Origin of the sequence: Aestuariibacter sp. A3R04 (assembly GCF_018860805.1) — a bacterium.
Taxonomy (GTDB): Bacteria; Pseudomonadota; Gammaproteobacteria; order Enterobacterales; family Alteromonadaceae; genus Alteromonas.
In genome coordinates this window covers 115,344-173,014 of the sequence record NZ_JAHKQR010000001.1, presented here as the reverse complement: position 1 = coordinate 173,014, position 57,671 = coordinate 115,344, and the positions used below count along the sequence as shown (strand labels likewise).

Sequence of the window (57,671 nt, the reverse complement as noted above, 5' to 3'; positions counted from 1 at the left end):
AGGTACCCGCATAGCGCTGCAGCCACTTTTCGAGCCAGATAACAGCGTCTAAATCGAGGTGATTAGTGGGTTCGTCAAGCAGTAGCAAATCCGACGGGCACAACAGAGCCTGCGCCAGATTCAAACGCATCCGCCAGCCACCGGAAAAATCGGTTACCGGCGACGATAACTGTGCCGTCGTAAAGCCCAAACCGGCCAAAATAGTCGCCGCCCTTGCTTCCACATCATATGCACCGGCCTGTTCGAGCTGGCCGTGAATTTGACCTATGGCTTCACCGTCCTGACGTCTTTCTGCGTCTGCCAGGTTTGCCTGTAGCTCTCTTAAGTGTTTGTCGCCGTCGATAACATACGCCAAGGCCGACCGTTCTACCGCCGGCGTTTCCTGAGCCACACTTACAATACGCCAGTGTTCTGGCACCTTGCAATCGCCAGCGTCTACCGTCAACTCGTTGCGCAATAACGCAAATAAACTGGATTTACCACAGCCATTACTGCCAATAAGGGCTGTTTTATGACCAGGAAAAAGTTGTGCCGACGCATGCTCTAAAAGCACTTTGCTGCCGCGCATCAGGGAAACGTCAGATAAGGTAATCATGCCCGGGAAGTTGTCCTCCAAATTCAGCCGCGTATGATAACAAACTCCATCGGCGATGGCTTGTTTTTCACAGCCATGGCACCATGTTCTGCGTTGTACAACGCACCATTGAGGTCAGGGGTTCAGAATGACTGAAAGAAAGAAAAAACGATTTATTGCCGGAGCGACGTGTCCGAAGTGCCAGGCAATGGATTCCATCATGCTGTTTTTCGAAAACAATGTAGAAAAACTGGAGTGCGTAAAATGTGGGTATTCACAATCGCAAACCGACGAAAATGTGGGAGCAAAAGTTCGCGCTGACGAAAACGTTATCGGCGTATTTAAACCTCACTAAATTGTTACCTCTGCATCGTCTTTCCCTTTTGTTACTTTTACTGGCAAGCGGGTAAGACGTGCACGGGCTGAATTCAAGTCAGCCTCATTCTGGCAGTCTCACGTTCAAAACAAAAATCACTCCCAATAAAATCAAACCCTTACCCACTAAAAGATGTGCTTTTTTAGATCCCTTTACTGGCACGGGAATTGATGTGTTTATCTATAAATTTACCACATAGCACGCGGGCGGATCTTCGATGAACGGAAAAACATTAACTGTCTATAAATTAGCATTGTTTACCCTCGCATTTATTTTTTTACTGCGCCTCATACTTCCTTTTGCCGTGCAGTGGTACATCAACGACACACTGGATAATGGCAGGACATATACCGGTAGCGTGGGTGATGTGGACATCATGCTTTGGAGGGGGGCATATCGAGTTGAAGATATCTTCATATTCAAACGCTCAGGTGAAATAGAACAGCCATTTTTTAGTGCCAAAAAGGTGGATATCAGTGTGTTGTGGTCAGCAATTATGGACCGCACCGTGGTTGCTACTGTATTAGTAACAGCGCCTTCAATAAATGTTGTCGATGGCACTTCCACCTCGCGCAGCCAGTCAGGAGAGAATGAAAACTGGTTATATCTGGCTGATCAACTGATGCCTTTAAAAGTGGACCAATTGACTGTTCAGCGCGGTGCGGTGCGATTTCTTAATCCCAGTGCCGGTGTAGATGTGTCGTTACACCACCTTGACGCTACCGCTATCAACTTAGTTAACAGCCGGGATTTATCAAAAAACCTGGTTGCAACTCTCAACGCGACGGGAAAAACCACCCAACAGGGAACACTCATACTCACCGCATCGCTTAATCCGGCCACCCCATTGCCAACGTTCGACATCAACTTGCAAGTCAGTGATGTTGCACTGGTGAACTTTAAAAGCCTGTTGGACACCTATGCTCCTTTTGATTTAGAAGCAGGACACCTTGAGATGGCTATGGAACTTGCCTGCGACAATGGCACCATTGAAGGCTATGCAAAACCTATCCTTCACAATGTAGACGTATTCTCGTGGAAAGGCGATATAGAGCGAGATGACGATGGCATTGTTCGCGGAATGACTGAAGCCCTATCAGGGTTTGTCGCAGAACTTTTTGAGAACCAGGAAAAAGACCAAATTGCTACACGTATTCCTATTTCTGGCTCGTTGGACGATGTAAACACGCCCGTTCTCTCTGCCTTAGGCGGCATTCTTCGCAATGCGTTTATCAAAGCCATAAACAGCGACCTTGAAGACAGCGTAGAATGGGAAGACATCAATAAGACAGAACCATCAACACAAGCTAAAAAGGACGACCTCGCGACAAAGCACTAGATTTGCACAGCGGGAGGGTATTTTCGCGGCCTGCCCCGCTTTCCTTCGGTTAATCGCCTGCCGGTTACCTGTTCTATGCGTCGTATAAAACCTTCATCACCCATGGCTAACCCCATGCGCAATGCCTTTTCGATGGCGCGGTCGGCTTCTGGGTTGTCGTCGTGTAACCTCTGCAGATGCAAACGCTGCCGAACCACAGGCTCCGCCGCTGTTCGAAGAAACGCATTGTGGGGTTGAACAGTGGGATGCGCGGCATTCAAAGCATTAACGCCAGCACTTGACCAGGCATAATACTCAGGTGCTTCACAAAGCCCTTCAGTCACAGGTTTCTGTTCTACATAGCGGTAAACCTCCAACAGAAGGTGATCATCCAGAACCAGCGCAGACTTGTATCTGTCGCGCCAGATACTACCCTGGGTGCCGTGTCGCTGATGGTAGAACTGGGCATACAAACGACCGGTAGCCTGAAGCGTTAACGAAATACTGTCGCTTTCAGACGGGGTACACAATAACAGAATGCTGTTTTTAGCTGCACACCAGCTATGCATCGCTACCCCGTAGCGGGATGCATAGCGTGAGAGATAATCCAGATAGGTGAGTTTGTCTGTATCGTCAATGAAGGGCGATACGTCGTCGCGCCCCAAACGCTGGATGAGTTGAGGTACGCCTGCCACAGAGGTTCTGAGTTTTCTGGCCATAAGGATGCCGTCCGGTTCGCGGTTCCAGTGAGGCAAACACCAAAGCGATTGCCCGAAACTATTCATAGTTACAGCGTAGTCAAAGAACGTGTTTTTTTCTAAATTAATGCTGCCGAAGCCCCATTTAGTAGCGCCATCGTCCAGGCTCTAATAATGAGGTGGAGGCATTTCCTCTGAGAGTTTCGCTATGTTTGAAGGTTCAAAGCCTTTCACTTTCTCCATAACGTGACGAAGTTGCACCTGGAGCTTTTCAATTTGATATTGTTGCTCAGTCAGTGCTTCGTTAAGGGAGTCGATAGTGTGCTCCTGAAACGCAACTTTTGTTTGTAATTCTTCGATGGCCATTACGGCTTCATCAATTGTCATATTGTCCTGCATTAATCCACTGCCCATAATTCTGCTAAGCCGCTGCTGCTCTCGGATAAAATTTTTCCGTCAGACGTGAAACTCACCCCATACACCACCGCAGTCGCAGGGCGGGATCCAACTTTGGCAGCCACTTTCCATTCACCTTGCAGTTCACCGGTTCTAACGTCCCACAGATATATTCTTCTAGACGGAGCCCCGGTAAGCAAGTACTTACCATCATCGGAGAAAACAGCATCGGTAAATATTTTCTGCCGTGCAATATACTTGAGGTTGCTAACCGGTGCACCCGTTTGTGCATTCCATATTTTAGAATCGTGTTTGCTATCTGCGGTAAACACGTATCTACCGGCATCGTCCAGTGCAACTTTTGTCACTCTACTGGAATGGGTAAACGTATGAATAATTTGGCCCGTTTTCGTGTTCCAAAGATAAGCCACATAGTCGTTACTGCCCGTTAAGGCGTACTGACCATTGGGCGAAATATCCACACTATTGATGCGCTCCTGATGGCCTAAAAACTCCAAACGACGCCCGGTTTCCGGTTCAAAATACATAACCTTACCGTTGCTTCTGCCCACTAAAATACCCTTGCCATTATTGCTAACAGCAACGTCGCGAATGGTAGATTCGTCAATACGCCAAAATCCTTCTGGTTCGCCACTGTCGATACTCCACAGTGCAAAGGCATCTTTGTCTGTTGTCACCACGTAGCGACTGTCTGCAGAAATATGAATGGCAAGTACAAGGTTGTTGCCTTCGCTTTGGTGTTGCCAGTGATAGAGGATTTTTTCGTCGTTGTTATGCCAGACACTAATGCCATTATCTACGCCGGACACCACGCTCAGCTTTCCGTCTACAGAAATATCTGCAGCAAAGGTGCCATCTTTTCCATGTTGCCACTTTTCCACTGGATGGGAATCGGGTACCGTACACCCTTGTGAAAAAAGCAAGACAGTGGTCAGTGATAGTATTCTTTGGAACAATCGTCGATGAATCATGTCTACAGGTTTCGCTTTATCTACGGCTGTGTTTACCATAGCATGGATAGTTGATGAACAATTTAGCAAAATGATTTTACCATTGATCCTTTTTCTAAGTTTATTAGTTAACGTTAAAACACCCGTGCCAGCGCACGGTTTTTATTTTTTAAATGGAGAAGTTTATGCGTAAGTCGCTCGTCGCCTTATCAACCGTAGCCGCCTTGGGTTTGTTTGCGTGTCAGCCAAATACCGACCAGGTCAGCGAAACAAAAGAAGCAAAAGACACTGCCACACAAAGTGCTGCGGCAGCAGATATGACTGATGCACAAAAACAAGCCTATGCCATGGGAGCGAGCATGGGTCTATTTGTTGCCAACCGCGCCAAGCAACAGGAACAGTTGGGAATGCCTCTTGATCAGGATGCGCTTCAACAAGGCTTCGAAGACGCATTGAATAATGATACAAAATTATCACAAGGTGATATTCAGAAGTTTGCTCAAGCTGGCGAACAACAAATGCGTGAGAAGCAACAGGAAATGGCGGCGAAAGCCGCAGAAGAAAATGTCAAAATTGGCGCTGACTACCTTGCTCAAAATGCAGAAAAAGAAGGCGTAACAGTTACCGATTCAGGCTTGCAGTATGAAGTTATTGAGGAAGGCGAGGGCGCCAGCCCGGACGCGTCTGATACCGTTAAAGTACATTATCACGGCACTTTGATCGATGGCACTGTTTTCGACTCGTCCTATGAAAGAAAAGAGCCGGTTATTTTCCCACTCAACCGCGTTATTCCAGGATGGACAGAAGGCGTTCAACTGATGAAGGAAGGCGCTAAATACCGCTTCGTTATTCCTGCAGAACTGGCCTATGGAGAGCGCTCCACGGGATTAATTACACCAAACTCCACACTGATTTTCGACGTTGAGTTACTAGAAGTCATTAAAGACGATGAAGAGGCAGCAGAATAATTCAGCGCCTGTGCAACAAAAAGCCGACGAAAACGTCGGCTTTTCTTTTGGGTATCTCCGTACCTGCAAAATGTCCCTACGTGCATATCGCCTGTTTAGGTTCAAGCGCGTGCCCGGATAAGAATTCGGGCTTAACTGTTTATGCAGCAATCGTTTGCTTCATCTATAATTTAGAGGGAATACCATGAACCTGCCAGTATTTTTATGGAACAATTGGCGATAAAAAAAGACTGTTTATGCGGTAGCGTTTTAACTGTTGTCTGACAGCAAAAGTCTCCTGCGCTCAGGACGCACTTTCAGTGTCGCGCAGTGGCGAATCATAATATGACCAACTTTATAAGATAACAGGCCTCCGACAATGAGTGCAGCCGTTTTAACACTGTCGATTTGAACCAGCACATCTATAATGCCTATGGCAAACAAAGTGACACCTGAAAGGAACAGTAAAAAGCCCACTATCGTGATGCTATTAGTTACACCACTGGCGGTGGCTGACACCCCCTCTTTTTTCTGCTTACAATGCTGTTGACTGTCCATTGGTTTACTCACAGTTTGTCTCCACATTAAGTATGGATTGTTATATGACATTTGTGCCAGGTTTTTGTTCAAATATTATGCGTCAAAAATGCAATAATGTTAAAATTCATATTCAAAATCATCACGATATCCTTTGCTTATCGGCACAATTTCATTTTTTATTATCAGATAAATCGTACAAATAGTGAATTTTTAGTATGCGAACGCCGTTGATCACGCGAAATGGATATAAGAAGTTACAAGATGAACTCGACCATTTGTGGCGGGTAGAGCGCCCTGAGACCACAAAAAAAGTAGCTTGGGCCGCCAGTCTGGGTGACAGAAGTGAAAACGCCGATTACCAGTACAACAAAAAAAGGCTCCGGGAAATAGACAGACGAGTGCGCTACATACGCAAGTGCCTCGAACGACTCAAAGTTGTAGACTACTCCCCGGAACAAGAAGGCAAAGTATTTTTTGGCGCCTGGGTTGAGATTGAAAACGACGAGGGTAAAGTCATGACCCTTCGCATTGTCGGATATGACGAAATTTTTGGGCAAAAGGACTTCATCTCTGTGGATGCGCCCATGGCCCGCGCTTTAATTGGAAAAACTGTAGAGGACGATGTGGAAGTTAAAACAGAAGCCGGCCACTTTACCTGGTGGATAAATAAAATATGGTACGACACAAACGACCGCATTAAATAATTGACTGACGACCAAAATCAAAAGTTGCAAGAGCGTGTATCCACCTCTGAAATCCGAGTAAAGTGAGACGAACGCCATTCTACTGCTTTTCATCAGTGCTATACTTGCGCCACTTTTTATGACACGAACCATGCCCGACCCATGAGCGCGGGCCAGACCTATCAGGAACGCAACAGAGTTCATTATGATCATCAACAAAATTGCCGAAGAACTAGCCGTCAACGCCAATCAGGTGCAGGCCGCAGTTACATTGCTTGACGAAGGGGCAACAGTGCCGTTTATCGCGAGATACCGAAAAGAAGTTACCCAGGGTCTGGATGATACTCAGCTTCGCACACTGGAACAGCGCCTTACGTACCTTCGGGACCTAGAAGATCGCCGGGCAGTGATACTGAAGTCCATTGACGAGCAGGGCAAACTCACTGATTCCCTGCGCAGAGATATTCAATCGGCAGACAGCAAAACCACGCTCGAAGATCTGTATTTACCTTACAAGCCACGACGGCGAACCAAGGGCCAGATTGCCATTGAAGCCGGCTTAGAACCGCTGGCGGACGCTCTGTTTAAAGACCCAACACTAACTCCTGAAAATGAAGCAAAGGCCTTTATATCTGCGGACAAAGGGGTAGCCGATGAGAAGTCGGCGTTAGAAGGCGCGCGCTATATTCTGATGGAGCGTTTCGCAGAAGATGCAGCCCTGCTGGCAAAAATCAGACGCTACCTCAACGACAATGCCTTTGTAAGCAGCACTGTTGCGCCTGGAAAAGAGCAGGAAGCAATAAAGTATAAAGATTACTTTGACCACCACGAAAAGCTCAAAACAGTTCCCTCACATCGCGCTCTGGCCATGTTCCGCGGGCGCAATGAAGGCATGTTGCACATTCAGTTAAATGCCGACCCGCAAAACGAAGATCCACTTGCCCCTTCACACTGTGAGCACATTATTGCCGACCATTTCATGATTGCCGATAAAGGTCGCCCCGGCGATGTATTCTTAAAACAGGTGGTGCAATGGACGTGGAAAATTAAAATTGGCCTGCACATGGAAACCGAGTTGTTTGCCGGCCTGCGTGAGCGAGCAGAAGAAGAAGCTATTAGCGTTTTTGCCAAAAACCTCAACGATTTGCTCATGGCTGCACCTGCCGGTGCCAAAACCACTATGGGCCTCGATCCCGGCTTGCGTACAGGGGTGAAAGTTGCCGTGGTGGATAAAACCGGCAAAGTTGTCGCGACTAACACAATTTTCCCTCATGCACCGCAAAACGCATGGGACAAGTCCCTGCGCACTTTGATCAATGTGTGTAAACAACACAAGGTTGAACTCATCAGTATTGGCAACGGTACTGGGTCGAGAGAAACCGACAAGCTTGTATCTGAAATGCTTAAAGTTGCACCAGAGCTTGGGGCGCAGAAAATTATGGTAAGTGAGGCCGGGGCATCAGTTTATTCAGCTTCAGAACTGGCTTCGAAAGAGCTGCCCGACTTGGATGTGTCACTGCGAGGCGCGGTGTCCATAGCACGCCGGCTACAAGACCCGCTGGCAGAACTGGTAAAAATTGAACCGAAAGCCATTGGCGTGGGACAGTATCAGCACGACGTAAGTCAGAGCCAATTGGGCAAATCCCTTGATCGCGTCATCGAAGACTGTGTAAACGCCGTGGGGGTTGATTTAAATACCGCATCGCCAGCCTTGTTGTCTTATGTATCGGGATTAAATAAAACCCTGGCCCAAAACATCGTTGCCTTCCGCGACAATAACGGCGCATTTGCCGATCGCAAATCCCTGTTAAAAGTGGAACGGCTAGGGCCTAAGGCATTTGAACAGGCCGCAGGTTTCCTGCGAATTACAGCCGGCACAAACCCGTTGGACGGCTCCGCCGTTCACCCTGAGGCATACCCGGTGGTAGATAGTATTGTTGACCGCACACAGGTAGCCGTGAATGATTTAATAGGCAACACCGAACTACTGCGCAAGTTATCACCAGATGACTTCACCAGCGATGCTTTTGGTTTGCCCACTGTGAAAGACATACTGAAGGAATTAGATAAACCAGGCCGCGACCCCCGCCCGGAATTTAAAACCGCCACCTTTAAAGAAGGTGTGGAAACTATCAAGGATCTCAAACCCGGCATGGTCCTGGAGGGAGTGGTGAGCAACGTAGCTAACTTTGGTGCCTTCGTGGATGTTGGCGTACACCAAGACGGGCTGGTACACATCTCCGCCCTGACCAACAAATTTATCAGCGATCCGCGGGAAGTTGTTAAAGCCGGCGACATTGTGAAGGTGAAAGTGCTGGAAGTAGATGTTCAGCGCAAACGCATATCTTTTACCATGCGACTGGACGACACACCAGCGCCGGCTTCAGATAAACGTTCCCAGGGCGGCAAAGCGAAAAGCAATAAACCCCGGCAAGGCAACCGCAATAGCGGCAGCAGGCAGTCGTCTTCGCCATCAAATGCGGCGATGGGAAATGCTTTTGCCGATGCTTTCGCTAAGGCCAAGCAAAAATAAGGCGCTTTCAAAATATCTTATTATTGACATTCAAAGCGGCCCAAACGGGTCGCTTTTTTAATTTAAAGACATTTATACACGACTCTGGTAGCTTTAAATAAATCGAACTTCCTGCTTGTAATTTGTGCTTTCCATTACCCAGGAACATAATGTTTTAATAATAAAAAGTATCGAGCAACATTGTGTGTTATTCCTATTTAGCTAGTTTCCGCCTTATTTTCTGCTTTGTAGCTATCGTGTTTCCCGCTTTTAGCTATGCAACTCTCACTGGCGAACTAAAAGAGTTAGCGCAAAGAATGCAAACGGAAATACCGGCACCTGTGGGTGAAATCATTCGGGATCTTGAACATCGGTTGCAGTCTGATGCCTATACGGCCCCGGAAAAAGCCCAGATAGCAGCAGAATACGTGTTGTATTTGGTAAGAATGCATCAAACCAGTGCAACTCCGATAACCGGCATTCTTGAATCGTTAAAGCACGACAGCGAAAATGGAGCAGCCATTAAAATAGGTTTAGCGAGAATGTACGGCATTGATGCGCGGTATGATCTCGCCCACCCCTTGTTTGACGAGCTATTGGCCTCACCCTCGCTCTCCCCCAGGTTACAGGTACTTACTTATATCTATTTAATGATAACGAATAGCGAGAATCAGGTATTTGTGCAAAATGCCAGCCTGCTCGAGTCGTTAAATACACTGATGCGAGAGCACGACCTTCCCAATCTTGACCCATTATACCACTATGCCGTGGCGGACTATTACCACGCTATACGCTCGCTGGACATCGCTCTAGAGCACTATTTACTATCACTACCTCAAGCACAGGCTCGTAACGACTGGATACTCGCCAGTGACAATCTCTACTCTATCGGCATTCTGTACCGAAACAAGCAAGACTATGCCAAGGCCATTGATTATTTCGAAAGAACGGCGAACACAGACAGTAAGCTAGATTCTCATTATGGCGAATACATTGCCATGTATGGAAAGGCCACAGTATTTTTTCGCTGGAAGAAATTCGACGAAGCACTGGCAATATCAGAAGATGTGCTGAAACATCCTTATGCAGCCTCTTACTTTGAAAGCGAGTTATACAAATACCGGGCAAAAGCCTTCCTCTCGCTACAGCAATTCAAAAATGCACGGATAGCTCTGGAAAATGCCCGCAGGGTTTTTGATGAAAATCGAACCGACGAAGTAACAACATGGCGTGCAGAATTGCAGCAAATCGCTTCTGAAATTACCGCTGCACAGGGAGATTTCAAAACCGCCTTTGAGCAATATGTACAATTTCATCAAGACTATATAGAAGCTAAAAAATACGAAGACTTAGAACTTCTTGAAAGCTCAAAGCTGGTTAATGAGATTGCATTGGAGAAGCAACGGGCAGCGGAATTGGAAGCAAAAAATGAAGCCGTATCCAACCTTCTTTACGCGACAGAAGCGGCGGAGGAGAGTCACCGAAAGTATAACCAATGGTTAGTAATTTTTATCATCATGGCTTTTATCACGGTTGTGATTATGCTCACTCAGCTGCGAAAGATCCGTGCAACTAACCGTTTGTATGCAGAAGCCAAAGAAAAAGCAGAGTTACACAATCAGCTTAAATCCGCGTTCATTTCCAACATTAGCCACGAAATACGTACCCCTCTCAACGCTATCATTGGTTTTGGGCAGGTACTCACAGAAAAACTCGAGAACACTCCCCACCAACGCCTGACGTCTCAAATTGTAAACTCCTCTGATATGCTACTTCAGCTTATAAACGACTTGCTCGATTTTTCAAAAATTGAAGCCGGCAAACTGGAGCTTGATGAAAATCCCTGCAAGATTCGACATAGCTTGAGAAAACTCGGCGATATTTTCCACGCCCAGGCGACAGCGAAAAAGCTAAAGTTTACCTTTACCATCGATAGTGACATTCCCCCCATAATGATCTTCGATGAATTGCGCGTTAAACAGGTGCTCGCCAACCTTATCGCCAATGCAATAAAATTTTCCAACGAAGGCGACATTCACATAACACTGACGACACTGGCACTCACAGACAATTATTGCCGGTTGAGGGTGAGTGTAGCTGATACGGGTATTGGCATTACAACAGAGCAACAACGACGTCTGTTTGAACCCTTTATGCAGGCTGAATCCTCCACAGCCCGTAAGTTTGGAGGCTCTGGCCTGGGGCTTCACATTTGTCAGCAGTTACTTGCTCTAATGGGGTCAAAGCTCAGAGTAAACAGTGAGCCAGGGAAAGGAGCTACATTCTATTTCGAACTGAATTTACCCGTTGCCAACACCCTCATAGTTACACCGTCCGCGCCAGCACAGATATCCTCATTTGAGAAAACAAATGTGTTGCTGGTGGAAGACAACGACATCAATGTTGAAGTGATTCAGGCGATGCTGAGTACGACAAATTTAACCATAACCCGAGTAGAAAACGGTCGAAAAGCACTGCAAAGGTTGTCCCGGCAAACCTTTGATCTAGTCATGATGGATATTCAGATGCCGGAAATGGACGGCTATGAAGCCACGCAAATTATCAGAGAGAGTTTACAGTTAAACGTACCTATTGTTGCGCTTACGGCTAACGCAATGCAACAGGATATCGATGCATGTGAAAAGGCAGGGATGAATGCTCATGTGGGTAAACCTATTGAGAAACAACAATTGATAAAAGTACTGAGTGAGTACCTCGGTGTTGCGCCACAGGAAACGCCCATTTAAGTCTCTAAGCCAACAAAGACTGCTAATCAGCTTTTCCCTGACACAGGCAAAATGAAAGACGAGCACAAACTAAACAGCCAAATTCAAAAATGTATTGCATTACGCCGAGACGGAAAAACCACCGACTTTAGGTGAAACCTGATCCTGATAGAACTGTTGAATAACGCCAATACGATTTTGGTAAACCTCATCCTGGATCTCTAACTGCCGAGCCCCAGTTCCTTCAACGGAAAAAGCATCATCGACAGTGGCTTGGGAGGCTTCGCCGATACCGCCTTCATTTGAAGATAATTCAGCCCGAGCTTCCGCAGCCTTACGACTCGCCTCGCCAGCAACTTTCAAATCCTGGGCCGATGGTTCCGCTGGCGCTAGTGCAGCGGCGCGAACCTGCTCCATTTTTCGAACAGTTTGCTCAGGAGAGTCGGCTTCAGAAACATCGATGCTCACTTCACCGTCAGTGACATAGCGTTTTCCGTCGGGGCCGGTGTCATACTCATACTGAGGAGAACCTGCGTATTGTCCGCCGGCTGCAGCGTGAGCCTGTTCGTGCTGACGTACTTCCTGATCGCGGGCTTCGAGGGATTCTATTTCTTTCTGCTGCGCTTGCTGTTGCTGCTTTTCTTCTGCTGAACCTTTGCCAGCACTTTCTTTATCTCCGTTGTCTGTATCACTACTTTGGGCTTCGTTGCTCTCGTTTTGCAAAACGTCAGGACGGCTATCAACCTGTACCTGGGGACGCTCATAGGTTACAGGAGCAGGTTTTTGCCCCGGTGATTTTGCGCGATCAGACTCTGACCCAAGGCCTTGTTCCGACGTGCCTTGTTCAGCCTCTTTAGAAGGAGGAATAGTATCTTTCAGCAAGTTTTCCCGACGGGCAGCCTCAGTGCTCACATTCGCCGTAGTGAACACTAATGAAGTGGGGACTGGCGTAACGATATTCATGTTGTCAGGTGAGCGTATCTATGATGGTACCGACTGTATCGAAAGCAGTATCTACTACTTTCGCTGACGCTAACGCATTGTTGCTGTTTAACTGCAACGAGACTAAATCTGACGTAAGGCTATCTCCACCAGAAGGCAAAGTGTTTCTCACATTGGTGAGGTTTTGTAGCGATGCATTAACCAATACATCACCGGTGCCATTATTTTCTACGCTGTTTTGTGCAGCCCGCTGTGCAATATTAACCGACGCCAAGGTCATACCTTGGTAGGCGTTTTGCAGACCGCTCATACCCGACACGATGGCCGAATTAATACTATTGCCAACAATACTCGACATAAAATAGACCTCTACTCTCTCATGGTTAATTATTAACCAAAAAGAAAAAAAGGAGAAGCCTTTAACCCATTTTTTTTACGCGCCTTGCTTCAAAGGCAGACTCCCTCGACAATGTGTACAAAAAAACATTCATAACATCAGCAACCTACGCGGAATAAGCAAATTGCCGAATAATGTCCGCCGACTGCTGAGGGTGAGAAATAAACGGCGCGTGTGAGGCGTGAGGCAATACGACTGTATCACTCTGAGGATGTAATTCGCAGATCCTGTCGATACCGCTGGTGGGGACTAAACTGTCTAATCGCCCATAAATGCGAAGCGTGGGCTGCTTAATTTTTCCGACTTGATGCCTGAGATCTTCTGTCGATAACAAATTCAAGGCCGATTTTAACGCTGCTTCTGATGGTGATGGGAAAGCGCTGATACTTTGTTTTATTGCTTTCATGTCTTGTTTGGCGGTAGCGCTACCCATTGCCTGGATAGCGAGAAAGCGCTCCAGAGTTTTATGATAATTACGGGCAAGTTCTGCCTCAAATTGTGCCAACAGTTCAGCTTGAATACCTGGCCAACAAGGACCGTTCACAAAGCGCGGCGTCGATGCAATAGTAACCAGCGCCGCCACCCGTTCGGGATAGTCCATAGCAAGTTGTTGCGCAACCATACCACCCAGAGACCAGCCAGCCACAATACTCTGATGTGGCAGTATGTCATGAATGGCATGGGCCAAGGCGCCTACAGAATAGGTATCGGGCAAATAGCTGTTGTTTTCGCCGAACCCGGGCAGGTCGATAGTGGTAATGCGAAAATCTTGCTCCAACAACGGAATAAAGTGTTCAAAGACCCCACTGTTCATTCCCCAGCCGTGCAGTAAAACCAGATCCTTTCCTGTACCCGTGGTACGGCTGACGAGTTGCTCTGACACATTTACATTTAACACTAACGTGACTCCTCATTCTCTTGCTGTAAGAAGCGCAAACACAAAGTGGAAAGTATGGTCCAAATTATGCGAGTTCCCAATCTAGCCTGTTTACTTTGTCACCAGTACAGCCCGGCGACCGTGTGTGACTTTTGCAAATTTGATACCCGCTTTATATTACAGCTTAATTATTACGGTAATCTACTTCGCTATCCAGTCATCAGCAAACAGTTTCGTCACACTGCCTACGATGGCTTGCTGGCTTTAGGAGAATACGCATGGCCTTTCGACGAACTTATTCACAGAATGAAGTTTCACCGCTGCTTGGCAAGCATAGATCTTCTCGCCAACTGGTTTGTCGAACAGTGTATGGACGAAGAGACACTTTTGCCCGACTGCCTGCTACCCGTTCCTGTTCATTTTCAACGCTTCCTACACAGGCGATTTAACCAGTCAGCTCAACTCGCCAAACGCATCGGCGCGAAAATTCAGCGGCCGGTCTTTTACGACTGGGCAAGCCGAAAATACGGCAAAGCACAACACACCTTGTCAAAAGCAGATCGCTTGCTCAATTTGCGCAGTGCATTTTCAGTTGCTCTACCAGCGTCATTTCATCACGTTGCCATTGTCGACGACGTAATGACAACAGGCGTCACCGCAGATGTACTGGCTAAACAGTTACGCGCTCAACACCCCGATCTCATCGTTGATATTTGGGTTATGGCGCTTACCTGTAAAACGCCTTTGCGCTACCGCACCAGGTGCGTCGACTGATAAATAACATTCCCCATCAACTTACCCGTGCCATACCAATACCCCCTAAAAAGGGGGTTATCAACAAACCCTATTACTACACCTTTCCCTTTTTGCTGCACCAACACTGCGGCAGAATCGGCAATCATATTTTGCAATTGACTCGCGCTGAATCCAGCCATTAGAGGTTTGTCGGTATAATATGCCGGCTGAGTGAAAGGGCTTTTTTCGGCCCTGACAATCATGTTACTCGTTTTAAATAGCGGCAGAGTATCACCGGAATAACCAAAAAACAGAGGATGGGTGGGGTCGATGTGCGCATTATACACGGCACCAGCGATGATCTTACTTGCCGCCAAAGCGGCTTTATCTTCGTACCCCATCGAATCGGTAGGAAACGCGCGATCAATGGTTTCTCTGGCAACCACTTCCGCATCTAACAAGTTTCTGCCCACGAAGAATCGCAACGCCGTTTTCTGTCCGATGAGCACCCCGCCTTTTCGCACCCATTCACTCAAATGACTTACCACGTCATCTGCTATATCGCTGTAGCTACCGCTGACGAAAATAATATGGCTGTAATCGGCGAAGTCCACATCTGCTAAGCGGGCTTTTTCAACAATTGATGGAGAAAAACCTACCCGTGTATCTAAGTAGTGCCACACTTCACCGGCTTCCGATGACGAGGTTCCTTCCCCTCCCACAAGTAAAACACTGGGCTGCGAAATCGCCGACATTGTGCGACTCCCTAAATCCGCTCCCTTCGGAGTGAAGCCGCTGCCAATGCTGTAAACCTTAACACCAGTTAAGAGAGAAGCTTCCTGGATGTGCGAAACGAGACTATGAGGCTGCGACAGGGGCGTGGGCACAACTATAGTGCCAGCGGCGAACTCCACAACGCTGCCATTAGTTAATGTTGCACTAAACGGCGCCTCAGCACTGCGCACAGCTACGCCGGCCTTAAGCAACTGCTGAAGCATGGCTGGTGCAAAGTAATTATTCCACTCAAAGGCATAAGCATAGGCATCTTCGGAGACAACTGGTTTTGTTGTCTTTTGAACAGGTGAGCCATACTTTAACGCGCGGCCATCGCGCTTGCTCAGCACGGCATAATCAAGATTAAAAGCCAGTGCAATATTCCAGTTGGAAACATCGTAAAAAGTGTTTTCTGCGAACGATTGGCGGATTGAAAACAAGCTTTTCACCAAACGATATTTGGGTTGATCAAACGGCACCACGAGACTTCCTGCGGGGAACGTCTGCTCATCTCCCTTAAAAGCTTTACTGATGTAGCGATAGTCAATGTCGTGCTGTTCAAAAATGTCTGTTAGTGCCTGCAAACGACCGTTGTCCCGGGGTAAAGCAATAATGCCACCAAAATCAGTGTCGTTTTTAATCGCGTTCTTTGTGTCATCGTAAAACGTGTTTTGGTACGTCAATATAGCGGGCTTGTTCGCAAGAGCCCCTTTGATAGTACTTAGTGTAGTAGTGACCTGGTTTTGAATCGTTTGCGCAAACGCCAGTTCTCCGTTCATGGTGTTTTGCAGGTGCCCGCGACTGCTGGCCTGCTCAAACAGAATACCGATACTTCCCAGCGCGTCTGGGTAAGACGAACCTTTGCCGTAGTAAAAATCGTCGAACGCCTCTTCGGAAAAATACAATTGGCCCGCCTCATCAAATGCTCTGGCGTGATAGGCGGCCAGTGCCTCGGTCAGACGGACGTTGCCATCAGGCGTATTCGGGTTTTTCCTGGACGGCACCCCAGGCTGGAAGAAGTACGTACTATTTGAGCCCATCTCATGGTGATCAGTGAGAATATGAGGCCGCCATTTTTGGAAGCTTTTAATTCTGGCTCGCGACTCCGGATGAGTGAGCAGTAGCCAGTCACGATTCAAATCGAACCAATAGTGATTGGTCCTGCCTTTTGGCCACACTTCCACGTGTTCGCGGGTCAGCGGGTCTGCAACCAGATTCTTGCCTTTATGCATGTTGGCCCAGTGAGCAAATCGCGACATCCCGTCGGGGTTTAGGGCAGGATCGAGCAACACCACGTTTTCATTGAGTAATTCGGCTACAGTATCATCGTCACCCGCTGCCAAATAATAGGCCATAATCAGGGCGGCATTGCTGCCAGAAGGCTCATTACCGTGGATACTGTACCCGAGATAAAAAAACAAGGGCGCATCTCTTTCGGTCTTTGCTCCCTGGTTTACAGTGTCGAGATGAGCTTTCCGCCAGTCGGCAAGCTTGGGGCGATTTTTCGGGTCGGTAATGGTTAATAGTAACAGCGGTCGATTTTCGTGCGTATACCCAGTTACTTCAAGCGTCACGCGGTCAGATGCGTCAGCCAGGGCGTACATGTAAGCTACCAGTTGATCATGACGAACATGCCAAGTCCCCACTTCGGCCCCCAAGAAGGATGCCGGTGTAGGAATAGCCGGGTTGTAGTTAACCCCCTCAGGAAGGTAAGCGCTTGCTGGTTTTCCTCCCGAGTCTTTAAATACCGGGGCCGCAGTAGCTGACATACTGAACAGCAACATGGAAGCAACGATTCTGATCGTGGAAATTATTTGTAAAGCCATTTTCCTTTCCTGTTGTTTTTTGTACTTTCGACCATACTTCTAACCGTGTTAAACAAATACCCGACTGTTTTGCTCAGGTAAATTTGTTATTATAGGCGCAATAAAGATGCAACGTAGGATTTGTTAATGATTACTATATCAGAAGAAGCACAGGCTCACTTTGCAAAACTGTTGGAAAAACAAGATGCTGGGACGAACATCCGTGTGTTCGTCGTAAACCCCGGTACATCCACAGCGGAGTGTGGTGTTTCTTATTGTCCTCCGACAGCGGTTGAACCTGAAGATATTCGCATACCGTTCAATGGTTTTGATGCGGTAGTCGATGCTGAAAGCGCCCCTTTTCTGGAAGACGCAGAAATTGATTACGTCACGGATCAAATGGGGTCACAGTTAACGCTGAAAGCACCGAATGCAAAAGCGCGAAAAGTAGCTGATGATGCGCCCTTGGTCGAACGTGTGAGCTATGTGATTGAAGCCGAAGTAAACCCTCAATTGGCCAGTCACGGCGGCAAGGTGGTACTGCTGGAAATAACCGAAGACGGCTACGCTATTCTGCAGTTTGGCGGTGGATGTAACGGTTGTTCAATGGTAGATGTCACCCTGCAGGACGGTATTGAAAAGCAATTACTGGAACAATTTCCCGGGGAGCTTGTGGGTGTGCGAGACGCGACCAAACACGAATCTGGCGAACATTCATATTACTAGCTGCGATGAAGAAACGCGCTGTCACGTCTTCAGGTCTGTTAAACAGTTGGCGTCGATTCAAACTCGGCCTAGGACTCTTCGTTGCAGGCGCGTTTTCGTTGCTGTTGTTAAGCCATATTCACCGGTTTTTGTATTATTTTTCACTCGGCGTCCTACTGATTGGGTTTGTTATAGCAATATCCGGTTATCTGATGTTGCTGTGGCACAGGCTTAAGGTAATTAACCCGCGTGCCCGGCCGCCCTCTGCCGACGAATAATAGCAATGAACACTGCACCTAGAGTTGCGCCTCTGGCGAACAAAAACGCCAATAATGCATACCACAGCGCTTTATTCCCCGCAGATTGAGTAAGCCACCATACCGGGAAATACACGCAAAATGCACTGATCACCATAGTGTTGCGCATGGCTGAAGAGCGGGTGAGCCCCACGAAGACCCCGTCAAATAGAAAGCACCAGTGACCGAGAAGCGGCAACAATACCATCAGTGGCAAATAGGCTTGCGCAGCTTTAGCTAAGGTTGGAAGATCAGTAAGTAAAGCAATTATGTGGCCGCCAAAAAAACCGAATACCACAGCATAGACAACGGCAAAAGCCGATGACCACATGAGCCCCCGTCGGGTATGTGCAAGAATATGTGAGGCTTTTTTACCACCAGCAGCCTCTCCAACCAGGGCTTCTACAGCATAAGCTATGCCGTCCAGGCCAAGGGCAATCAGTACAAAAAACTGCATCAGTATGGCATTTACAGCCGCAGAGGTTTCACCTAAGCGAGCCCCTTGAAGTGTCAAAAATGCCAGGCATAGCTGCAGCGCCAAGTTGCGAATCAACATATCACTATTTAGCTTGAGCAGGACTTTCCTCGCCGCACTGTTAAACCACATCAACGATGGGCGAATTAACCTCGTTAGTCTTAGTGCAATGAATAGGCTCATGACTGTCATACTGTATTCAGCTATGACACTGGCCAGCGCTACGCCTTTCACCGACATGTCCAAGCCGTAGACAAAAGCAAAATCCAGCCCGCCGTTAAGTAGATTCCCCACAACCTGAATCCACAGGACCCAGCGTGTTTGCTGCTGTCCCACCAGCCAACCTATGAGGGCAAGGTTTAGCATAGCGGCAGGGGCTCCCCACACTCGCACATGAAAATACGCCTCGGTATACATTGCTACGTTAGTCGAGGAATTCGCCAAAAACTGACCGGCCGACAAGACAGGAGCTTGCAGTGCAAAAATAATCAGGCCAAGCAACAGCGCCGTCATGGCCGTTTGCCAAAGCACTTTGGCTGACAGGAGCACACTATCACTGACGTCGCCTTTAGCCTGCGCACTCAACCCAGTAGAGGACATTCTTAAAAACCCGCACACCCAGTAGATTTGGGTAAGGATCAATGTTCCAATAGATGCGCCGGCCAACATAGCAGATGAATCCATGTGCCCCATGACCGCCGTATCAACCAAGCCGAGTAAAGGCGTGGTAACATTGGCCAGAATCATGGGTATGGCCAGTACTAATAACTGTTTATGGGCGGACCAATTGATTGCTTCAGTTTTGCTCAATGACGTATTTTAATGAAGAGGATGGTGAATGAAGTTTACCAGAAGGCACATAGCTGCGCTGAACTACGCAACGCTTATTTCTAGTTTCATATTGATTTCACTGTTTCAGGCTGCGCCTGCTAATGCCCAGACAAAAAACCAAAGTAATGCAGTAATTTTGCTATACCACCATGTGTCTGCAAGCACGCCAGCGAGCACCAGTGTGCCGCCTGAAATATTTAAAGAGCACATGACATACTTGGCCGAGCACTACTCGGTATTGCCTTTACCAGTTATTGTAAACGCCATTAAAAATAGCAAGCCGTTACCAGACAAGGCCATTGCAGTTACCTTCGACGATGGCTTTGAAAACATTCTGACCAATGGCCATAGCGTAATGAACGCATTGTCGCTGCCGTACACAATTTTCATCAACCCTGCGGAAATTGGCCGACAAAAAAGCCAGTTAAACTGGGAGCAAGTGAAAAAGCTGCATGAGGAGGGCGTGGATTTTGCCAATCATACCCTTGACCATTTGCACATGCTCGATCGCCTGAACGGAGAGAGCGAAGCAGCATGGTTAGACAGGGTGTGGAAAAATGTAGAGGAAGCCGAAGCACAAATACGCGAGCACACTGGTGAATCGCTTAAATACCTGGCCTACCCCTTTGGGGAATTCAATCAACAGTTAGCCAATCGGGTAAAGCAGGCGGGATACATCGGATTTGGTCAACATTCAGGTGGCGTCGGTCCCCACAGTGATTTTGCCGCGTTACCTCGCTTCCCCGCCGCCGGTCCCTACGCCAGAATGTCATCGTTAAAAGTAAAAATGGCGAGTCTGGCCATGCCAGTGCTATCGCAAACTCTCCAGAACCCCGAGTTTGCGGCCAATACACTTGTGGGGAAGCAAAGCATCACAGTCAGGCAAGAAGATGTGCGATTAAAACAGGCCGCATGTTACTTTCAGGGCGAAACCCTTCCGGTTGATTTTAGCGATAATACTCTCAGCTATACATTGGACAAGGCATTGCCTATTGGGCGTTCAAGAGTAAATTGCACTGCGCCCTCTGCCTCCAAGCCGGGTCGATATTACTGGTACTCTCAACCGTTTTTTGTTGCCAGAGAAAATGGCACGTATCCGGACTAGTACAGCAAACTCCGAGAAACAGGACTAAAATAAGTAGACGGTTGATGCCACGAATTAAAGTGGTGCCACCCCCTTTTTCATCGTGATAAACGGTGCAAAACTCTGTTGTCCAACAAAACCCAAAGCCTCGTAAAAGCGCAGCGCGCCCAGGTTTTGCGCTTCTACATCTAAAACCAGTGACAATTTGCCCAGCTTTCTCGCTTTGCATTCCATATAGCGAACTAAGGCCGTGCCAACACCGCTTCGTCTGGCTCCAGCGGCAACAGCGAGATGACCTATTCCCATCTCGAGTACAAGTGGAGAGTGAAGCGCAATCGCGTGTTCCTGACTCCGTATTACCACTTCCAAGGCTTCATCGATACCGAAGTAGTCGGTGATAGCATTCAGGGTGTCTCTATCAAAATGCTCTGGTAACGCATCATGCCAACAGGATGCGATACCAACAATATTGTCGTCTACACACGCCAGCCAGTGGTTTTCAAAGCCATACTGTCCCGTCCCCCTGAGCCAAGCGGCAAAGAGAAAGGCAAACGCTTCATCGCGATTTCCATTTCCAAAAATACTGGTTAATAAACGTTCCGCTGCATCCAGTAATAACGGCACCGCTACTTCCACATCCCTCGCGGTTGCCTGTCTTACAACAACTGTCATTACAACTATTGAAGTTTCACAATTTCCGGCATATCGACAAGGATTTGCTCGACATCACTGATTGCTAACTTTCCTGGCTCCATTATTGGCTTGAATCGTCCAATGACTTCGGCATTGGGGTTAATAAGAACAACAGACGCACTATGATCGACCAAATAGTCAGGATTTTCTGTATCTCCTGCTATTGCATACATCAAACCTAAATTTCTTACAAGCGGAAACAGATCTTTGTGTGGGCCCGTGGCCGCGATAAACTCTTCGTTGAAATACCCGATATAGCTTTCAAGCCGTTGAATGGTATCTCTTTTAGGGTCAACGGACAAAAATAATACCTGAGTAGGATACTCGGACTTTATAGACGAAAGTTCAGGCCATATTTTATTCAGTGATGCCATCGTTGTTGGACAAATATCCGGGCAATAGGTATATCCTACGAAAACCAGTGTCCAGGCGTTTTGAAGGTTTTTCTTGGTAAACGGATGGCCATTGGCTTGAGTTAGGTCGAAAGGCTTAATCGGTCTTGAAGCCGGATAAAAAGTAAAATACTTTACCTCGACACTTTCTGAGGCAGAGGGTGGCGCAAGGTTAACGGCCCCCCAAATACCGGCGATCAACGCCACAACAGCGACAATGCCGGTTACTATTCTTTGATTCATAAGCTAACAGGTACGTAGTGGTCAACAAGCAGTACTACGAACAATACCATGAGATGCAATATTGAATAGCGAAATGTTTTAATGGCCGTATCTTCTTTGCAGGCAAATTTCAGTTTGTAAGCCCATACCACAAATCCGGCGTTGAGTATCAGAGAACCGGCTAAATAGATCACGCCGGACATCCCAACTAAATAAGGCAGTAAACACACCAGTACGAGTAAAATGGTATAAGCTAAAACCGAGGTTTTTGTAAACCCTTCGCCATGGGTGACGGGTAACATGGGCACATTAGCTCGGGCATAATCTTTTCGGCGGTGGATGGCCAGTGCCCAGAAATGCGGTGGTGTCCAGGTAAAAATAATTAACACCAGTAACAGGGCATGAGCGTGAACGCTACCAGTCACGGCTGTCCATCCGAGCAGGGGTGGCGCGGCTCCGGCTAAACCACCTATGACAATATTTTGCGGCGTAGCTCGCTTTAGAAACATCGTGTAAACAACGGCGTACCCCACTAAGCTTGCTAACGTTAGCAACGCAGTAAGGGCATTTACCCAAAACCACAGCAAGGCGTACCCTGCAACACCGAGGAAGGCAGCAAAACACAGAGCTTGCGTCGCAGATACCTTACCCCTGACCACGGGCCTGTTAATAGTGCGAGCCATCATGCCATCAATTCGGTGATCAACCACATGGTTAATCACCGCCGCTGACGATGCCAACATACCTATCCCTAACATACCTGCCGATAATACCTGCCATTTTACCCAACCATCTGTGGCAAGACACATCCCCACCAATGCTGTTAGCAATAAGAGCAGGACGACTTTGGGTTTAGTAAGCTCATAATAATCACGCCAGGTTGTGCGCTGCCTTGCCCGTGAAGGACTTGTAGAAAGAGCGACAGATTTATCCATGAATTTCTCCCTGCACGCGGGACACCTGATAGGTAATCCACACCATGACCAACAACAAACAGGCCGCAACCAGGTTGTGTGCCACTGCAACAAACACCGGCAAGCTCAACACGATATTACTTACCCCAAGGGTTACTTGAAGCATCAGAATAGCAATTAACATTGTACCCGCCGTTTTCATTGACGACGATACGTCCTGACGCCATAACCTGAACCCCAGCCACAGTAAATACAGGAACGTTACAACTGCGCCAGCCCGATGAACAATGTGCATTGTCATGCGTTCGCCATACCCATGGGCTCCAAATTCGTAAGTTTCTGCATAGGGAACACTAAAAGCACCAGAGAAATCCAAGCGTTCCGCCCAGCCATCTTCACAAACCGGAAAATCGGTACACGCCAGTGCCGCGTAATTGGCAGAAGTCCATCCCCCCAAGCCAATTTGCATTAGTAAAATCGCCATTCCCACCAATGCGCATTTGGTCAGCATATTTATACGCCTTGGTCGACGTACTGGCTCTCTCAGCTTTAAATGATAGAGGAACAAGCAGGCGAGAATACTGAAGCCCCCTAATAAGTGGGCCATTACAACCACGGGCAATAAATTAAGGGTAACTGTCCACATGCCCAATGCAGCTTGAAACAATACCAGCCCCACCAGAAACAACGGCAATCGCACAGACTGACCGGCACGGCGATTTTTAACAGCTAAGATGGCTATGGTAAAAATGCATACACCCAACGCACCGGCAAAATAACGATGAATCATTTCATTCCATGCTTTAGCCGCCTCAACCGGTCTTTCAGGGAATGCCAAGTTTGCCGTATCCACGTGTTCTGCTTTGGTAGGCACAGTAAGCAAGCCGTAACAACCTGGCCAATCAGGGCAGCCGAGACCAGCGTCCGTTAAACGGGTATACGCCCCCAGCACAATAACAACCACCGCAAGGATCAAACTAAACAGTACAAGTTTTCTCATCACTTGCTCCTTAACCAATACGGGACAATTTTAAGAGTTTCTTCACATCGGCGAGAATGTCGCGACTACTTTGCACAGCTGCGTTTTTATCCTCAAATGTGGGATAGCGAAGCATGGCGTTATTCAGTGTATCCACTAACATAATTGAGCCGCTATCCTGCGGTAGCATGGCGTTTGATGCCGTATCATCAGACACCCTGAGTACGTGCAAGTTATGCTCATTTTCCAGACTTTTCAGCACAGTTTGATCACTGGTATCTGTGAGTATAACGGTCGCCTCAGCGCGGTCAGTTTCCCGTCCAAGGGCTATCCATACCTGATGTATGCTGTAAATGGCATTTTTGCACGCAGCATCACATGTTTCTGGCACAGAATAAACAATACGCCACTTGGGCTCTTGTTTGGCGAGTACTGTTGAAAAATCTCTCACCGGCTGCAGTAACTCGCCTTTATTTGTGGCGCCACTGTTAAACCACCTGTTGTCCAGCGCCAGCTTGGCAGCCATAACCGGAAGAACAAAAACAAGAAGTAAGCCTATTAAGGTAAATTTATTGCTTTTCTCAGACATCATTTATCCTTTGTTGTTGGCCCTGAACGAAAAATAACTCACCACCGCCGCTGCCACTGCCAACCCAAACCACTGGATGGCATAACCGAGATGTTTTTGTGGAGGCATTACCACAGGTTGCCAGTTTCTGACAAAATTGCTTTGCGCCGGCGCCGTCAACTCAACCACAAATGGCGCCACTTTCATCTGAGTTAAGCGCGAAATAAATCCAATATCCAGCGCCTGAATAACCGCCGGGAAGGGAGCCTCCAGCGAGAGTGTTTCCCGTACGACTGGGTTCTCTGATGGCACATTGATACGGCCATGGAAATGCTGGAAACCTGGGGCAATATCAACCGCTGGCAGAGTCCCCCGGAACAAAGGTGCTTTTACCCAGCCATAGTTGACCAGCACAATACCTTCATTGCTGACAACAGGAACTATAACGTCGTAACCAACCTGACCATTCTCAACCTGGTTGTCCAGGTACAACAATTTCTCTGTATCCGCTTTTCCGTTGAAACCCACCAGAAAGTCCCGAATGTCTTCTCGTCGGGGATCTAACTCGCGTAAAGTCATTGCCCCATCGGCACTTTTTTGCGCTATGCTAGCCAGACGTTGTTCTTTTTCATGCATGCGGTCTAACTGCCAAAATCCCAGCATGACCATACAAATAACAGCAGCGCACACCACGACTGCAATGGGGAGAGTGAGTAGCCTACGGGTAATTTTCATCATTAACTGCCCCCGCAATAGGAGAAAAAAATGGTTATAAAAATAATCCTGGTTTGTCTGCTGATTTACATGATTATCAATTTATTCATGGCCATGCGTGTAATGATGAAAGGCAACAATAACGGCGAGCCGATGAGCAAGTTCATTGGTCGCCGAGTCATGACGTCAGTCATTATTGTTGTGCTCATTCTCATTGGCATTGCCACCGGGTTGATCACGCCCAACCCAAGGCCGTATTAACCGTAATTTTCCCGTTTACAACACATACACAAACATGTAGAGCATGACCCACACAACATCAACGAAGTGCCAGTACCAGCTGCCAGCTTGAAACGCAAAGTGATTGTCCGGTGTAAAATGCCCTTTTAATACTCGGAAAAACAACACGATGAGGATCAGCGTTCCCAGTGTTACGTGCATCCCGTGAAAGCCCGTCAACATAAAAAATGTATTACCGTACACGCCCGACTGCAGCGTTAAACCCAGTTCCTGGTATGCATGGATATACTCCTCAACCTGCAAAAAGAGGAAACCAATACCCAGTAAAATAGTTACCCCTAGCATGGTCGTGAGTTGTCTACGCTTACCCTGTTCCAAACCCACATGTGCAAAATGCAGGGTGACGGATGAGATCAGTAAGATAATAGTGTTGATAGTGGGTAAACCCGCTGGACTCATTTCCTGTGTTGTGGTTCCCCCAGGTGTAGTCACAAGGGGCCACATGGCCTGAAAGCCCGGCCATAGCACTTCATTGGTCATCGCGTTATTAGACGCCCCGCCGAGCCAGGGGACCGATATCATTCGGGCGTAAAATAAAGCTCCGAAAAAAGCCGCAAAGAACATCACTTCGGAGAAAATAAACCAACTCATCCCTTGTCGATAGGAACGCCCGAGCTGGTCGCTGTATAGCCCCCCCATGGATTCGTCGATTTGGTTTTTAAACCAACCGACTAACATGACCAGCAGGGTTAGCAAACCCAGAGCAAGGATATGTACACCGTAACCCGATTCATTGTTGCTGTTTTCAATTACAGTATTGGCTGCGCCAACGGCAATGAGAAATAAAGCCACTGCACCCACAATAGGCCACGGACTTTGAGCAGGGACGTAATAACGCTGATACTCTTGTTGCATCATAACTCTCCTTTCTGCTTGCCTAGCGACTGCCGCTGGCAGGCTGACGTAAATAAGGGTTCTCTTTCTCGGCGAGATCAGCCGCGCGGGCTGTCACGTCATAAAGGGTGTACTGCAAAGTAAAATAGCTGATGTCTTGAGGCAAGTTTGCATCGACGTAGAAGGACATAGGCATCCATGCTTCCTGCCCTGCTTGCAGGGGCTGCTGATTAAAGCAAAAACACTCTGTTTTATTGAGATAGAGTGCTGCCTGCCCGGGGCTCACCGACGGAATTGCCTGAGCAATGATCTCGCTACTCGCGGGGTTTCTCACGTAAAACGACACGGTATTTATCTCTCCTGGGTGTACTTTTACGCGCCTTGTTTCTGCGCGAAACTCCCAGGGCATCCCAGTGTTGGTACGCGTAATAAACTCCACCGTCACTGTTCTACTCTCGTCTACTGCCACATCTTGCCAAACCGCCGCCTGATTTTCTGTTTTACCGTTAATACCGGTAATGTCACAAAACACGTCATAGAGCGGAACCAGCGCAAAACCAAACCCAAACATAGCTACGACGACCAAAAGAAGCCGAAGGGTTAAAGATTGATTTCGCGCCGATTGCGTACTCATTTCTTACTTCACAACCGGTGGTGTCTCAAACGTGTGGTAAGGAGCAGGAGAGGGAATTTCCCACTCCAAGCCTTCTGCGCCTTCCCACACACGGTCAGAAACGGGTTCGCCTACTTTTTTACAGGCTTTGATAACTAGCGCCAAAAATATGAGTTGCGATAACCCAAATGCAAAACCGCCAATACTGATCCACTGGTTATAATCTGCAAATTGCAGTGAGTAATCTGGTATGCGCCGTGGCATACCGGCCAAGCCCACAAAATGCATAGGGAAGAACAACACATTAACCGACACCAGCGAACACCAGAAATGCCACTTGGCCAGGGTAATGTCGAACATTTTTCCGGTCCACTTTGGCAACCAGTAATACACCGCCGCCATGATGGAAAATATGGCGCCCGTTACCAGCACATAGTGAAAATGCGCTACCACAAAATATGTATCGTGATACTGGAAATCTACCGGTGTGATGGCGAGCATTAATCCCGACAACCCGCCAATAGTAAACAGAACAATAAAAGCGAGGGCGAACATCATGGGGATCTCAAAAGTCATCGAGCCACGCCACATAGTGGCCACCCAATTAAACACTTTTACGCCCGTTGGCACTGAAATAAGCATAGTGGCAAACATAAAAAACATTTCAGCAAATACCGGCATACCTGTAGTGAACATGTGATGCGCCCATACAATGAATGACAGTAAAGCGATGGAGGCAGTGGCGTAAACCATAGAGGCGTAACCAAACAGACGCTTACGCGCAAAAGTAGGCACGATCTGAGAGATAATGCCAAATGCTGGCAGAATCATGATGTACACTTCCGGGTGTCCGAAGAACCAGAAGATGTGCTGGAACATCACTGGGTCGCCGCCACCCGCAGCATCAAAGAAGCTGGTACCAAAAAACTTGTCTGTGAGCACCATGGTCACCGCACCAGCCAGCACAGGCATTACCGCAATAAGTAAGAACGCGGTAATGAGCCAGGTCCATACAAACAAAGGCATTTTCATCCAGGTCATACCTGGGGCCCGCATATTAAAAATAGTAACGATGACGTTAATCGCCCCCATAATGGAAGAAATCCCCATTATGTGCACCGAGAATACAAATAATCCTGTGCTGTCGCTGCTATACGTTGTTGACAAGGGCGCGTAAAACGTCCAGCCGAATGCCGGGCCTCCGCCTTCAACAAATAGCGACCCCAGCAGAATCGCAAAGGCAAAGGGCAGGATCCAGAAGCTCCAGTTGTTCATTCGCGGCAACGCCATATCCGGTGCGCCAATCATCATGGGAATAAGCCAGTTTGCCAACCCGGTAAAAGCAGGCATCACCGCGCCAAAAACCATAATAAGTCCATGAACGGTGGTCATCTGATTAAAGAAATTGGGGTCGACAATTTGCAATCCGGGCTGAAATAGTTCCGCGCGAATAACCATGGCCATGGCACCACCAACCAGAAACATGATGAAAGCAAACCATAAATACAAGGTGCCAATGTCTTTGTGGTTTGTCGTGAGCACCCAGCGCATCAACCCCTTGGGCGCGCCGTGATGATGGTCGTCATGAACAGCGTCGCTGTCTGCTACTAACGTATCTGTCGCTTTACTCATAGCTCGCTCCTACTTACCCGTGGCCACTGCGTTGACGTCTTTCGGCTGAACAATGTCACCGGTGTTGTTTCCCCACGCGTTTCGCTCATAAGTTACAACGGCGGCGATGTCTTTCAACGACAGCATTTTTCCAAATGCCTGCATAGCCGTACCAGCTTTTCCGTTTAGTACAATGTTGATGTGTGCAGCTTGATCTTCCAGCACCATGGGACTTGCTTTCAGTGCAGGGAATACGCCGGGCAAGCCTTCGCCATTGGGCATGTGACAGGCAGCACAGGTGCTGTTGTATACCTTTTCTCCTGCAGTCATTAGCTCGTCCATACTCATGTTCATCGCCAATAAACGCTGCTCTTCTTTTTTCGCTTTTCTCACGATCTCTTCCTGAGCAGTCATCCAGGCTTCATACTCAACCGGTGTTTTGGCAACCACAACGACCGGCATAAAACCGTGATCCTTACCGCACAACTCCGCACACTGGCCACGGTAGATACCTGGCTCATTAACTTTGGTCCAGGCTTCGTTGATAAAACCGGGGTTCGCGTCTTTCTTGACTGCAAAATCTGGAACCCACCAAGAATGTATGACATCGTCTGATGTAATCAGGAACCGGACCTTCTGCCCCGTGGGAATAACCAAAGGACGGTCAACTTCAAGTAAATAGTTCTCCCCTTTCTCGTACTTGTTTTCGATTTGCTCTCTTTGGGTAGCCATAACCGAATAAAACGAGACATTGCTGTCCATGTACTGGTAGTGCCATTTCCACTGCGAACCGGTAACTAACACCGTCATGTCAGGTTCGTCGGTATCTTCCATGGCAATGAGCGTTTTGGCAGCCGGTACCGCCATGAAGATTAGAATGAGAAAGGGGATAACAGTCCAAGCAATTTCCACTTTCACGTTTTCGTGAAAATGGGCCGGTTTTACGCCTCTTGATTTTCGGTGCTTCACGATGGAATAGAACATGACACCAAAAACAGCCACAGCAATGGCCACGCAAATCGAAAACATCAGCATGTGCAGGTCGTATACCTGCCCGCTGATATCGGTGACTCCTTGACGCAGATTTAATTCACCTGCGCGCTCTGTTGTCGACGCCGTTTGAGCAAAGATTTGCAAAGGCAGCAGTGCAGCTGCCATTCCCCACACCCTTATTGCGTTACTTCTGCGTTTTCTCACTCAACACCTCCGCGATGGAGGATCATGTGTATTGCCATTTCACAAGACCCTGACATTGAGACCATCCTGGTTGTTAATTTTTATCCTGCATTGTTATTTTATTGTTAATAACGGTATAAGAATTAAACAGATTTGATGGTTTGTCTAGTCTTTCATTGAGAAATTAATGATTAATCTGCACTTGTCTTATTCCAAGACAGCGCGGTGACAGTGCTTGCAACTGTATTTTACCGATTGAATTCTGATTTATAGAATATTTTGTTTACTTTTTATACAAAACAGTAACATCATTGCGTTGCTAAATGTCGTGATAGGCAAATCACCATCTTTGCGAAAAGAGACAGGAATATGAAAGATTTACTATTAAAAAGCGCAATGCGGCTTTAGTTTTGTTGGCAATAGCCTGTTTTAGTACATTGACTAATAAGAGCCTGTTGGTTTTGCATTTTGTTATGGCTGCTGTAGGCTACTACTTTCCCCTATAAGGACAAGGCTTTTGAAACCGTTACTTTTCTTAATTGTTGCTATTGCGCCCCTACTTTCTTTTTCAGGCATTGCAGATGATGCGGTTAATCAAGAGCTCGATACTTTATTCAAGCGCGCCGTGGCCCATGATACAGTGCCAGGTATAACCGTTGCGGTAGGCGATAATTCCGGGCACTTGTTCATCGGGGCATATGGCTTTGCCGATGTTGAAAACAATATCCCCATGACGCCGCTGCACAAGGTGAGAATTGGCAGTGTCTCAAAGCTCATTGCTACTGCCGGACTGATGCGGCTAAAAGAACAAAACAAGATTGACTTAGACGCTCCAATAAGAGGCTATGCACCAGCTTGGCCAGAGAATAAACCCACTATCACGCTTCGGCAACTTACCTCTCATACTGCTGGTATTCGTCACTATAAAGAGGGAGCCAATGAATTCATGCTAAATAAACAGTTTGACAGTATCAATGACGCTTTGGCCCTTTTCAAGAACGATCCGCTCTTGTTCTTCCCAGGCAACGACCACTCCTATTCTACCTTTAGCTGGACACTGGTAAGCGCCGCAATGGAAGGTGCAGACAAAGGGCGTAATTTCAGACAAATCATCGAGCAGGAAGTGTTTTCTCCGCTGAAACTTGAGAACACGGCGTTTGATGATCAGTATTCGATTATCCCGCATCGTGCCAGGCCCTATATCGTCGATGACAACTCGTTAATGAACGCGCCCCAAACCGATCACAGCTACAAATGGGCCGGAGGCGGCTTTATTTCTACGCCCTCAGATATCGTAAAATTTGCCGTTGCTCATGTAGTTACCGATTACCTGTCTATGGAAACGACATCAGAAATGTTCACCAAAGCGAAGTTAAATAGTGGAGAAAACGTTAATTTTGGTATTGGTTGGGTTGTGGGTTTTGACGACTACATAAAACGGGAAAAATATCAGCAGAATTCGCGGGCACAAGCACTCATGGCTGCTATGCCCCGGGCTGTTATGCACTCCGGCGGCAGCATGGGAGGAACCACGATGACAATCTTATGCACAGAACACAATCGCGCAGTGACTGTGGTTAAAAACGTTAGTGGTGACGACAAGGCCGATATATTTTTACTGGCGCTGGAAGCCCTTAGTGCTTACCACCGACTATCTTCTAGCTATTAAAAAAGACAGCGTATGCTGCCTTTTTTCGAGTTGCTTACCAAGACATAGATTGCTACATCCAGTCGGCATTGCGAATAACGCCTACAGCCAACCCTTCGATGTTAAAAGGCTCAGAGGCTAAATCGACTTTAATGGTATTGAACTCGTCATTTTCAGCATGTAACCACACTTCACGGCCTTTTTTCTCCAGACGCTTCACGGTGACGTCTTCATCTACCCGAGCCACAACAACCTGTCCGTTGTGAACATCGGTTGTTCTGTGCACTGCCAACAAATCACCATCAAGGATGCCGATATCTTTCATACTCATGCCATTTACTCGCAAAAGGAAATCTGCACGCGGATGGAAGAGATCAGGATCAACTTTATAGTGCATCTCTACGTGTTCCTGAGCCAGGATCGGCTCACCTGCCGCTACCCTGCCAATAAGTGGCAAGCCTGCATCGTCGTCGTTATCAGCCTCTAATGGAATATTGAGTTTAATACCGCGGGATGTACCGGCAAGGATCTCAATAACCCCTTTTCTGGCTAGTGCTTTCAAATGCTCTTCTGCAGCATTAGCAGAACGAAAACCTAATTGTTTGGCGATTTCAGCACGGGTGGGCGGCATGCCCGTTTCCAGCATGGTGGTTTTAATGAGTTCTAAAACTTCCGTTTGTCGAGGAGTAAGTGGACGCATAAACAGCCTGTTTTTCTATACAGTTTCTGTAAGTATATACAGTTCAGTGTTTTACACAAGCAAAAAACCAGTTAAGTCTGCCGTAAGGCCCCGCTAGACCTCATCATCAGAGTCATTACTTTTTTTTGCGCCCGGTGGTGCAACAATATGGTGCGACGTAACTCCGGCAGGATACAACCAACTGCGCCGAAAGGTGGTTTTTACTTCAGCAGAAGAAAAACCCGCATTGTATACAATGTGTTTTAGTGATCGGTGGGAGTAGCATCGCAAGTTAGAGACGAAGCCGTCCCACAGCAACATAACCGGAACAATGGGAATAAGATACGTAAATACTGCGGTTATCAGCAATTGCCTGCGCTCTGTAATAAAGGGCAGTAGTATCATCGCAATCAAAGGGCCAAACAACATGGAAAGGTAACTCACAAAAGCGTTGTCACAATACTCTAGTACCAAGATGTCGTCACCATGAGACAAATTAAGTTTGCAGATTTGTGCCACCTGCTCGTCATCGAAGTGATGAAAGGCATTGATAAAGATTTTCGGGCAACGGAAATCGGGGTTGTCCATGAGCACATCAATAGACTGCTCCAGGTAGTGGATACGCGGGTCGCCAAGGCTATTAATGTGTTCCCTGAATTCCGGATTTTTGTGGATCATAAAATCCGAAAGGTAGAACTTGATATCCCGCTGCTGCATTTCCTTTATTAATAGCGCGTCTACATAACCGCTTCCAGCGCAGGGGTCGAGCACTTTTCCGCCGGACTTCTCAACAAAGGCATTGAGTTCCGGCAGCCAGAGTTTGTGGTAGCCAAAGATTTTATACAACGCCCCCATGAAGCGGCGCAGAAACGCATGGTAAAATTCGGGCACCCAGAATAAATCGCCGAATTCGAATAGTTTTTTTTGCATACTGACCCCGTTTTATCCTTTTTACCGTTTACCACCGCCCGGTGATCGCGGTCGGGAATAATTCAATTATGGTCCAAGTTTGAGACAAAGCACGATATCCTTGCAACTAAACTGAACTTTTGTTGTGTATTGCGCGTTTCTTTATGAACATATCTGTTAAAGCTAATCTCGCTGCTTATTTTGTTGTACTGGCTCTGTTCGCTGTTCTCGACGGCTTTTGGCTGGGCGTTCTCGCTATGCCCTGGTATCAGACAGCCTTTGATGGGTTGCTGAGGGAAGAGTTCATAACATGGCCATGGCTTGTATTCTACTTGCTTTATTGCGCGTCTATCGTCTTTCTTGCTATACGTCCTTATGCGGGGCAAAACCTGATCCGCACCTGCGAGGCGGGGTTCGTGTTAGGTGCTACCGCCTATGGAACTTATAACCTCACCTGCTACTCTATACTGATTCATTGGCCATTGACGATGACAATCATTGACTGGATATGGGGAACATGCGCAACTACGGTACTGGCCGCTGCCGGCGGGTGGACGATGAAAAAAATTCATCGAACTGTCACGTTACCATCGTGACAGTTCCTTGCGTAAACACTATCATTACTTCCCCATCTAAGATCAACGGGATCGTCGTAGATTTGTGTTAAACTACGCCGGTTATCACAATACAGGATTCTTTTTACATGTCGTGGATGCGCAAAACGCTTTTGTCGGTGTTTCATTATCCCGTAAAGCTTTTAGTCAAAGACCACAGTATTCCAGCCAACGTCGAGTCTGAGCTGGGTATAGACAGAAGTAAGCCTATTATTTATCTGTTACCGACTAATTCCGTCACTGATCAACTTGCCTTGCGTATGGCAACACAAAGGTTAGGATTACCCAGCCCTACAGCAGAGATCTCGGTTGCAGGGAAAACTTATCCCAGTAGTCTGTTTTTACGTAAAACAGAACCCCTGTTTGTGAAAACTGCCTCTCATACCGATGTGGATGCTGTGTTTTCCAGTTTATTCCACCTCCATCGAGACCATGACGATGTCGACGTTCAAGTAGTGCCTGTATTTGTCTCTTGGGGCCGGGCCCCAGGCAAAGGCACTCCGGGTTTAAGTGATCTGATTGCCCATCACGCCTCACCAAGTTGGCTGAGAAAATTGTTTATTGTTCTGTTTTTGGGACGTGACAATTTCATCAACTTTAGCAAAGCAGTCTCTGCTCGTGAAATGTCAACCCAACGGGGTAGTGACGAATCTATCGCGCACAAACTCGTACGCGTAGCAAGCACTCACTTTCATAGGAAGCGCCAGAGTATGACTGGCCCAACGTTGCTCGAACGCCAAGAATTGTACAACGCCATCCTCGGTTCAGAGAGCGTGAAGGAAGCTATGTATGAATCACAGCATTCGAAGAGAGGCAAAAAGAAGGGCGAGGACCCTAGGGAAACAGCTAAGGTCTACATCAACGAAATTGCTGCCGACTATCGCGAAGGGTTAATTCGCTTCGGCGATCGCATCCTAACACGTATCTGGAATAAAATTTACAACGGCATTAGCGTTGGTCACGCCGAGCGCATTCGCGAATTAGCCGCCAATGGCCACGAAATTATTTATGTCCCCTGCCATCGCAGCCATATGGACTATATGCTGCTGACCTATGTAATTTATCACGAAGGCATGGTAACCCCCCATATCGCTGCCGGAATCAATCTTAACTTTTGGCCAGCAGGCCCTATTTTTCGTCGCAGTGGCGCATTTTTCCTACGACGTAGTTTTGCCGGAAACCAGCTGTATACAGCCGTGTTCAGAGAATATCTGGAATTGCTGTTTAACAAGGGCTACTCGGTAAAGTATTACCCCGAAGGCGGACGCAGCAGAACAGGGCGTTTGATACCGCCGAAAACCGGTATGCTGGCGATGACCATGCAAGCCGTGCTCAAAGGCGTAAAGCGCCCGGTGAGTATCGTGCCCGTATACATTGGTTATGAAAACGTTATGGAGGTGAAAAGCTATTTAAGCGAACTGAAAGGCAGTGGAAAGAAAAAAGAGTCGAATCTTCAGGTTTTCTCCGCGATTAGAAAATTGCGCGATTATGGACATGGTTATGTCAACTTCGGCGCACCTATTCACTTAAATCAGTTCCTTGAACAAAGCGTGCCAAACTGGCGGGAAACACTACCTGCCGATATGGATAAAAAACCTGCGTGGCTGACACCTATGGTTAATGAACTCGCCAATGAGGTGATGTTACGCATTAATCGCAATGCTGCAATTAATGGCATGGCATTGGTGTCTTTATGTCTGTTGTCGTCTAAAACGCAAACCATGACGGAAAAAGAACTCATCCGTGCCATGGGAAATTATTTGACATTGCTCAAGCAAGCACCTTATTCCGAGGACGCCACAATCCCCGACGTGAACGCCAAAACCATGCTTGAGGAAACTTTGGCGCTAAAACGATTCAACGTATCTCAGGACGGTTACGGAACATTGGTAGCGCCGTTAAAAGACGCAGCAGTTTATTTAACGTATTACCGCAACAACATTCTGCATTTATTTGCGTTGCCAGGGGTTATTCAGGCTGCGGTTTTCTCTCGTCCAAGCATACATCGCCACGAAGTATTACGACTAATGGCAGCGCTATACCCGCTGTTGCAAAAAGAGTTGTTTATCTACATGACACAAGATGCCGCGCTTACTTATACCGATGAACTCATCAATACCATGATAGAACAGGGTTTATTAATATGTCAGGACAGCGGTGAACTGTTCCCGCCACCATCTTCAGAAAGGGCATTCCACTCTGCATGGTTGCTAAGCCGGTGCATGCAGGAAACCTTTCAACGCTACGCCGTTGTACTGACTATCATGGCTCGTGAACGAGTGATCAGTCGCAATAACCTTGAAAGAACGAGTCGTCAGGTAGCAGAGCGTTTATCTACCCTCTATGGTATGAACTCGCCGGAGTTCTTCGACAAAAACGTACTATCCAGTTTTATTTCTGCATTGCGAGAAAACCACTGGATTGATTCTACCGAAGACGGCAGTTTAAAGTACTGTGAAGAGTCAGATGCACTACGACAGGATGTTTTGACACTGGTATGGCCTGAAATTACCCAACATCTGCAAAATGTAGACGCTCAGTGCTAGTTCGTTAAGAGCCAGACAACTTTCACTTATATAAGGAATAATTGTGTTTAAAGGAATAATTAAAGTAGCCGCAACCTTAACAACGATATTTGGGTTTCTGATTGGTACCAGCGGATGTTCCAGCACCGCAACCAAGTCTATGGATTCATCAAGTCAGGTACTAAAGTTAGAATACCCCCGTTATGCTGCTGGTGTTACAGCCGATACCCAAGCAATCTATGCTTTCGGCGGCAGCAATGAAAATGGACTGCGTGACGATATAGAAATAATTGATCTGGCAACTAATAATAGTCAGGTACTTAAAGGGCATATATTGCCCCGGCGATACTTTTCTGCTGTCGCTGACGGCAACAATCGTATATTCCTGATAGGTGGCGTTTCCCGCTCTGGCATTCGGGCAAAATACGAAAACCGCGTGGAAATATTCAACACCGAAACCCGCGTTGTGTCTGAAGCGGCTCCCTTGCCATACCCAACTCGCATCAATACTGCGGTGCGTTTAGGAGATAAAATTTACGTGATGGGTGGGTCTCACTGGGATTGGCAGACGAAAGCGTTAAAACGAACCAATCTTATGTCGGTATACGATATCAATGCCGACACCTGGTCGTTTGCACCACCTATGCCCACCGGCAAAGCCACCAGCGCAGTAACCTATGAAGGAAAAATCTATGTCGCAGGAGGCTATACTGGCGAAGAAAAACTCGATGTATTTGAGCAGTTCGACCCTGTAACCAACAGTTGGACAAGCCTGCCTGCCATGCCGATGAAACTCAGTGCTCACACAACAACAGTTTGGCGCAACTATCTTTTATCTTTTGGGGACTTCGATGCACAAGATATTGTATGGGCGTATAACTTCACCACTAAACAGTGGCGTGAAATTGAGTTACCCGTAATGGGTGTGCGTCATAGCAAAGCAGTTTCCATAGGAGATACGGTTTACTTGGTAGGCGGAACACAAGGCACAAAAGGACCGGTTAAAGATACCATTCAGGTATTTACTGCAAAGCAATTAGCTGACGCGCTGAAGTAATCAGCTAATCGCCGCCTTACCGTGTGAAAAAGGGCGCTAATGCGCCCCCTTTTTCACACTCGTTAGCATCAACCTGCTTAAGACAAAAAGAAACGATAAGCCGGGTTTTGTGTTACGTCCTGATGTTGGTAATTCAATTGCTTCAAGTGCGTGTCGAAGGCCTCTCGACTTTCTGGCGGAATATCAAAACCAGCCAGAACCAACCCTTCAGCAGCCCCGTGATTGCGGTAGTGAAACAGCGTAATATTCCAGCGTTCCCCCAAGGTGTTTAAAAACTTCAATAACGCGCCAGGGTGCTCTGGGAACTCAAAGGTGAACATCACTTCATTGAGCAACGCAGGCGGCCTGCCTCCCACCATATGACGAACGTGCAACTTCGCCAACTCGTTATCAGACATGTCAAAGCAATCGTAGCCTTGGTCAGTCAAAGAAGCATTGAGTTCAGCAAATTCAGGCTTACCACCTTTGAGATTCACCCCCACAAAAATGTGGGCGTCGGAATCATTGGCGTAGCGATAATTAAACTCAGTGATAGCTTTTCCACCGAGCACCTCGCAGAACTGTTTAAACGCACCGCGCCGCTCGGGAATTTTTACGGCGAACACGGCTTCTTTTTGCTCACCTAATTCACAACGCTCAGACACATACCGCAAGGTATGGAAATTGATATTGGCACCACACAGAATGCCCCCCAGCTTTTTGCCTTTTATGCCGTGTTGCTTGGTGTATTTCTTAATTGCCGCAATAGACATTGCTCCGGCAGGCTCAGCAATCACCCGGGTATCATCAAAGATATCCTTAATGGCAGCGCAAATTTCATCGTTGGTCACCGTCATGGTTTCATCGACAAGGGTTTTACAAAGCCTGAACGTTTCGGTACCCATGGTTTTTACTGCCACACCATCGGCAAAAATACCAACGGAAGGCAGGGTAACAATACTCCCGGCTTCCATGGCAGCTTTGAAACACGCCGATTCCTCCGATTCAACGCCGATGATCCTAATATCTGGTTTTAACTGTTTTAAATAAACAGCTATACCTGCTGCCAAACCACCGCCCCCAATAGCAACAAAAACGATATCCAAGTTGGGATTTTGTTCAAGTAACTCTCGGGCAATAGTGCCTTGTCCCGCAATAACATCCGGATCGTCAAACGGAGGAATAAACGTGTAGCCCTGGGTTTCTGCTAGCATTTGCGCATGTTTACTGGCGGCATCGAAGTTGGTGCCGTGTAGCACAATATTTACGAAGGTACCACCAAAGCGCCGCACTGCATCAACTTTAATATCAGGCGTGGTTTCCGGCATCACAATGGTAGCGTGGATCCCTTTCTTGCGCGCGCCAAAGGCCAGCCCTTGTGCATGGTTACCCGCAGAAGCTGCAATTACGCCACTTTCTAGCTGCGCCGATGTCAACGTAGATAAACGGTTATACGCACCACGTAATTTAAACGACTTAACCGGCTGCTGATCTTCCCGCTTCAGGTATATGTCATTTCCCAGCAACTGAGACAACCTGGACATGGCAGACAATTCACTGTGAACGGCCACATCATAAACCGGTGCCAGTAATATCTTTTTTAAATAGTCGTGTTGGCTAACGGTCATATATCTTCCAGTTTTGACGGATCACGCACCGCACCTTTGTCTGCACTGGTGGCTAACAAGGCAAAGTTTTTCAGCGATAAAGACACCTCGCGTTGACGATTCTTCGGACGCCACGGCTTATCACTGGCCTCCATTGTGGCGCGACGATGAGCAAGCTCTTCGTCAGAAATAGCGATATTGATAGTACGGTTTGGAATGTCGATTTCAATTTTATCACCGTCTTCCACTAACCCAATACCGCCACCGCTGGCTGCTTCTGGTGAACAGTGGCCAATTGACAAGCCGCTGGTACCGCCGGAGAAACGGCCATCGGTGATCAGCGCGCAGGCTTTACCTAACCCTTTCGATTTAAGATAAGACGTTGGGTACAGCATTTCCTGCATTCCAGGTCCACCACGTGGCCCTTCGTACCGAATAATGACAACGTCTCCGGCCTTCACTTCATCACCGAGGATACCTGCCACCGCATCATCCTGGCTTTCATAGATTTTTGCCGTTCCGGTGAACTTCAGAATAGATTCATCCACGCCCGCCGTTTTAACAATACAGCCATCAGTAGCCAGGTTACCGTACAGCACTGCCAGCCCACCGTCTTGGCTGTAAGCGTGTTCAATGCTGCGAATACAGCCGTCTTTGCGATCAGCGTCGGCCTCATCCCAGCGACAATCCTGACTAAACGCCTGGGTTGTGCGAATGCCCGCAGGGCCGGCGCGGTAAAAAGTATTGGCTTTGTCGTTATCTGCTTTAGTAATATCCCACTCGTCAATCACCTCAGGGAGACTTTTACCTAACACGTGATGGACATCTTTGTTCAGCAGACCAGCTTTATTCAATTCGCCCAAAATACCCAGTACACCACCGGCGCGATGAACATCTTCCATGTGGTATTTGGGTGTAGACGGCGCCACTTTGCACAAATGGGGAACTTTGCGTGACAAGCGATCAATATCAGCCATGGTGAAAGGTACTTCACCTTCCATGGCTGCCGCCAACAAGTGCAGAATGGTATTTGTGGATCCCCCCATGGCGATATCCAGGCTCATGGCATTTTCAAACGCCTTAAGTGTAGCGATATTTCGGGGCAACGCAGTTTCATCGTCATTTTTATACCACCGCTCACACAGTTCAACCGCCAATGCGCCGGCTTGTTTGAAAAGGTTTTCGCGGTCAGCGTGGGTAGCCAGTAGTGAGCCATTGCCCGGCAAAGACAAGCCAAGCGCTTCTGTTAGACAGTTCATAGAGTTAGCGGTAAACATCCCGGAACAAGAACCACAGGTTGGACATGCGGAACGCTCTATTTTATCAGTGTCATCATCGCTAACACGGTCGTCGGCAGCTGCAACCATGGCGTCAACCAAATCCAATTTGATTAACTGATCAGACAACTTGGTTTTACCCGCTTCCATCGGGCCGCCCGACACGAAGACCACTGGCACATTCAAGCGCATTGCCGCCATTAGCATTCCCGGCGTAATCTTGTCGCAGTTTGAAATACAAACAATGGCATCGGCACAGTGTGCATTTACCATATATTCTACGGAATCGGCGATAATTTCCCGAGAAGGCAAACTGTAAAGCATACCACTGTGGCCCATGGCAATACCGTCATCCACAGCGATGGTGTTAAATTCTTTAGCCACACCGCCAGCAGCCTCTACACTGCGCGCCACTAGCTGCCCCATGTCTTTTAGGTGCACATGCCCAGGCACAAACTGCGTGAAAGAGTTGGCAATTGCAATAATGGGTTTCCCAAAATCGTTGTCTTTCATCCCGGTTGCACGCCAGAGCGCACGCGCGCCGGCCATATTTCTTCCCTGGGTAGAGGTTGCAGATCGTAACTTGGGCATAATACTTTCCCGTTTTTAAATTAATTGCTAGAAAATTACTTATAAACCGGTGTTAACCAGTTCCATTTGTCTTCAGTTTTACCGTTGAACAGCCCGAAGAACATATCTTGTACTTTTTCAGTAATAGGACCGCGGGCGCCATTACCTACTGAAATGCCGTCCACACTGCGAACTGGTGTTACTTCAGCTGCGGTACCGCACATTAGAATTTCGTCAGCTAAGTACATGGCTTCGCGGGGAATATTTTCCTCCCGAACCTCGTAACCCATTTCTTTTAACAGCGTAATGACGGTGTCTCGTGTAATACCTGGCAAGATAGCAGCGGTTTTAGGCGTGGTGGATACAATACCGTTTCTGATCACAAAAATATTCTCACCGGCACCTTCAGAAATGTAACCGTTGCGGTCAAGGGCAATGCCTTCACCGTAGCCGTGACGGCGGGCTTCCATTGAAATAAGCTGTGATGACAAATAGTTGCCGCCTGCTTTAGCACCTGTAGGAATGGTGTTCGCCGCCAACCGGTTCCAGGACGAGATCCCAGCATCAACACCACTTTTCAACGCCTCTTCACCCAGGTAAGCGCCCCATTCAAATGCTGCTATTGCCACTTCGGTTTCGGTACCAAAAGGAACGGCCAACCCCATGCCAATATCGCCGTAGTAGGCGATAGGACGGATGTACGCAGACTTGAGCTCATTCTTGCGGATGATATCCATGGTGGCTTCATTAATTTGTTCCAACGTGTATGGAATGGTCATACGATAAATTTTAGCGGAATCGAATAAACGCTTATTGTGCTCATCCAAACGGAATACACAGGTTCCTTTATCTGGAGTGTTGTACGCGCGGATCCCTTCGAAAACTGACGACCCGTAATGAATGGCGTGGGTCATTACGTGAACGGTAGCCTCTTTCCAGTGTTTAATTTCACCGTTGAACCAAATATATTCTGCTGGTTGCTTAGCCATGATTATTCCTTTTGCGTAGCAGGCGGCACTTTCGCCTGACACCGTTGAATTGGTAGTTAAATAAATGACAAGACATTTGCCTGAAACGAATGATACATGACAGTGGGGAACTGCCCAACTGAGCATCAGGGTCGCAATCTCAACTGGACAGGAATATTTACAGTGATGTCAGCATACTGACACACCTGCCCACACAAGGTATTGTCACTCTAATCGTCGACACAGAAGAGGGTAGCACTGCGTGCACGTTTTTTGACTGGATTTTTGATAGTTTCGGAATTTTTTGTTGTGCGTATGCACGGCGAAAACCGGCTGGCTGACCAGAATTCAGTATATGGAGGAAGAAATAGCATGAAACAGCGGAAAGAATCAAGTAATTTGCGTTGTGAAAGACAAGTTTTCTGAGCTTCGTCGCAAGGGGTCTTCACAAAAAAATCGGAATGTTGTAATGAGTGACTGGTTTCATTGGATAAATTTAGCAGGTGTAGCTGTCTGTGCAATTTCGGGCACGCTCATGGCATATCAAAAAAAAATGGATGGCTTCGGCGTGGTCGTACTGGCTTCAGTTACCGCCATCGGCGGCGGAACGCTTCGCGATATCGTATTAGACATTCCGGTATTTTGGGTTCAGGACACAGACTACCTTTTCTCTACCCTGGGCGCAGCCGCGGCAACCATTGCCTGGCTAAGGATAAGCCCGCGATTCCCCTACCACTACCTGCTGATTGCCGATGCTTTCGGCCTTGCTTTGTTTAATGTAGTAGGCATGGAAAAGGCACTTATTCACAGTGCTCCCATGTCGGTCGCCATTGCCATGGGCACCATTACAGGCGTATTTGGAGGGTTGCTGCGAGACGTTATTTGCCGGGAGGTACCACTGGTATTAAATGGTGAACTATACGCCATTACCTGTATTTTGGGTGGGTTGGCCTATGCGTGCCTGCATTACAGCGGCCTGGACAGCCAATTCTGTGCCTTGGTATCTGTAGCTGTGACGGTAGTAGTAAGACTAGGTGCATTGCGATGGCATTGGCAACTACCTGTTTTTAAGTCTGAATAACCCGACTTGCGACCAGTATTTCCGTTTTAGGCTCTCCTTTACACTATCCCCGCACTGGGAAGGAAAGTGTACAGAGTTTCAGTGAGCCATAGGGAAGGAGGGTAAGATGGGAATGGCTGTTGTCAATACTCGGGCAGGAAGCGGTATGGAGGCACCCTTGGTTCGGGTGGAAGTGCACCTGGCAAACGGTCTACCGTCCTTTCAGCTTGTAGGTATGGCGGAAACATCTGTCAAAGAAGCAAGAGACAGAGTGCGAAGCGCATTGATTAACAGCGGGTTTGAATTCCCTGCCAAAAGAATTACGGTCAACCTGTCTCCGGCAAGTATTGCAAAACAGGGCGGACAATACGATCTGGCCATCGCTATCGGTATTTTAGTGGCTCACGGCACACTCGCCGAAGCCGCTGTTGGCCGTTGTGAGTTTTTAGGAGAGCTCGCCCTTACCGGAGAACTGCGTGGCATTAGCGGCATCATTCCCGCGGTAATAGCCTGTCGAAACCATGGCAATACCCTTTTCCATCCACTGGAAAACCGGCGTGAATCAGCCATCGTCGAAGGCGCAACGCGCTACGCCGCTGACTCTCTCTTGGCTGTATATCTGCATTTATCCGGAACAGAACCCTTGGTTCAGGATGAAAACGCGCCGCTAGTCTGCCCGACAACGGCAAGGCAGGATGTATGGCACGGCATTCACGGCCAACATCAAGCCAAACGCGCGCTAATGATAGCCGCAGCCGGTGCTCACAACTTACTTTTTACCGGCCCGCCAGGCACAGGCAAAAGTCTGCTCGCCAGCCGTTTATTGCACATGCTGCCCCCTCTTTCTCCCGAAGAAGCGCTGGAGGTTGCCGCATTACATTCTTTAAAGCAAGGCGGTGCAGCGTTACAAATTCAAGCCACCCGTCCCTTTCGATCGCCCCATCACACAGCATCGGCGGCGGCCTTAACCGGAGGGGGCGCAAATCCGCAGCCTGGCGAAGTGTCTCTTGCGCATCACGGCGTGTTGTTTCTCGATGAGTTGCCCGAGTTTGGTCGCCGCACCCTCGACGTCCTCAGAGAGCCTTTGGAAACCGGCGAAGTGCATATTTCCCGCGCCTCAGCCAACGCTGTGTATCCTGCCCGGTTTCAACTCATCGCAGCAATGAACCCCAGTCCCACTGGGGATATTCACGACTGGCGCACACCACCGGATCAAATTCTTCGCTACTTGTCCAGGGTGTCAGGCCCCCTTCTCGATCGCATTGACATTCAAGTTGAGGTGCCTCGATTACCGGAATATCAGTTAAGTTTATGGCAAGATAAAGATGAACCCGATGACATTAAAAAACCGGGAGAAAAAGCGATGGAGGCGCGCAATAGACAATTACAGAGACAAGGCGTACTGAATGCGCATATTCCGGTTACACAACTGGCGGATTGCTGTCAACTGACAGAACAAGACCTCGACTTTATTCAACTGGCAGCGGAAAAACTCAGTTTGTCCATGCGAGCTTTTCACCGTACTTTAAAAGTCGCTCGCACCATTGCTGATCTAGCCGGTGAGGATCACGTGAATCGACACCACCTGGCCGAGGCGCTTGGCTACCGCGCCTTGGACAGTCTTATACAACAGCTGAGCTCAGGCTAAATAACGCATCTATAAGGGGTTCGTGCCGGCGAGCGCGCAAGCAGCTCAAGCCTAATTCGTAGGCTTCAATATCTGCCACCTGGATTTTAGACACACTGGAAGCCATCGTTGAATGATCCAGCACAACTTGGGGGACATAACCCACACCGCATTCAAGTGCAACCATACTGACAATAGCTTCATTTCCACCCACCGATGCGTACACGTTTGGCCGGATCCCATGCTCAGCAAACCAGTGATAGGCAATCCGCCTGGTAGGACCGTGTTCAGGCATAATCACCTGATGTTTGCGCCAATCAATTTGAGATAACTCAGACAACCGCCAGTCTCTGGGTGCGATAAGCACAAGTGGTACTTTGTCCAAAGGCGTAAACGTCATATCCGTAGGAAAATCCGGCGCATTTATAGCTATGGCAACATCGCATTCCTGTAATTTAACTTTCGTGTTTGCCAGGGCAGGGTCTCCGGTAACCAGACGTATATCCACCCCTGGGTAACGGGCGCGAAACGCTTTGAGTAGCGCAGGCAGATGGCTCTGGCTCGCGGTTACTGAACAAAAAACACTGAGCTCTCCTTGTAGCGCCTCGTTGTCTTCTTTTAATTCCCGGCGAATTTCGTCCCATTGTTTAAGTACTTCCGTGCTGAAAGACAACATTTTATGACCGGCATGAGTTAACACCACCGAACGATTATTCCGCTTTAAAAGTGTTACGCCACACTCATCTTCAAGCCTTTGAATGGCGCGGCTAAGCGTGGAGGGCGACACATACATAGCCTCTGCAGTTTCACCGAAGTGCAGACTGGAGGCCAAATGATTGAATAATTGTAGTGAACGAAAATCCATAACATTGCAAAAAATGAAATACTGTTTTGCGAATATATCATTTTTCAAAACAAATGTGTTCACGTATTATTCACATCAAGTCGTCATCGACGAGGTCATCGACTGGCTTTGCGCCCGTCGATAATGACTAGATTAATGATGTTCGGAATTTTTTATGGCTAATTATTTTAATACTCTGTCTCTACGTCAGCAATTGGACCAACTGGGTCGCTGTCGTTTTATGGCACGCAGCGAATTCACAGATGGTTGTGAATTCTTGAAAGGCAAAAAAGTCGTTATCGTTGGCTGTGGTGCTCAGGGCCTGAATCAGGGTCTGAATATGAGAGACTCGGGGTTAGACGTGGCTTACGCTTTGCGTCAGGCTGCTATCGACGAAAAACGTGACTCTTTTCAGCGGGCATCTGGTAACGGTTTCAAAGTGGGTACCTATCAGGAACTTATTCCTGATGCAGATCTGGTATACAACTTAACGCCTGATAAACAGCACGCCAGCGTAGTTGAGGCGGTCATGCCGCTGATGAAAGAAGGATCTGCACTGGGCTATTCTCACGGTTTTAATATTGTGGAAGAAGGCCAGCAAATTCGCAAAGACATTACTGTTGTAATGTGTGCACCTAAGTGCCCCGGTACTGAAGTACGCGAAGAATACAAGCGCGGTTTTGGTGTTCCTACACTGATAGCCGTTCACCCTGAGAACGATCCCAAAGGCGAAGGCTGGGATATTGCCAAAGCACTGGCTAGCGCTACGGGCGGTGATCGTGCGGGTGTTTTGGAATCTTCCTTTGTAGCAGAAGTTAAATCAGACCTTATGGGCGAGCAAACCATCTTATGTGGTATGCAACAAGCTGCAGCCATCTTGGCATTTGAAAAAATGACTGCCGAAGGAATGGACGCGGGCTATGCTGCGGCACTTATTCAATTTGGTTTGGAAACCATCACCGAAGCGTTGAAAATCGGTGGTGTCACAAACATGATGGACAGACTGTCCAACCCTGCAAAAATCAAAGCATTTGATTTGGCGGAAGAGTTGACAGATTTACTTCGCCCTCTGTTTGAAAAGCATCAGGATGACATTATCAGCGGTGAATTTTCCCGTACGATGATGGAAGACTGGGCAAATGGTGATGCAAATCTTCTGAAGTGGCGTGAAGAAACTGGTCAGTCTGGTTTTGAAAACGCACCGAAGTATGATGGAAAAATCACCGAACAAGAATTTTTTGATAATGGCATTTTGCTAGTCGCCATGATCAAGTGCGGTGTAGAAGTAGCCTTCGACGTAATGGTTGAAGCAGGCATTCTGCCTGAGTCTGCTTACTATGAATCACTGCACGAAACACCGTTGATTTCAAACACAATCGCGCGCAAACGCCTGTATGAAATGAACGTGGTTATTTCCGATACTGCAGAGTACGGTAACTACCTGTTCGCAAATGCAGCTGTTCCCCTGTTGCGTGAGAAATTTATGCCGTCAATTGATACCAGCGTAATAGGTAAAGGGTTAGGCGAAACGTCTAATCAGGTTGACAACCGCCGTTTGGTAGAAGTGAATGAAGCTATTCGCAACACTGGTGTAGAAGCCATTGGTAAAGAGTTGCGTGGCTATATGACGGACATGAAAGCCATCATTGGTGTGTAACGATTTCTGTCGTTAGGTGCTTAACCAAGCCCTCTTGCCCGACCATTTTGGTCGGGCTTTTTTGATCTCAGTTGGTGAGTAAAAGCAGAGGAATGAATTTACTGCATAGCAACTCCCACAGAGATTAGGCTTATTTGTATTTTCCCGCTTTCTCCATATTCTTTGTCTATAGTTTATTTGTCTTCTTTTAATGGCGCTAATCCCATGAGAATTCATAAATACTATTTTTCCTTTATTTTTTTTAAAACCGGCAGATAAAAAGAATAGGATGCAAGTCCACATTTGGAATCGCTGCGTTCAATAGCCATTTTCCTGTAATCAGAGTACATTCAAAATAGGCTAATGAATCGAAGCGTTCGCCACCAAAATGGTATTGATGGAATGGTCCCAATAGGCTTACCCACGGCTAAATGCCAACTTTATTTTTTGCTTTGTAGAGCCCCAAAAAACTGAATTACAATATGAAAAACAGAATTTTAAAGTATATCGATCCTGCCGAACCTGGTCTTGAAATTGGCGGTGGTTTTTACCCAAAGGTCTTTAAAAAAGACGGTGTAAATCTGGAAATTTTGAATCTGCTCACCCGTGATGAATTAGTCGCGCAAATTACCGAAAAAAAGCGTAAATTAAACTTAACAGGCGGTGTCTTCGACGACTTATCACTTGTCGAAGAAGTTGATCATGTATGGAAAGGCGAATCTTATGCCGAGTTAACAGGCAAGCCTAATCATTATCATTGGATAATAGCGTCTCATGTTATTGAGCATGTACCAGATTTGATTGGTTTTATTAACGACTGCGCGAGCGTGTTAAACAAAGAAAAAGGCGTCCTTTCTCTGGCTATTCCTGACAAGCGATTTTTGTTTGATCGGTTTAGAGCCCTTTCTGGTATTGGCTTTGTTATCGACAGCCATCTGAATGCATGTAAGACAAGTACACTGGGTTCGGTTATCGAAGCCGATCTTTATAGTGTCTTGCACAATGGTTCATCTGTTTGGCGCGGTGATCTCGCCGACGAGCAGAAAACATTCGAGCTTAGAACCCATTTTGACAAACCCAAAATGGAAGGGTTTGTTAGCTATATGCAGGAACAGGTACGTACTTGTTATGTCGACAGACACCGTTGGTGTTTTACCCCTACCTCGTTTCGCCTACTCATTGAAGATCTCTATCAACTCGGATTTATTGAGCTAAGAGAAATTGACTTTCAACACACCGTAGGTTGTGAGTTTTTTATGACCTTAGGTTTCAATGGCGAAGGCTTCAACACACCCAGACTAGATGCACTAAAAGCCATTGAAAAGGAACAGGCCGACTTCAGCTTACAAGACTATTTTCCCGGTGTGAAAAGGCTCGTCGACCAAGTGAATGAGAAGTGTATTGAATCTGTAAGTATATATGGCGCTGGTGTAATCGGCGACTCTGTAATTAACTACATAAGTTCCAACACAAATATCAAAATATCCAAGGTTTTTGACAGAGATAAAACAGGTAATTTGTACGGTTACACAATTGAACCCACTGAAGCGATCAGCAATTTGCCTGATGGACACTGCATTCTTATTGCAAGTCAAAGCTTTAAGGAACAAATATTACAGTTCTTTGCTTCACATTATGAAGAGAAAAACTTTGATTTAATGTGCTTTCATGAAGAGTAGTTCCGACTACTCTTCTGAAGACGCAATGCGCTGAGTCTGTTGTGCAAACTTGACACAACCAGCCGCTAGGGCGAAGAAAAACAAAAATCCCAGCCCGATGGGATACAAATTACCAGCGAGGAAGCTGTCTATGGTTAGGGCAATGGGCACTGAGAAAATACTCGACAAAGACCCAATAATAGCAGCGCCAAGGCCCGCCATATTCCCCAACGGTTGCATAGCCAGTGAATTTAAATTGCCAAACAGTATCCCGACAAAGAAAAAACCTGTAAACAATTCTGCAACCAGCAAAGTTAACGGAGGTAAACCATCGAAAGCAAAAAGCGTGGCAACGAATACAGCTGCGAAGCCAACTGCGCCCACTAAGGCTGCATTTACTAATCGGGTCATGCCAAACCGAATCACCATTGTGCCGTTAAAAAAAGACGCCAAGCCAATTGAAAACGCCAGTAACGCAAAAATAAGTGGGAAAAAATGACCAGTGTCGTAGTACTCCTGAAAAATGGTTTGAGATGCGCTCAGATAACTCAAAAAAGCACCGAAAATAAAGGCCATGGCAAACGTATAGCCCATAACGCTTCCATGAGTAAGTATGAACCGGCTGGATTCAAACAGTTTCGACCAGGTAAATGGGTTGCGTTTGTGCGCCGGCAGCGTCTCTGGCTGTCGGGATGTAAACCACACAGCAATACACAGCGACACTACCAAAAAAAGAGAAAAAATATGCTGCCAGTGTAAAAACAGCAGCACTGCCTGGCCTACCATGGGAGCAATCATTGGCACAAGAATAAAGACCATCATAATAAATGACATTACCTTTGCCATACCGTCACCCACGTACAAATCACGGATAATAGCCATCGCTGCAATTCTCGGCCCCGAAACCCCAAAGGCCTGGATGAGTCTGCCAATGAGCATACTAGTCATGTCTTCTGCAAGCATACAAACAACCGAACCACACGCAAAAATTACCAACCCGAGTAAAATGGCCTGTCGACGGCCACGAGTGTCAGAATACGGCCCAAAGAACAGTTGCCCAAACGCCATGCCGCCGAAAAATATTGAAACAATGAGGTGGGCGTCATGGGGGCTATCTGCATGCAAATCCTGTCCGATTTGATTTAACGCAGGCAACATGGCGTCTATACTCAACGCAACGAGTGACGTCATGAGCGCCATTAAAGCAACAAACTCCACAAGTCCCAGAGTGGGCTGTGACGTTGTATTCATGTTTCCTTTTTGCATGTAAGAGTTGGATGTCCGGTTGAAGGCAAGTTTAAGTAAGCCGCATTATAACTTACTCAGTGCCCAAATGGGGGGAAAAGCAGTGCGGTTTACCCTGTATTGTGTATTATTGGTGGCGCATTCCTACTGATCGTTTTGCATCGTTCTTACGAATACGATTATCATAGTTATCGCGGCGTGTTGATCTTTCCAGTACATTTTTTGTAGTGAAGTAACAGAGAATCAAACAAGGACGTGCAAGTGCAGTTCCGTTTTACAATTGTGCAAGCGATTACCGCAAAAAGAACGCAAAATACCACTGCCTGAAAGGTTTATCTGTTGAATAAAACCAATAACCGTGACGTTGCAATTATCAAACGGACACTATGAAACTGACGCATAAACTCCACACAATCTATGCAGCTACTTTCTCATTGATACTACTTTGCTTTATCCCGGTGGCGCTGTCCGTCGAAGTTGAAGTCGAGGGGGTAGAAGAGTCAGCCATAGAAAATAATATCAAGTTACATATGAACAACTTGGAAGTCACTGAAGCGCTGCTTTCTGACCCTTTCTGGCAAGACGAAATAGCTAGAACCGTCGCTACCGCCGTTGAGCCTTTTGGCTATTACAACAGCGAAACCCGCGTCGAGAACAATGAAGGAGACATTATCCTCCACATTGAATTAAATACCCCGTTAACAGTGGCCAATGTTACCCGGGAAATTATTGGTCAAGGCCGGGCAGATCCGGGGTTTCGAGAACGCTTCAACGGATTTTCCCTAAAAAGAGGTGATGTGCTGAATCAACCTGTGTACGAAGGGTTCAAATCATCCATGTTTAACTACGCCTTGTCTCACGGTTATTTTGATTTTAACTGGCAGGTAACGCGTCTTGACTTAGTAAGGGAAGAGCGCGAGGCCAATATCGTACTCATTGCCCAAAGTGGTCGCCGGTATCAGTTCGGCGACATTACGATTATCGGCGATGACAAATCGGCCGCTATACTCAAGCGATTAAACCCGTTCTCCGTAGGAGAGCCCTATTCCTCGGCGAAATTAACTGAATTTAACCGCAGGCTGAATCAATCCGGATACTTCTCACGAGTGATCGCCAGACCAGTGGTAAGCAAAGCAAATGATCTACTCGTCCCCATTGAAATAACCTTGATACACAAGCCCAAGGACAGTTTCAACGTTGGCGTGGGTGCCGCAACAGATACAGGGCCCAGGTTGCGACTCAGATGGGATCGCCCATGGATTAATAGCCGTGGTCACTCGGTTTCTTCAGAGCTTTTTGTCTCTTCGCCCGAGCAGTCGCTGACGGTAGACTACCGTATTCCCATGCAAGATATCACCAACGACTACCTCAGCATTGAAGCTGGTTATCAGTTTATTGACTACACCAATACCGACACAGAAGCAGAAACCCTATCTATAGCAGCCCACCGCTACTGGCAAGATACAGATTCATTCTGGCGGCAGGACGGTTCACTGACATATTTGAGAGAAAAATATCTTCAGGGCGCAGAACCAGAGCAAACGACACAGTTGCTAATGCCGGGCTATGCCATTCGTTACCTCAATCGAGATGATCCGTTGAATATTACCAGTGGCGCCTATTTTCAGGCATTTGTGCAGGTAGGCCGTGCCCATGCGGGCTCAGACATTGACTATGCAAAATCGGTGATAGAAGGCGCGATGATTCGCACCGCTGATAAACACTGGCTAATGGTCAGGGCGGAAGGTGGCGCTATCGAAACCTCAGATTTCTCGCGCGTTCCCGCATCGTTGCGGTTCTTTGCCGGTGGCGATCAGAGTATTCGAGGTTTTGCCTATCGGGATATCTCGCCCAAAGAAGACGTAGTTATCGACCCAGAAACTGGTGAAGAGCAAAACAACGTCTCTGTGGGTGGTCAATACCTTTTTACCACCAGCGCCGAATATGCCTATCGCGTTGCTGATAACTGGCGAGCCGCGGTATTCGCCGACGCGGGTACCGCAACCAACGACTTCGATGAAGATCTAGCCATGGGGTTTGGCGTAGGCTTTCACTGGTTGTCACCCATCGGACCAGTCAGAGTATACGGGGCCAGAGGCTTATCTGATTTTGAAAACAGCTTGCGTCTTCACTTCGTTTTGGGGCCAGAGCTATGATCAAACGCATTGCCTTGTATGGCATTGTGGTGCCACTTTTCATTATTCTCGGCCTGCTGGCACTTATTGTCAGCCCGTTAGGCAACCCCTTGGTTCGATATAGTGCCCAGTGGGCAATAGATGGATTGACCATCGCCAATATTGAAGGCTCGGTGCTGAGCGATTATGCCGTTAAGGGGTTGTACTGGGAAGATGACTACTGGTTGGTGTCTGTCGACACTGTCCAGTTGAATGTTGTGCTGGGTTGTAGCCTGGGTAAAACCTTCTGCATTGAGTACATCAACCTAGATGGCGTCCGTGTGAAGCAGAAAACCCCCTTGCCTGAATCTGAAGAACCTGGGAGCAGCACCGACCCGTTTGTGATGCCGCTGCCAGTTAAAATCGCTGACTTCAGTTTAACTAATTTGCAGGTGGACACGCCGTCGGCCGCAGTTAAACTGGCATCGTTTAAAGCGAAACTCGAGGCCGACAAAAAAATAACAATACCGTCACTCAAGGCGGCCGGACTCATCGTCGCATTGGTGGAAACCGAAACTCAGGCTCCTTCGAAACCAAAGGGTAAAGTAAGCTACGCCATGGGTTACCATGCTCCGGATTTACCTGAAATTCAGTCACCTATTCCAGTTGAAGTTAGCAATTTTGAGTTTCAGGGCATACAGATAAACCCCAATAGCGACGACACTCAGAACATTGCCGACTTTCGGTGGCAGGAGCTTGCTATCACCGGTAGCAAACTTAGCTGGGAAAAGCTCCACGTGGAACACACCCAAGCTGTACTTGATTCGTCCGGTGAGGTGGTACTCAGTGACAAATACCCTCTGCAAATAGACAGCAGAGCAACAATACAAACCGAAGAGATTGACGAAGTCGTAACCCTCACCGGTAGTGGTAGCCTTGCTGATCTTACCTTATCAATAACCGCTGAAGGTACCTTCAACCTCAATACTACAGGCCAGGCAAACCTGCTTTCCGATATGCTTCCGGTTTCCTTGACAGTGCGCTGGCCAGAACAAGCCTTGATCGGCATAGACGACAGTACACTGTGGCAGGGCGATTTAAGCCTGGAAGGACAAATGGGCAGCTACACCTTTACTGCGGACAGCGGTGCGACGTTAAAAGACATCGGGCCGGTGCCGGTTAATGCCAACGTGACCTTAAACACCGATAAAATATCGGTGAATACACTTACTGTTGCCATTCTCGATGGCAAAATAACCAATTCGGGCGATCTGTTTTTGAACGAAACCGTGAGTTGGTTCGGTAAAACCGCCCTTGCCGACATATCGTCCAAACGCCTATCGAGTGCTGGTCCCGAAAATATTAACGGCGGCTTTACCAGCTTGATGCAACTCACCGACGATGGAATAGAAGTGAGTGTTACCGACCTCGATATTACCGGAGAAAGGGAAGGGGCCCCGCTGTCAGCCAAGGGCTTTGTTGTTTATTCGCAGAGCAACGACATTGTTGTAACCAACCTGGCGATTAAACAACAGCGCAATTTTATTCGCGTGCTGGCACAAATTTACAACACGCGGTATATAAACGCGGATATAGATATAGATGTTCCAGAAGCGAGTACTTTGTATCCAGACGTTGCCGGCGCTATCACGGGAAAAATTAAAGCGGCAGGCCCATGGCAGGATCCCATTGCCGACGGGAATATCAGCTTACGGGAAATAGCAGTGTCGCCAGCGCTGAACTCGACAATAGCTGAACAAGGTAAAATTGATGGTGATATTGCGATAAGTGGCTCGCTTACTAACCATGAGCTATCCATTGATATGGCGCTTCCCGAACACTTCATCAATCTGACCATGCACGGAAGCTGGCTTGAGGAACGATACAACGCCAGTATTAATACCAGTGAGTTAGGTATTCTCACTACGCGCTGGCAACTGAATAGTCCATTTAGTGTTACCGCACACACAACGCCTTTTAACGTGAAAGTATCACAGCATTGCTGGGAAGCCAGGGCACAAGGCCAACTGTGTATAGATAATATCGTGCACAAAGATGAACGCACGACATGGGAGGTGAATGGCAAAGCGCTTCCCGCAGGATTGTGGGTTCACGAGCTTTTCCCCGATACCTTCACCGACAACTCAAACGCCAAGCTCGCTTTTAAAACCGCGGGAGAGTTCAGCGCAAATGCACCTATGAAGGCCGACTTTGACCTTAGCGTATCGCCCGCGACCTGGACGCTTGGGCCAAATCATGAATTAAAGCTTTCCTCAGACACACTGTCGGCTACGGGGACTTTTAATAACGATGTACTGGACGCAGATGTGCATTTACAAAGTGAGCAGCTTGGGGCAATTAGTGCCAACTTGAACGTTGACTCAAAATCATCATCGTACCCATTAACAGGTAATATTCAAGTAGACAATGTGCGCATTGCTCCCCTTAAACCTATGTCAAAAGCCATACGAGAACTGGCAGGTAATTTAAATGGTCAATTGGCAGTGAAAGGAACGCTGACCTCGCCGTATCTCAGCGGTGAACTGTCACTAAAGAACGGTACTATCGATATTGAGGATGCCCCGGTAAACGTGGCCGACTGGCAACAAGTTATTCACTTTACCGGTCAGCAAGCAAACTTTAATGGCACCTTTCTCCTTGGCGAGGGAAAAGGGTCTTTAGAAGGAGACGTATCATGGGATACTCGCTTGACTTCACGAGTGAAACTGAAGGGACAGCAATTTCAAATTAACCAGCCTGACATACGCATGCGGGTATCACCGAATTTATCGGCAGAGCTGGCCTTAAACAGCGTAAAAGTCGAAGGTGAAATAGACATCCCATGGGCCAGGATAGAAATTGAAGCCTTACCGGAAAATGCGGTGTCACCATCGAAAGACGTGCATTTGCGAGGCGAGCCTCCGCCAGAAGATCCGCTGGATATTGTCGATGCTACTGTTATGGTGAATATTGACAAACAAAAACAACGCGAAGTAAAGCTGGAAGCCTTTGGTCTAACCGCAAATTTGCATGGCGGTATAGAAGTGCGTACACATCCTGCATTAGTTGGGTATGGAGACCTTCAAATTCTAGATGGTCGCTACCAGGCATACGGTCAGGATTTAGTGATCCAAACAGGAGAAGTGCAGTTTAACGGTCCTCTCGACCAACCCATGCTGTTAGTGGAAGCTATAAGAGATCCGGATAAAACCGAAGACGGCGTTATCGCCGGTATTCGCATTGATGGCGCAGCCGATAGCCCCAATATCAACTTATTCTCAGAACCTGCCATGAACCAAAGCAACAGCCTGTCTTACTTGTTAACCGGACGAGGGCCTGGGGCAAGCTCTTCTGAGCCCAATTACAACGCACTGTTACTTGGCTTTGGGTTATCCAGTACAGAGAAAATTCAGGGGCAGTTGGGAAATGCGTTGGGTATTGAAGACTTTAGTGTTGGAACCACCAGCAGCACTGGTGGTGGATCAACAAAATTATCGGTGAGTGGACGCATTAATGACAGGTTAACCGTGCAGTACAATGTGGACGTAGGGTTGAGCAGTAACAGCAATACCACACAAACCCTGAGGCGCAGGCAGGAACCACCGGATTTGGCTCTTCGATATCGCTTGTTGCCCAAACTGTTTGTAGAGGCCGTACAAACCACCATAGAAGAGCAATCCGAATTTGCCATAGACTTTTATTACGAGTTTTTTCTAGGCGGACAAAGCGACGACGCCGACGAGAACAATAAGTCTGACAATTAGCTATTCATGGGTAACGTGCGCCAGTTCATGCTGGCGCGCGACAAAGCGTTTTTCACGCTTGCCTGCCCATATATAAAATGCCAGGCAGACCCCGCAACCTGTGGCCATCCACCACCAGAATACGGAAAGGGAAAACGACGGATTGCTATCGAAATCACCATTGAGTAACCGACCAACATTGACCGTCACCAAAACCAAGGCTGAGATCCAGCTTAAATGCTTAGTGTACCGCGCAATTTTGACATTGTTTGCTAACTGTCGTTGCAAAAGATCAATATGCTGAGTCGTACTATCACCTTTTGGAAATGCGGCATGTCGTCGCAGCCAGGTAAAATAACCGATATAAGGCACGCTCACCACAATCGCTACCACACATGTCCAAAACGAAAAATTCGATAACTCGTCTTTCATAAAGATCAGCATAAGAATAAAAGGTAGCGGAGAGAGTACATCAACCGCGATATACAAGCGTTGCTTCCACTGCTGTTTTAAAAATTCACGCTGAATTTTCAGTATGTCCAGCTGTTCGACAGACTGGTTCTGCCATAGTGATGCTAATTTTTCATCGGAATTATGCATTTTCCATTCTCCTTACCACTTCCGATTTTGTGCGCTTTAATATCACACCAACATGATTGCGGGTTAACCCACTGATATCGGCGATCTCCTCGTAAGACAACCCTTCCAGCGATAGCGTCAGAACTTGCCTTCCCGGCAACGGAAGTTGTCTAACAATGCTAAGCAGAGCATTCAGGGAACTATCTTGGACCGTTTGTTGTTCGGGTGATGACGAAGCGACTGAAGCGGGTACAATATGATCTTCCAGCGGTTCCAAAGCCGGTACCCTGGCATTCGCTGCGATATGCGATACAGCGCGGTTATGGGCAATTTTAAGTATGTACGTTTTCAGGCTGCTTTTGCCTTCAAATCGCTTCAGCCCTTGCCATACCGCAATGGCAATTTCCTGCAATAGTTCCTGGCGCAATGCGTCGTTTGCTTCGTAGCCGCTGGCAACCCTTGCTAACAAAGCGCTGTGTTGCTTGAGGGTTTGCGTAAAATCCGTTTTCAATACGGCTCCTGTTTAGTCAATTGTGCAATAGGAATACAGCTACAGTCACAGTTACTCAAAAAAAATTACAGCGAGAGTGTAATTTTCTTCAGAAAAGTTCGACTACCTGTGTAACGCCGCTTTGTGAGGCGGCCTCATGACTTGTTTGTTAACCTGGAGAAATATATGTCCGTTACTGCTGTTATTATTCTGGCCAGCGTGACCACTCTGTCACTGCTCGTTTGTTACCTCGACGCCCGGTATAACCTCAAGCTGGCCGGTTGGCTTAGCGGAAACGTAAGCAACCCCTTTACCGACGCGCGTTTTTCCTCTTTTTCTTCATCCCAAGAGAAGCAACCTGAAGACTACGAAGCCCTAAAGCGCCGGATCGAAACCCTCGAGGCCATCGTTACTGAACCTAGCTACGAGCTCAACAAGAAAATTAACGACTTATAGGGCGCCGATTTGAGCAAGAAAGTCCGCCAGCTGTTTAGCCGCAATATTCACCAGACGCTGGCGGGCTTCTGCTGCAACCCAAGCGGAATGCGGCGTTATGAGTAGATTCGACAACCCGGTATTTAACAGGGGATGATCTCGCGGCGGCGGCTCTGCTGATAACCCATCCAGCCCGGCTCCACCGATGGTGCCACTTTTAAGGGCAACCAGCAGTGCATGTTCATCTATCAACGCCCCCCGGGCTGTGTTTATCAAAAGCGCGGTGGGTTTCATTAGCGACAAGCGCGTTTTGTCTATCAAGTGATATGTATCGTCGCTGAGTAAACAGTGCAACGATACAACATCAGCCTCGGGTAACAACTTGTCCAGTGTCGGTCTGCAATCATCGGCCTTTCCCGGCCTTGCGGCAACGGAAACGCGCATCCCCAGAGCGCGTGCTAATTCGGCAAAACGACGCCCGAGTTCTCCATAGCCAACAATAACAAGGTGTTTTCCAGCCAGTTCATAAACCGGGTGGTTGAGTAAGCAGAAGTGTGGTCCGTCTGACCAAACCCCCTGATTGACATCCCGCTGATAGGCATTAAAAGAGGTTGTTAAATTCAGCAGCAACATGAGGGCATGCTGGGCTACTGCATCGGTTCCGTAACCTTCAACATTAGCCACTGTGATACCATGAGACTGGCAATAAGCCTTATCGATATTATTGGT

51 protein-coding genes (2 of these 51 cut by a window edge) are annotated in these 57,671 nt (G+C 47.5%); 21 read left to right on the top strand and 30 right to left on the bottom strand.

Features of this window, described 5'->3' with window-relative positions; translation table 11 throughout:
* Positions 1-595 carry the beginning of an ATP-binding cassette domain-containing protein gene (locus tag KO518_RS00780; RefSeq protein ID WP_216023905.1) on the bottom strand. 1,301 nt of this gene lie to the left of the window's left edge, so only the first 595 of its 1,896 coding nucleotides appear in the window; its start codon is at positions 593-595; the stop codon falls past the left edge of the window.
* Between the two features lie 127 nt (positions 596-722).
* Between KO518_RS00780 and KO518_RS00775 the strand changes: the two genes are divergently transcribed.
* Positions 723-929: a YheV family putative zinc ribbon protein gene (locus KO518_RS00775; RefSeq protein ID WP_216023904.1), complete on the top strand. Its 207-nt coding sequence runs from the start codon at positions 723-725 to the stop codon at positions 927-929.
* 238 nt (positions 930-1,167) lie between these two features.
* Positions 1,168-2,289: a DUF748 domain-containing protein gene (locus KO518_RS00770; protein ID WP_216023903.1), complete on the top strand. Its 1,122-nt coding sequence runs from the start codon at positions 1,168-1,170 to the stop codon at positions 2,287-2,289.
* Here KO518_RS00770 and KO518_RS00765 read toward each other — a convergent pair.
* The 3 genes from KO518_RS00765 to KO518_RS00755 form a co-directional block, all read right to left on the bottom strand.
* Positions 2,286-2,987: a transposase gene (locus tag KO518_RS00765; RefSeq protein WP_216023902.1), complete on the bottom strand. Its 702-nt coding sequence runs from the start codon at positions 2,985-2,987 to the stop codon at positions 2,286-2,288. The genes KO518_RS00770 and KO518_RS00765 overlap by 4 nt on opposite strands.
* Before the next feature lie 147 nt (positions 2,988-3,134).
* Entirely contained in the window at positions 3,135-3,353 is a 219-nt protein-coding gene (locus KO518_RS00760) for a SlyX family protein (protein WP_216023901.1), read from the bottom strand.
* A gap of 11 nt (positions 3,354-3,364) precedes the next feature.
* Entirely contained in the window at positions 3,365-4,354 is a 990-nt protein-coding gene (locus KO518_RS00755) for a WD40 repeat domain-containing protein (RefSeq protein ID WP_216024382.1), read from the bottom strand.
* A gap of 164 nt (positions 4,355-4,518) precedes the next feature.
* On the opposite strand from KO518_RS00755, the gene fkpA reads away from it, so the two are divergent.
* On the top strand, positions 4,519-5,301 hold the full coding sequence (fkpA, locus tag KO518_RS00750) for an FKBP-type peptidyl-prolyl cis-trans isomerase (RefSeq protein WP_216023900.1): 783 nt from the start codon (positions 4,519-4,521) through the stop codon (positions 5,299-5,301).
* 249 nt (positions 5,302-5,550) lie between these two features.
* On the opposite strand, the gene KO518_RS00745 is transcribed toward fkpA, so the two are convergent.
* Positions 5,551-5,850, bottom strand: a complete 300-nt coding sequence (locus KO518_RS00745; RefSeq protein WP_371742205.1) for a hypothetical protein — start codon at positions 5,848-5,850, stop codon at positions 5,551-5,553.
* Between the two features lie 185 nt (positions 5,851-6,035).
* Here KO518_RS00745 and greB point away from each other — a divergent pair, with 185 nt between their 5' ends.
* The 3 genes from greB (at position 6,036) to KO518_RS00730 (ending at position 11,762) form a co-directional block, all read left to right on the top strand.
* A complete protein-coding gene (greB, locus tag KO518_RS00740) occupies positions 6,036-6,524 on the top strand; it encodes a transcription elongation factor GreB (protein WP_216023899.1) in 489 nt (162 codons plus the stop codon).
* A 184-nt stretch (positions 6,525-6,708) separates the two neighbouring features.
* The gene (locus KO518_RS00735) at positions 6,709-9,036 is read left to right on the top strand and encodes a Tex family protein (protein ID WP_216023898.1); all 2,328 of its coding nucleotides are present in this window, start codon (positions 6,709-6,711) and stop codon (positions 9,034-9,036) included.
* A 296-nt stretch (positions 9,037-9,332) separates the two neighbouring features.
* Positions 9,333-11,762 carry an ATP-binding protein gene (locus KO518_RS00730; protein ID WP_216023897.1) on the top strand — a complete coding sequence of 810 codons (2,430 nt, stop codon included), beginning with the start codon at positions 9,333-9,335 and terminating at the stop codon, positions 11,760-11,762.
* Between the two features lie 99 nt (positions 11,763-11,861).
* Here the strand turns inward: KO518_RS00730 and KO518_RS00725 are convergent, their stop codons facing one another.
* The 3 genes from KO518_RS00725 to bioH all read right to left on the bottom strand — a co-directional run bounded on the left by KO518_RS00725 (position 11,862) and on the right by bioH (position 13,978).
* Positions 11,862-12,704 (bottom strand): putative metalloprotease CJM1_0395 family protein, encoded by an 843-nt coding sequence (locus tag KO518_RS00725; RefSeq protein WP_216023896.1) that lies wholly within the window; start codon positions 12,702-12,704, stop codon positions 11,862-11,864.
* 4 nt (positions 12,705-12,708) lie between these two features.
* On the bottom strand, positions 12,709-13,041 hold the full coding sequence (locus KO518_RS00720) for a hypothetical protein (RefSeq protein ID WP_216023895.1): 333 nt from the start codon (positions 13,039-13,041) through the stop codon (positions 12,709-12,711).
* A 145-nt stretch (positions 13,042-13,186) separates the two neighbouring features.
* A complete protein-coding gene (gene bioH / locus KO518_RS00715) occupies positions 13,187-13,978 on the bottom strand; it encodes a pimeloyl-ACP methyl ester esterase BioH (RefSeq protein WP_216023894.1) in 792 nt (263 codons plus the stop codon).
* A 54-nt stretch (positions 13,979-14,032) separates the two neighbouring features.
* Here bioH and KO518_RS00710 point away from each other — a divergent pair, with 54 nt between their 5' ends.
* Positions 14,033-14,731, top strand: coding sequence for a ComF family protein (locus KO518_RS00710; RefSeq protein ID WP_216023893.1), 699 nt, complete (start codon positions 14,033-14,035; stop codon positions 14,729-14,731).
* Here KO518_RS00710 and KO518_RS00705 read toward each other — a convergent pair.
* On the bottom strand, positions 14,707-17,292 hold the full coding sequence (locus KO518_RS00705; protein ID WP_216023892.1) for a M14 metallopeptidase family protein: 2,586 nt from the start codon (positions 17,290-17,292) through the stop codon (positions 14,707-14,709). The two genes, KO518_RS00710 and KO518_RS00705, sit on opposite strands and share 25 nt — an antisense overlap.
* Positions 17,293-17,418: 126 nt before the next feature.
* Here KO518_RS00705 and nfuA point away from each other — a divergent pair, with 126 nt between their 5' ends.
* Positions 17,419-17,997, top strand: coding sequence for a Fe-S biogenesis protein NfuA (nfuA, locus tag KO518_RS00700; RefSeq protein ID WP_216023891.1), 579 nt, complete (start codon positions 17,419-17,421; stop codon positions 17,995-17,997).
* A 219-nt stretch (positions 17,998-18,216) separates the two neighbouring features.
* Here the strand turns inward: nfuA and KO518_RS00695 are convergent, their stop codons facing one another.
* Entirely contained in the window at positions 18,217-19,494 is a 1,278-nt protein-coding gene (locus KO518_RS00695) for an MATE family efflux transporter (RefSeq protein ID WP_216024380.1), read from the bottom strand.
* 91 nt (positions 19,495-19,585) lie between these two features.
* On the opposite strand from KO518_RS00695, the gene KO518_RS00690 reads away from it, so the two are divergent.
* A complete protein-coding gene (locus KO518_RS00690; RefSeq protein WP_216023890.1) occupies positions 19,586-20,683 on the top strand; it encodes a polysaccharide deacetylase family protein in 1,098 nt (365 codons plus the stop codon).
* Between the two features lie 54 nt (positions 20,684-20,737).
* Here the strand turns inward: KO518_RS00690 and KO518_RS00685 are convergent, their stop codons facing one another.
* Genes KO518_RS00685 through KO518_RS00660 form a run of 6 tightly spaced genes read right to left on the bottom strand, consistent with a single transcriptional unit; the run spans position 20,738 to position 25,168 of the window.
* A complete protein-coding gene (locus KO518_RS00685; protein WP_216023889.1) occupies positions 20,738-21,334 on the bottom strand; it encodes a GNAT family N-acetyltransferase in 597 nt (198 codons plus the stop codon).
* Between the two features lie 5 nt (positions 21,335-21,339).
* A complete protein-coding gene (locus tag KO518_RS00680) occupies positions 21,340-21,990 on the bottom strand; it encodes an SCO family protein (RefSeq protein WP_216023888.1) in 651 nt (216 codons plus the stop codon).
* Entirely contained in the window at positions 21,987-22,904 is a 918-nt protein-coding gene (gene cyoE, locus KO518_RS00675) for a heme o synthase (protein WP_216023887.1), read from the bottom strand. Before cyoE ends, KO518_RS00680 begins: the two co-directional genes overlap by 4 nt.
* The gene (locus tag KO518_RS00670) at positions 22,897-23,883 is read right to left on the bottom strand and encodes a heme A synthase (RefSeq protein WP_216023886.1); all 987 of its coding nucleotides are present in this window, start codon (positions 23,881-23,883) and stop codon (positions 22,897-22,899) included. The genes cyoE and KO518_RS00670 overlap by 8 nt, the downstream gene beginning before the upstream one ends.
* 10 nt (positions 23,884-23,893) lie before the next feature.
* On the bottom strand, positions 23,894-24,454 hold the full coding sequence (locus KO518_RS00665; protein ID WP_252735705.1) for a hypothetical protein: 561 nt from the start codon (positions 24,452-24,454) through the stop codon (positions 23,894-23,896).
* The gene (locus KO518_RS00660) at positions 24,455-25,168 is read right to left on the bottom strand and encodes an SURF1 family protein (RefSeq protein WP_252735704.1); all 714 of its coding nucleotides are present in this window, start codon (positions 25,166-25,168) and stop codon (positions 24,455-24,457) included.
* A 27-nt stretch (positions 25,169-25,195) separates the two neighbouring features.
* Here KO518_RS00660 and KO518_RS00655 point away from each other — a divergent pair, with 27 nt between their 5' ends.
* A complete protein-coding gene (locus KO518_RS00655; RefSeq protein ID WP_216023885.1) occupies positions 25,196-25,405 on the top strand; it encodes a DUF2909 domain-containing protein in 210 nt (69 codons plus the stop codon).
* A 15-nt stretch (positions 25,406-25,420) separates the two neighbouring features.
* Here the strand turns inward: KO518_RS00655 and KO518_RS00650 are convergent, their stop codons facing one another.
* Genes KO518_RS00650 through coxB form a run of 4 tightly spaced genes read right to left on the bottom strand, consistent with a single transcriptional unit; the run spans position 25,421 to position 29,660 of the window.
* Entirely contained in the window at positions 25,421-26,302 is an 882-nt protein-coding gene (locus KO518_RS00650) for a cytochrome c oxidase subunit 3 (protein ID WP_216023884.1), read from the bottom strand.
* A gap of 19 nt (positions 26,303-26,321) precedes the next feature.
* The gene (locus tag KO518_RS00645; protein ID WP_216023883.1) at positions 26,322-26,912 is read right to left on the bottom strand and encodes a cytochrome c oxidase assembly protein; all 591 of its coding nucleotides are present in this window, start codon (positions 26,910-26,912) and stop codon (positions 26,322-26,324) included.
* Between the two features lie 3 nt (positions 26,913-26,915).
* A complete protein-coding gene (gene ctaD, locus KO518_RS00640) occupies positions 26,916-28,523 on the bottom strand; it encodes a cytochrome c oxidase subunit I (protein ID WP_216023882.1) in 1,608 nt (535 codons plus the stop codon).
* Between the two features lie 9 nt (positions 28,524-28,532).
* Positions 28,533-29,660 carry a cytochrome c oxidase subunit II gene (gene coxB / locus KO518_RS00635; RefSeq protein WP_216024377.1) on the bottom strand — a complete coding sequence of 376 codons (1,128 nt, stop codon included), beginning with the start codon at positions 29,658-29,660 and terminating at the stop codon, positions 28,533-28,535.
* A 535-nt stretch (positions 29,661-30,195) separates the two neighbouring features.
* Between coxB and KO518_RS00630 the strand changes: the two genes are divergently transcribed.
* Positions 30,196-31,347 carry a serine hydrolase gene (locus tag KO518_RS00630; RefSeq protein ID WP_216023881.1) on the top strand — a complete coding sequence of 384 codons (1,152 nt, stop codon included), beginning with the start codon at positions 30,196-30,198 and terminating at the stop codon, positions 31,345-31,347.
* A 52-nt stretch (positions 31,348-31,399) separates the two neighbouring features.
* On the opposite strand, the gene lexA is transcribed toward KO518_RS00630, so the two are convergent.
* Together lexA and KO518_RS00620 are read right to left on the bottom strand one after the other, a co-directional pair.
* Positions 31,400-32,026 carry a transcriptional repressor LexA gene (gene lexA, locus KO518_RS00625; RefSeq protein WP_216023880.1) on the bottom strand — a complete coding sequence of 209 codons (627 nt, stop codon included), beginning with the start codon at positions 32,024-32,026 and terminating at the stop codon, positions 31,400-31,402.
* A gap of 93 nt (positions 32,027-32,119) precedes the next feature.
* Complete coding sequence (locus KO518_RS00620) at positions 32,120-32,935, bottom strand: hypothetical protein (protein ID WP_216023879.1); 816 nt, start codon at positions 32,933-32,935, stop codon at positions 32,120-32,122.
* Between the two features lie 143 nt (positions 32,936-33,078).
* Here KO518_RS00620 and KO518_RS00615 point away from each other — a divergent pair, with 143 nt between their 5' ends.
* The 3 genes from KO518_RS00615 (at position 33,079) to KO518_RS00605 (ending at position 37,110) form a co-directional block, all read left to right on the top strand.
* A complete protein-coding gene (locus KO518_RS00615; RefSeq protein WP_216023878.1) occupies positions 33,079-33,510 on the top strand; it encodes a DUF2177 family protein in 432 nt (143 codons plus the stop codon).
* 107 nt (positions 33,511-33,617) lie between these two features.
* The gene (gene plsB / locus KO518_RS00610) at positions 33,618-36,074 is read left to right on the top strand and encodes a glycerol-3-phosphate 1-O-acyltransferase PlsB (protein ID WP_216023877.1); all 2,457 of its coding nucleotides are present in this window, start codon (positions 33,618-33,620) and stop codon (positions 36,072-36,074) included.
* A 43-nt stretch (positions 36,075-36,117) separates the two neighbouring features.
* On the top strand, positions 36,118-37,110 hold the full coding sequence (locus KO518_RS00605) for a kelch repeat-containing protein (RefSeq protein WP_216023876.1): 993 nt from the start codon (positions 36,118-36,120) through the stop codon (positions 37,108-37,110).
* Positions 37,111-37,187: 77 nt separating this feature from the next.
* On the opposite strand, the gene ilvA is transcribed toward KO518_RS00605, so the two are convergent.
* From ilvA to KO518_RS00590, 3 genes are read right to left on the bottom strand one after another with little or no spacing between them, the layout of a single operon-like run.
* On the bottom strand, positions 37,188-38,717 hold the full coding sequence (gene ilvA, locus KO518_RS00600; protein ID WP_216023875.1) for a threonine ammonia-lyase, biosynthetic: 1,530 nt from the start codon (positions 38,715-38,717) through the stop codon (positions 37,188-37,190).
* Positions 38,714-40,564 (bottom strand): dihydroxy-acid dehydratase, encoded by a 1,851-nt coding sequence (gene ilvD, locus KO518_RS00595; protein ID WP_216023874.1) that lies wholly within the window; start codon positions 40,562-40,564, stop codon positions 38,714-38,716. The genes ilvA and ilvD overlap by 4 nt, the downstream gene beginning before the upstream one ends.
* A 35-nt stretch (positions 40,565-40,599) precedes the next feature.
* Positions 40,600-41,532 carry a branched-chain amino acid transaminase gene (locus tag KO518_RS00590; protein WP_216023873.1) on the bottom strand — a complete coding sequence of 311 codons (933 nt, stop codon included), beginning with the start codon at positions 41,530-41,532 and terminating at the stop codon, positions 40,600-40,602.
* A 448-nt stretch (positions 41,533-41,980) separates the two neighbouring features.
* Here KO518_RS00590 and KO518_RS00585 point away from each other — a divergent pair, with 448 nt between their 5' ends.
* Positions 41,981-42,592 (top strand): trimeric intracellular cation channel family protein, encoded by a 612-nt coding sequence (locus KO518_RS00585; RefSeq protein WP_216023872.1) that lies wholly within the window; start codon positions 41,981-41,983, stop codon positions 42,590-42,592.
* Positions 42,593-42,698: 106 nt separating this feature from the next.
* Complete coding sequence (locus KO518_RS00580) at positions 42,699-44,219, top strand: YifB family Mg chelatase-like AAA ATPase (RefSeq protein WP_216023871.1); 1,521 nt, start codon at positions 42,699-42,701, stop codon at positions 44,217-44,219.
* On the opposite strand, the gene ilvY is transcribed toward KO518_RS00580, so the two are convergent.
* Entirely contained in the window at positions 44,194-45,063 is an 870-nt protein-coding gene (ilvY, locus tag KO518_RS00575; protein WP_216023870.1) for an HTH-type transcriptional activator IlvY, read from the bottom strand. The genes KO518_RS00580 and ilvY overlap by 26 nt on opposite strands.
* A 154-nt stretch (positions 45,064-45,217) precedes the next feature.
* Between ilvY and ilvC the strand changes: the two genes are divergently transcribed.
* Positions 45,218-46,699: a ketol-acid reductoisomerase gene (gene ilvC, locus KO518_RS00570; protein ID WP_216023869.1), complete on the top strand. Its 1,482-nt coding sequence runs from the start codon at positions 45,218-45,220 to the stop codon at positions 46,697-46,699.
* A gap of 461 nt (positions 46,700-47,160) precedes the next feature.
* Complete coding sequence (locus tag KO518_RS00565; protein WP_216023868.1) at positions 47,161-48,357, top strand: hypothetical protein; 1,197 nt, start codon at positions 47,161-47,163, stop codon at positions 48,355-48,357.
* A gap of 6 nt (positions 48,358-48,363) precedes the next feature.
* Here the strand turns inward: KO518_RS00565 and KO518_RS00560 are convergent, their stop codons facing one another.
* A complete protein-coding gene (locus tag KO518_RS00560) occupies positions 48,364-49,587 on the bottom strand; it encodes a multidrug effflux MFS transporter (protein ID WP_252735702.1) in 1,224 nt (407 codons plus the stop codon).
* A gap of 380 nt (positions 49,588-49,967) precedes the next feature.
* On the opposite strand from KO518_RS00560, the gene KO518_RS00555 reads away from it, so the two are divergent.
* Together KO518_RS00555 and KO518_RS00550 are read left to right on the top strand one after the other, a co-directional pair.
* The gene (locus tag KO518_RS00555) at positions 49,968-51,737 is read left to right on the top strand and encodes an autotransporter assembly complex family protein (protein ID WP_216023866.1); all 1,770 of its coding nucleotides are present in this window, start codon (positions 49,968-49,970) and stop codon (positions 51,735-51,737) included.
* Positions 51,734-55,459 (top strand): translocation/assembly module TamB domain-containing protein, encoded by a 3,726-nt coding sequence (locus KO518_RS00550; protein WP_216023865.1) that lies wholly within the window; start codon positions 51,734-51,736, stop codon positions 55,457-55,459. Before KO518_RS00555 ends, KO518_RS00550 begins: the two co-directional genes overlap by 4 nt.
* On the opposite strand, the gene KO518_RS00545 is transcribed toward KO518_RS00550, so the two are convergent.
* Positions 55,460-56,038: a hypothetical protein gene (locus tag KO518_RS00545; RefSeq protein WP_216023864.1), complete on the bottom strand. Its 579-nt coding sequence runs from the start codon at positions 56,036-56,038 to the stop codon at positions 55,460-55,462.
* Positions 56,031-56,528, bottom strand: coding sequence for an RNA polymerase sigma factor (locus tag KO518_RS00540; RefSeq protein ID WP_216023863.1), 498 nt, complete (start codon positions 56,526-56,528; stop codon positions 56,031-56,033). The genes KO518_RS00545 and KO518_RS00540 overlap by 8 nt, the downstream gene beginning before the upstream one ends.
* Before the next feature lie 165 nt (positions 56,529-56,693).
* Here KO518_RS00540 and KO518_RS00535 point away from each other — a divergent pair, with 165 nt between their 5' ends.
* Complete coding sequence (locus KO518_RS00535) at positions 56,694-56,963, top strand: hypothetical protein (protein ID WP_216023862.1); 270 nt, start codon at positions 56,694-56,696, stop codon at positions 56,961-56,963.
* On the opposite strand, the gene KO518_RS00530 is transcribed toward KO518_RS00535, so the two are convergent.
* Positions 56,958-57,671, bottom strand: partial view of a D-2-hydroxyacid dehydrogenase gene (locus KO518_RS00530; protein ID WP_216023861.1) — the 3' portion only. The gene runs 228 nt beyond the window's last position; only the last 714 of its 942 coding nucleotides appear in the window; its start codon lies beyond the right edge, outside the window — the gene reads right to left on this strand; the stop codon is at positions 56,958-56,960. The two genes, KO518_RS00535 and KO518_RS00530, sit on opposite strands and share 6 nt — an antisense overlap.

Bases quoted from the DNA above. Each gene is read 5' to 3' on its own strand.
- KO518_RS00660 (WP_252735704.1), bottom strand. From the start codon at position 25,168: ATGATGAAAATTACCCGTAGGCTACTCACTCTCCCCATTGCAGTCGTG.
- KO518_RS00710 (WP_216023893.1), top strand. From the start codon at position 14,033: ATGGTCCAAATTATGCGAGTTCCCAATCTAGCCTGTTTACTTTGTCAC.
- KO518_RS00690 (WP_216023890.1), top strand. From the start codon at position 19,586: ATGAAGTTTACCAGAAGGCACATAGCTGCGCTGAACTACGCAACGCTT.
- ilvC (WP_216023869.1), top strand. From the start codon at position 45,218: ATGGCTAATTATTTTAATACTCTGTCTCTACGTCAGCAATTGGACCAA.
- KO518_RS00680 (WP_216023888.1), bottom strand. From the start codon at position 21,990: ATGAATCAAAGAATAGTAACCGGCATTGTCGCTGTTGTGGCGTTGATC.
- coxB (WP_216024377.1), bottom strand. From the start codon at position 29,660: ATGGCAGCTGCACTGCTGCCTTTGCAAATCTTTGCTCAAACGGCGTCG.
- KO518_RS00580 (WP_216023871.1), top strand. From the start codon at position 42,699: ATGGGAATGGCTGTTGTCAATACTCGGGCAGGAAGCGGTATGGAGGCA.
- ctaD (WP_216023882.1), bottom strand. From the start codon at position 28,523: ATGAGTAAAGCGACAGATACGTTAGTAGCAGACAGCGACGCTGTTCAT.
- KO518_RS00665 (WP_252735705.1), bottom strand. From the start codon at position 24,454: ATGATGTCTGAGAAAAGCAATAAATTTACCTTAATAGGCTTACTTCTT.
- KO518_RS00645 (WP_216023883.1), bottom strand. From the start codon at position 26,912: ATGAGTACGCAATCGGCGCGAAATCAATCTTTAACCCTTCGGCTTCTT.
- ilvA (WP_216023875.1), bottom strand. From the start codon at position 38,717: ATGACCGTTAGCCAACACGACTATTTAAAAAAGATATTACTGGCACCG.
- KO518_RS00695 (WP_216024380.1), bottom strand. From the start codon at position 19,494: ATGATTCTGGCCAATGTTACCACGCCTTTACTCGGCTTGGTTGATACG.
- KO518_RS00760 (WP_216023901.1), bottom strand. From the start codon at position 3,353: ATGACAATTGATGAAGCCGTAATGGCCATCGAAGAATTACAAACAAAA.
- KO518_RS00535 (WP_216023862.1), top strand. From the start codon at position 56,694: ATGTCCGTTACTGCTGTTATTATTCTGGCCAGCGTGACCACTCTGTCA.
- KO518_RS00585 (WP_216023872.1), top strand. From the start codon at position 41,981: ATGAGTGACTGGTTTCATTGGATAAATTTAGCAGGTGTAGCTGTCTGT.
- KO518_RS00720 (WP_216023895.1), bottom strand. From the start codon at position 13,041: ATGTCGAGTATTGTTGGCAATAGTATTAATTCGGCCATCGTGTCGGGT.
- lexA (WP_216023880.1), bottom strand. From the start codon at position 32,026: ATGCGTCCACTTACTCCTCGACAAACGGAAGTTTTAGAACTCATTAAA.
- ilvD (WP_216023874.1), bottom strand. From the start codon at position 40,564: ATGCCCAAGTTACGATCTGCAACCTCTACCCAGGGAAGAAATATGGCC.
- KO518_RS00545 (WP_216023864.1), bottom strand. From the start codon at position 56,038: ATGCATAATTCCGATGAAAAATTAGCATCACTATGGCAGAACCAGTCT.
- plsB (WP_216023877.1), top strand. From the start codon at position 33,618: ATGTCGTGGATGCGCAAAACGCTTTTGTCGGTGTTTCATTATCCCGTA.
- KO518_RS00670 (WP_216023886.1), bottom strand. From the start codon at position 23,883: ATGAGAAAACTTGTACTGTTTAGTTTGATCCTTGCGGTGGTTGTTATT.
- KO518_RS00705 (WP_216023892.1), bottom strand. From the start codon at position 17,292: ATGGCTTTACAAATAATTTCCACGATCAGAATCGTTGCTTCCATGTTG.
- KO518_RS00775 (WP_216023904.1), top strand. From the start codon at position 723: ATGACTGAAAGAAAGAAAAAACGATTTATTGCCGGAGCGACGTGTCCG.
- KO518_RS00755 (WP_216024382.1), bottom strand. From the start codon at position 4,354: ATGATTCATCGACGATTGTTCCAAAGAATACTATCACTGACCACTGTC.
- KO518_RS00590 (WP_216023873.1), bottom strand. From the start codon at position 41,532: ATGGCTAAGCAACCAGCAGAATATATTTGGTTCAACGGTGAAATTAAA.
- KO518_RS00555 (WP_216023866.1), top strand. From the start codon at position 49,968: ATGAAACTGACGCATAAACTCCACACAATCTATGCAGCTACTTTCTCA.
- KO518_RS00560 (WP_252735702.1), bottom strand. From the start codon at position 49,587: ATGAATACAACGTCACAGCCCACTCTGGGACTTGTGGAGTTTGTTGCT.
- KO518_RS00765 (WP_216023902.1), bottom strand. From the start codon at position 2,987: ATGGCCAGAAAACTCAGAACCTCTGTGGCAGGCGTACCTCAACTCATC.
- KO518_RS00770 (WP_216023903.1), top strand. From the start codon at position 1,168: ATGAACGGAAAAACATTAACTGTCTATAAATTAGCATTGTTTACCCTC.
- KO518_RS00620 (WP_216023879.1), bottom strand. From the start codon at position 32,935: ATGCAAAAAAAACTATTCGAATTCGGCGATTTATTCTGGGTGCCCGAA.
- KO518_RS00565 (WP_216023868.1), top strand. From the start codon at position 47,161: ATGAAAAACAGAATTTTAAAGTATATCGATCCTGCCGAACCTGGTCTT.
- KO518_RS00550 (WP_216023865.1), top strand. From the start codon at position 51,734: ATGATCAAACGCATTGCCTTGTATGGCATTGTGGTGCCACTTTTCATT.
- KO518_RS00650 (WP_216023884.1), bottom strand. From the start codon at position 26,302: ATGATGCAACAAGAGTATCAGCGTTATTACGTCCCTGCTCAAAGTCCG.
- KO518_RS00615 (WP_216023878.1), top strand. From the start codon at position 33,079: ATGAACATATCTGTTAAAGCTAATCTCGCTGCTTATTTTGTTGTACTG.
- KO518_RS00735 (WP_216023898.1), top strand. From the start codon at position 6,709: ATGATCATCAACAAAATTGCCGAAGAACTAGCCGTCAACGCCAATCAG.
- fkpA (WP_216023900.1), top strand. From the start codon at position 4,519: ATGCGTAAGTCGCTCGTCGCCTTATCAACCGTAGCCGCCTTGGGTTTG.
- KO518_RS00725 (WP_216023896.1), bottom strand. From the start codon at position 12,704: ATGAATATCGTTACGCCAGTCCCCACTTCATTAGTGTTCACTACGGCG.
- nfuA (WP_216023891.1), top strand. From the start codon at position 17,419: ATGATTACTATATCAGAAGAAGCACAGGCTCACTTTGCAAAACTGTTG.
- KO518_RS00685 (WP_216023889.1), bottom strand. From the start codon at position 21,334: ATGACAGTTGTTGTAAGACAGGCAACCGCGAGGGATGTGGAAGTAGCG.
- cyoE (WP_216023887.1), bottom strand. From the start codon at position 22,904: ATGGATAAATCTGTCGCTCTTTCTACAAGTCCTTCACGGGCAAGGCAG.
- KO518_RS00730 (WP_216023897.1), top strand. From the start codon at position 9,333: ATGCAAACGGAAATACCGGCACCTGTGGGTGAAATCATTCGGGATCTT.
- ilvY (WP_216023870.1), bottom strand. From the start codon at position 45,063: ATGGATTTTCGTTCACTACAATTATTCAATCATTTGGCCTCCAGTCTG.
- greB (WP_216023899.1), top strand. From the start codon at position 6,036: ATGCGAACGCCGTTGATCACGCGAAATGGATATAAGAAGTTACAAGAT.
- KO518_RS00655 (WP_216023885.1), top strand. From the start codon at position 25,196: ATGGTTATAAAAATAATCCTGGTTTGTCTGCTGATTTACATGATTATC.